This window comes from Pseudomonas sp. TH15 (assembly GCF_016651105.1).
Lineage (GTDB): Bacteria > Pseudomonadota > Gammaproteobacteria > Pseudomonadales > Pseudomonadaceae > Aquipseudomonas.
This window is the reverse complement of the sequence record NZ_JAEKEL010000002.1, coordinates 903,163-959,786: the sequence shown is the minus strand read 5'-3', so window position 1 is coordinate 959,786 and position 56,624 is coordinate 903,163. Positions and strand designations below refer to the sequence as shown.

Below are 56,624 nucleotides of genomic sequence, written 5' to 3'. Positions count from 1 at the left end.
GCTGTACTTGCCGAAACTCATGTCCGACATGCGCGCCAGGATCGGGAACTGCAAGGCGTTGATCGACGCGGATTTACCAAGGTTGTTCGCGCCGTAGACCGACAGCGGCTCTTCCAGCGGGAACAGACCGAGGCTGTAACCGGCGGTGTTCAAAAGGGCGAAGCGGCGAATGCCGTAGCGTTCCTTGCTCATGCGTCGGTCTCCTGTTCTTCGGCAATGGCGCGGGCCATGGCGTCTTCTTCGCTTTCTTCCGCGAAGTCACTGAGGTCCAGCGGGTCATCGGTTTCCAGCAGCTTTTCGTCGCTGTCATCATCGATCAGCACCGGTGCTGGCAGTGGCAGCACGCTGTGCAGGCTGGCCGCCAGATCGCGGTCTTGCTGGACTGACAGGCAAACGTCGAGGAAACGGTGCATCGGCGGCAGGAAACGGTAGATGCCGTTTTCTTCGCCGGCAAAACCGAGTTGAGTCATGCGGCGCATGATTTTTTCTTCGAGTTCTTCGACGGTCTGCACTTCGGCCTGGATGAACAGGTCGCGATACTTCTCCAGCAACGATGGCAATTCATCACGACCGAGGCTGCCACCGTCGAGCACGGCGACCGGGTCGCGGCCCTGATCCGCCAGATGCTCGACGAGGATGAAAGTGAACAACGCCAGACGCTGAGCGGTCTTGTTCACCGCTGCAGCGGCAAGGTCCGGCACAAAGTAGTAGAAACCACGGGTGTCGCAGACCAGTTCAAAACCCAACGCCTTGAACAGCGTGCGGTACTGGTCCTGGAAGTTCGACAGTTGTGCGTACAGCTCCGGATCTCGGCGGCTGACGTGATAGCCCTTGAACAGCTCGCGAAAGATCGGCGCCAGCTGGGACAGTTCGTTTAGATCAAGATGCATTTGGGATGCTCGCGGAATCCTCGGCGGCGGTGTCGCCGGCCGAGAGCAGGGCGAAGGAGCGCAGGCTGACCTGGTGCTCATGAGTGTGGTAATCGCGGCGTTCCAGACGCTCGCGTTTGAAGCGTTTTTCCCGTGACAGGCGCGAGAACCAATACAGCAATTCGTCGGTAGCGCCGTCCGGTTCCTGCTCCAGCAGCCAGGTCATCAGGTCCGGCATCGGCAACGCGTCTTCACAGCGTTCGAGCATTTCCCGAACCGTGCGTGGCGCGCGCGGGGCTTCGCCTTTCTGGGTTTTGTGAGCCTTGGGGAAACGCGCCGGTTTTGGCTCGAAACGCGCCAGGGCGTAGACGTAGGCTTCGACCTGACTGGCACTGCCGAGGAAGGTGCTTTGCGGACGCGTGAACATTGGCATCGCGGCTTGCGGCACCGCATCAATGCCTTTACGGCGGATGGCCGACAGGGCCAGCGCTGCGCCACGGGTTACGGCGTTGTGGCGGCGGGCTTCTTCACGCAGCGGCAATAGCAGTTCGCGGGCATGACGCAAGGTCAGTTGGGCGCTGGTCTGCATTTCGAGGATGCGTGCGTGGGTGCGCAGCAGCATGTCGTCATCGACCAAGTGGCCGAGGCGCTGCTGTTCGGTGAGCATGCGCAGCAGAACGTTTTCGACTTTGCGCACGCCTTGCTCGAAGGCGCCGTCGGCGTTCACCAACTGGATCATCGGTTCGACGTATTCGTCCCAGGTCGCCAGTACTTCGGCGTAACGCTGACGCAGCGGGATCTGCCGGTCGCTGGTCTTGGCCCGCTCGGCAACGGCCACCAGGGCCTGTTCGTCGTTGGCGAGTTTCTTCAAAACGTCCCGCACGCGCATATCGAGCAAGCGCAACTGGCGCGCCAAATCGTGGCCGTCGCGGATGTCGAACGCGTCCTGGATATAACCGGCCAGGCGCTCGAGATGGCGCAGATAGGCTTCGATTTCCAGGCACAAGCCCAAACGGTGCTCACGGCGCAGGTAAGCGAGGAAGTCGTGGATCTGCGCATTGAGCTCGAAACGGTTCGGGCTTTTCGCCACGGGCACCAGAATGTCGAGGCGGATCCACACGTCCAGCAGGCTGGTGATGTCCTGCGGTGTACTGTCCAGTTGCTGGGCGGCCAACTGTGAACGCAGTTCGTTGAGGCTCAAAGTGCCTTGGTCGAAGTGCTCGCACAGTGGCTCCAGAAGTGCCCAGTGTTCAGCGAGGGCGCGCAAGACGCGCTTGGGTTCGATCATCGGGATGGCCGGCTGGTTGACGATTAAAAGCGGCGATTGTACTGCATCGCGCCTGTTGCGATTCACTCTCGGGACGGGCAGTCGCTGTTTCTATGGGTAAGAGTATTGATCAAGCGCGGGCGATCTTCGGCGAAGGGCGGTAGAATCAGCGCATTATTAGTTATCCACAAGTGGCCGACCTTTGCTTATCGAGTCTCGCCGCCGCGCTTATTTGACCGCCATGCAGGTGGTCAATTGGCTGCCGCGCACCGAATTGCCCTTTGCTGCGCCCTCGCGCCCCGAACTGCTGGAGGCGCTTGAGCCGTTGGTCATCGCCCCGGTGGCGCCGGCTCCAGTGGCTGAGACGCCCGTGGAACCGCTGGTCAAACCGGCCGAACGGGTGAAAATCGAGGTGCCGCGGCCATCGCTGGCCAGCACACGCACCAACGCCAAGGTTGAAGAAGAGGCGGCGCCGGTCGCCATCAAGGCGCCAGTTGTGCCGCCGCCGCGTTTCGCCCTGCAATTGTTGCGGGCCGGGCGCTGCCTGCTGTTGGTGGAGTTACCCACAGGCGAAACCTTCCAGACCCGCGATCCCGCCTATATGTTGCTCAAGGACATGCTGCGTGCCGCCGGTCTGCCGGACAGCCCGCAAATTGTCGGCGAGCCGGTGCGCTGGCCGCTGTTGTCTCGCGGCACCATGGATCAAGGCCCGGAAGCCGCTCGCGATTTCGTGCAAGGTTTCCTCTCGGCCCGGCTCGAAGACGCCCCGTGCGTCTGCCTGTGGCTGATTGGTTTGCCGGCGGTGCGGTTTGCCGGTGAGGCGAACGCCGAATCCTTCAACCGTGAACTCCAGGTCGAAGGCCTGGGCTCGGTCTGGGCCCTGCCGGGTCTGGAATTATTAATGGAAGAGCCACAGCGTAAGGCTGATGTCTGGCAAGCCATGCGTCGGCTGATGGCGCGCTGGAAAGAATCAAATGATTGATGCTGTATCGTTCCGCCCGATGACCGAGGCGGACATGGACGCTGTACTGAAAGTCGAATACGCGGCCTATAGCCACCCGTGGACCCGCGGGATTTTTCTCGATGGCCTGGGCAAATACCAGATCTGGCTGATGTTCGAAGGTTCGCAGCAGGTCGGGCATGGCGTGGTGCAGATCATTCTTGATGAAGCGCATCTGCTGAACATCACCGTCAAACCGGAGAATCAGGGCCGTGGCCTGGGTTTGACGTTGCTGGAACACTTGATGTCCCGGGCGTATGACGCCAAGGCACGCGAGTGTTTCCTGGAAGTGCGTGACAGCAACCGTGGGGCGTTTCGGTTGTATGAGCGGTATGGGTTTAATGAGATTGGACGTCGCCGGGATTACTACCCGGCGGTGGGTGGGCGTGAAGATGCCGTCGTTATGGCCTGCACTTTGGTCGACTGAACACCAATCCCCTGTAGGAGCTACCGAAGGCTGCGATCTTTTGATTTTTCTGTCTCTCAAGATCAAAAGATCGCAGCCTTCGCCAGCTCCTACAGGGAAATCCGATCAATCAGATAGATCGGCGGTGTTAGTCCAAAAAATTGATCAACGATTCCCGTCAACCGGATCGCGATTCGCCATTTCCGCCTCATCCAACCCATTCCCGCCGCCAATGTCCTCCTCATCGACGATGCTTAAATCCCAATCGGCCGGTTCCCCTTCGCCTGCCTCGTGGGCATCCCGTGCGCCATCTTCACGGATCAGGGTTTCCGGGCTCATGTCATCGTCGGTAGACTCATGGTCGTCGGTCGAAGCACCGGTCATGCCGGCTTCACGGACACGTTCGCGGGGCATCAGTCGCTCGCGTTCATTTTCCGGCAACTCGTCACCGATTTTTGCGCTGGGTTCTTCCTCGTCGAAATCCAGCTCATGCATCGAGCCCATGCGGTCTTCGTTGTCGTCGATGGGCTCGGGTTGCACCGCATCGTACGGACGTCGTGATTCAGTCATGGCAATTCCTCATACTGTGGGCCTTACTAAGGTGGACCCACTGGGTTGCCGAGAATTCCCCCGGCATGGAGCTGCGGGCTAGCTGGTGTAAACATCAGGGCATCAGGGGTATCTGCATCGCGCGCGTGACCCCGACGGGCGGTCGTCTGTCAAAGCTGCGCATCATTCTTGAGGCTTCATTGCATGAACGAATTACAAGATCTGATTGATAACAACGAGCGCTGGGCCGACGCGATCACGAAAGAAGATCCTGATTTCTTCGCCAAGCTGGCGCGTCAGCAAACCCCGGAATACCTGTGGATCGGTTGCTCCGACGCCCGGGTGCCGGCGAACGAGATCGTTGGCATGCTGCCCGGCGATCTGTTCGTGCACCGTAACGTCGCCAACGTGGTGCTGCACACCGACCTTAATTGCCTGTCGGTGATTCAGTACGCGGTGGACGTGCTTAAGGTCAAACACATCCTGGTCACCGGCCACTATGGCTGTGGTGGCGTGCGTGCGTCTATGCAGGACCGTCAATTGGGCCTGATCGATGGCTGGTTGCGCTCGATTCGCGATCTTTATTATGAAAAGCGCGAAGAGCTGGCCAAGTTGCCGACCGAAGAGGAGCGGGTCGACCGCCTCTGCGAGCTCAACGTGGTCCAGCAAGTGGCCAACGTCGGTCACACCAGCATTGTGCAAAACGCCTGGCATCGTGGGCAAAGCCTGTCGATCCACGGTTGCATCTATGGCATCAAGGATGGTCGCTGGAAAAGCCTGAACGCCACGATCAGCGGCTTCGAGCAACTGCCGCCGCAGTATCGCTTGCGTCCAGTCGGGGCGTTGTAACGTCTTTCAACACAGACTTCGCGGCGCCAGTGCAGCAAAAACAGCTGGCCGTCGGCGTTGGGTGGCTCATCGTAGCCGGTGATCCAGCCGCGACAGTCCGCCGAGCCACACTGGCAGGCGAACTGGCGCAGCAGTTTGTCTTCGGTCGCGGCGTAATCCATTGTCAGCCTGTCGCCGTTGTTAATGTCCTTCAGCGCCCATAACCACAGCTCGCTCATATCGAGAAACACGTTGGGGTTGCAGGAGTGTTCCAGCAGGCCGCAGAAACGCGGGTCGTAGAGGTGGATGCCGAGTTGCAGTTGTCGGCTCTGGCGACATCGGTAAGGCAGCAATTGCCCCGACACTCGGCACATCCGGCTGATGCGCAGAAAATCCCGTCGCGCCATCACCCCTGTGGCGATGCCGGCGTCGTCATGCATGACTTCGAAATCGCGGCTGGACGGGAAGCCCAGGCGCACAGGCAATGCGGCGAACGGATATACCCCCTGTTCATCCCGTGACTGGCGGGCCTGAAGAGCGTGGCTGTTCATAACGTTCCTTGTCGAGCGGGTGCTGCGACTCCCGAAGGCTGACGTCCTGTCAGTCCTGCAACACGTGTGCGGAGCCAATCGTCGCGCATGTGTCACGACAAATCTACTGTCAGATCTGACAGGCGAGTTAGACGCATCCCCGCGTCAGACATGGCTGACACGGGAATGGCCAACGTCGCTTACAGGTGCGGCGCCGGCACGGCACTTTCTGGCAATGGCGCCTGCAATTGCCTGAGTTGTGCCTTGATTGGCGTCGAAGCGCATTGGGTCACTGCCTGTTGCTCACTCAGGTTACGGATCGAGGTGTAGAACAGCTCACAGGTTTTTTCTTTCTGGGTCACTTGCCAGGTCTGGGTGCAGCTATTGAGCAGGGCACTCGGATCACTGCCCGGTTTGCTGCCCATCCCGGCTTGCCAGCAGGCAGCGCTCAAATCCTGGCCCATGACTGTCAGACCCGCGGCATCCGCCTTGGCCTGGGCATCCGGACCGGTGTAGCTGGCCGGGTCGGCGGCGTACCAGATGTAACTTGGATGGTTGGAACCCAAGACCGGCACTTTTACGCCAGCGCTAGGGCTGATGGTTGCCAGGCCCAACACATTTACGGTCACCCCGTATTGCTGCTTGATCCAGTTACGCACCGGCGCACCGAAGGCGACCATTGGCAATGTTGCGCCTTTGGCGTTCTGGCTGACTTCCTTGACCATGGTGGTCTGGTAGTCCTTGAAGTAGTCGTAAACACCTTCCAGATCCTTGCCCGCGTTGGACGGCGCGGCAATTGGCGCGATGTCGATGATGGTTTGATAGGCCGGTGTCTGGGCGGCTGGAATACCGTTGTCGACCAGCAGCGTGGCCCAGCGATCGGTCGTGGCCGACTCCAGGTAATCCTGGGCCTGGGTCAACGAGTAATCCGGCGGGAAGTGCAGCAGCTCGACACTTTTGCGGTTTTCCAGCGCCATGCCCAATGGCAGGAACAGATACCAGCTGTAAGCCCACTTGCCGTCGGCGTTGAGTTTGCTGGCGCCGTTGTAGGCCAGATCCCCGGCATCGAGCAGCGCTGCCAGGGGTTTTTCATACCCATTGGGTACGCCGCTGATTTCGGCGTAGAGCTGATCGTTATCGGTTTTCACCAGGACTTTGGCGGCGCTGTAACCATCGCGCTGCACGCTTTGGGTCAGGTAATGCTCGACGGTCTGCTCCAGCGTCCAGTTGCGAAAGCAGATTACGTTGCAGTTGTTGGGGTAAGCGAAGAGTCGGGTGACGCGCTCGGTGCTGCCCAGCTTGAGATCGACATCGGCGTGGGCGGCGGCACTCAGGGTGAGGGCGGCGAGGGTAAGTCCTGCGAGTTTGAACATGCTCAGATCCTTTTCAGCGTGGGCCCTCGTAGGCGGGGCGCCTCCATACTGAAACCAGATGTGTCGAGCGGTCCAGTACCCACGCAAAAAATCGCAGCCGATGACATTCCCCCGTAAGAGTTGCCGAAGGCTGCGATCTTTTGATCTTCAATCAATCAACCCGGAAAATGCAGAGCGTTGGTCAAATCCCCCATCGGCTTCTGGCCCCGGGCGATCATCGCGTCATCACGCATTTTGATCCCGTCGAGGGTTTCCAGTTGAAAGGTGCGAGTGATCAGCCGCAGGATCGAAGCGGTGTCATACGCCGTGTGATCCACCGTGCCCTTGCGCGAGAACGGTGAAATCACCAGTGCCGGAATCCGTGTTCCGGGGCCCCAGCGATCGCCTTTGGGCGGGGCAACGTGGTCCCACCAGCCGCCGTTCTCGTCGACGGTGATCACCACCACCATGTTTTTCCATTGCGGACTTTGCTGCAGCACTTTCAGTGCGCGGACGATATGCCGGTCGCCCGACGCGATGTCGGCGTAACCAGCGTGCATGTTCAGGTTGCCCTGGGGTTTGTAGAACGTCACCGCGGGCAGCTTGCCGGCTTCGGCGTCGGCCAGGAACTTGTTGGTGCTCGACTCATCGCCCAAACCGCCATCGCGCAAGCGCTTGGCGCGCTCGGCCGGGTTTTCCGGACCTTGGCGCTTGAAGTAGTTGAACGGCTGATGGTGGTACTGGAAATTCGGGATTTTCGGAATGGCGCCCGAATCCTTGTACTCCTCGATCGTGGCTTGCCATGCGCCGCCGTACCAGGCCCAGTCGACGTTCTTTTTCGAGAGCTTGTCGCCGATGTGGTCGTGGGTTTGTGGTACCAGCACGCTCGGCAAAGGTTTGGCGTAGTCCGGGCGCTCGGGATCGCGGATCCAGGTCGGCCAATAGGGCGGCGCCATGGTGTTTACCGCGTAGCCATCCGGCGTCAATAGGCTTGGGCCGAACTGCGGCGGGCCAGTCATGGCGCTGGCGGGCGAGGCGTCCAGCGGCTTGAGGCGATTGTCGGTCGGGTCATCGCTTTGCAGCGTGGCGATCTGCGGCTTGGCGATCGAATTGGCAGCATCCGGGTAGAACGGCACCTGGGCGCTGATCAGGTATTGATGGTTCAGGTACGAGCCACCGAATGCCCCCTGGAAGAAGTTGTCGCAGAGCACGAACTCCTTGGCCACATCCCACAAACGCAATGAATAACGAGTCTGGGCGTAATGGCCCATCGTCAGGCTACCGGAGTCGGCCCAGGCGACAAAGCGGTCGTTCTTGCCGCCGTTGATTTGCATCTGGTTCTGATAGAACACGTGCCACAGGTCGCGGGTCACCAGACTCAGCGGCAAGTCTTCGCCTTGCGGGCCTTTGAGGGCGTACGGCGCATTCGGCAGGTGTTCCTGAAATTGCGTACCGGCGGGGTAAATCACGCCATCGAGGGTTTGCGGGCCAACTTGGTTAATGCCCCCCCAAACCGGCGGCAAGGTCGACAGCGCGCTGCCGTCGCGATCCTGCTGCGCGCCTTCCTCCGGCTTGAGCGCCGACAGCGGTTTTTCGACGCCCGGGAAGTCGGCAAACAAGTTATTGAAGCTGCGGTTTTCGCCGTAGATCACCACGACGTTTTTGACGTTTTCTTGCAGGGCTTTATCCAGCTCGGCAGGTGTCAGCGAGCGTTCAACCGGTTTGCCGGAACTGTCCCCTTGATTACCACAAGCACTCAGCGTTGCACCGACACCCAGTACGGCAACACCACCCAGGAAGCGGCGGCGACTGGTATCCGTGGGTTGATCGGCTTCGGAGGAGGGGAGGTCGTTTCCGTCTTTGTCGTCGTTCATTCCAATTCCTTTTTCGCGAAATTGTTTCAGCTTGTTTCGGGCGGACCCTAGCAAGGAAATATGACTGCTGGGTTACAAATCGTGCGGTGTCTAGTGTTCCTCTCCTGAACCTATTGCCCGTCGATCAAAACTGATTGCACCTGCATTGGAGCAGGTGCAATCCCATCAAGTCACGGCATCACCGGCGGCGTATAAACCAGCGTCGTCCCCAACGCCCACAGCAGAAACAACACCAGAGGCGTGTGCACCAGCAACTGCACGAACGAAAACCCGATCAAGTCCCGCGCCTTCAACCCCAGCACGCCCAGCAGCGGCAGCATGTAGAACGGGTTGATCAGGTTCGGCAGGGCTTCGGCGGCGTTGTAGATTTGCACCGCCCAGCCCAGGTGGTAGTTGAGGTCAGTGGCCACTTGCATGACGTACGGCGCTTCGATGATCCACTTGCCGCCGCCCGACGGGATGAAGAAGCCGAGAATCGCCGAGTACACACCCATCAACAACGCGTAGGTGTCGTGGGACGCGATCTGTACGAAAAAGGTTGAGATGTGGTGGGCGAGGGTCTGGGCGTCAGCGCCTTTGACGGTGGTCATCAGTGCAGCAATTGAACCGTACAGCGGGAACTGGATCAGCACGCCAGTGGTGGTCGGCACCGCCCGGGACACCGCATCAAGGAAGCTGCGCGGGCGCCAGTGCAGCAGGGCGCCGAGCATCAGGAACAGGAAGTTGTAGGTGTTCAACCCAGAGATCGCGCTGATCGCCGGTTTGGTCGAGAACTCATGAAACAGCCAGCCGCCGGCCAACAACACCAGCAGAATCGTCAGCAATGGGCTATGTTCCAGCCATTCGCCGGGACGCGTTCGTGGTTGCAGCGGTGGCAGGTTGAAACTCGGGTCGATGCCGCAGGCCTTGGCGTCACGCGCGGTATTCGGGCCGGGCGCGGTGGCGTAGGCAATGATCAGCGAGACCACAATCAGCGCCAGCAACAGCACGCCGGACTGCCAGAGAAAGATCGTTTGAGTAAACGGGATGACCCCGGTGATCGATAGAATCGACGGCGGCAGGCTGGCCGGGTTGGCCTGCAATTGCGCGGCGGACGAGGACAGCCCCAGCGCCCAGACAGCGCCAAGCCCCAGATAAGCCGCCGCACCGGCCGCGCGGTAATCCATTTTCAGATCGGTGCGGCGGGCGAGGGCGCGTACCAGCAAACCGCCGAACACCAGCGACAGTCCCCAGTTGAGCAACGACGCGACCATCGAAATCAACGCGACCCAGGCTACGGCGGAGCGGCCGTTTTTCGGGATTCGCGCCAGGCGATCAATCAGCTTCACGGCTGGCGGTGAACTGGCGACCACGTAGCCGCCGATCACCACGAACGCCATCTGCATGGTGAACGGGATCAGACTCCAGAACCCGTCACCGAACGCCATGGCGGCGTCGGTGGGTTTGGCGCCCATGGCCAGCGTGGCCAGTGCCACGATGATGACGGCCAACGCGGCGAACACCCAGGAATCGGGAAACCAGCGTTCGGCAAAACTTGAACAGCGCAGGGCAAAGCGCGCAGAGCGGCTATCTTCGATATCAACGGCCACAGGAATACCTCGGATTTTTATGGTTATTGTGGGTCTGCAGGAACAATCACTCCTCTGCGCAACACAGAGACTCCTTGTGGGAGCGAGCCTGCTCGCGAAGAGGTCGGCACATTCAACATCAAAGTTGCCTGAACTGACCCTTTCGCGAGCAGGCTCGCTCCCACAGGGATTCCCATCGTTTGGCCGGCGCCGGCGTGGTCCCGCTGGACAGGCATTAACAGTAATTCAACTGCCGACGCTTTGTGAGCAGGTTTTGCAAAACCATGACTATGGTCTAACGGGTTGTCCACCAGCCCGTTTGCGTAGACCATGGGCGCCTTGGTTTTTGCCTGTGCCAGAGTTCTTTTCATGACTGCCAATACCGAAACGGCCAAACCGGCGCCGTTCACCCGTGCTGATTACAAGACCCTGGGCCTTGCGGCGCTCGGCGGGGCGCTGGAAATCTACGATTTCATCATTTTCGTGTTTTTCGCCCTGACCCTCAGCCAACTGTTCTTTCCACCGGAAATGCCCGAGTGGCTGCGCTTGCTGCAAAGTTTCGGGATTTTTGTCACCGGTTACCTGGCGCGGCCGCTGGGCGGGATTCTGATGGCGCACTTCGCCGACAAACTGGGGCGCAAGAAAGTCTTCAGCCTGAGCATCCTGATGATGGCGCTGCCGTGCCTGCTGATCGGCATCATGCCGACGTACGCGCAAATCGGTTATTTCGCGCCGCTGCTGCTGTTGGCATTGCGCATCCTCCAGGGGGCGGCGGTGGGTGGTGAAGTGCCGAGCGCCTGGGTGTTCGTTGCTGAGCACGCGCCGGTCGGTCATCGCGGTTATGCGCTGGGTTTCCTGCAAGCCGGGCTGACGTTTGGCTACCTGATCGGCGCGTTGACCGCGACCTTTCTGGCGCAAGCATTCACTCCGGCAGAAATCCTTGATTACGCCTGGCGCTACCCGTTCCTGCTGGGGGGCGTGTTTGGGGTGATCGGTGTCTGGCTGCGTCGTTGGCTTAGCGAAACCCCGGTGTTCATGGCCATGCAGGCCCAGCGCGATGCGACCGTCGAACTGCCGCTGCGCACGGTTCTGCGCGAGCATCGCCTGGCCATGTGGCCGGCGATGATCCTCACCTGCGTGCTGACCTCCGCCGTGGTGGTGTTTGTGGTCATCACCCCGACCATGATGCAGAAAACCTTCGGCATGACCGCCAGCCACACCTTCGCCCTGAGCGCCTTGGGCATCGTGTTCCTGAACGTCGGTTGCGTGCTTGCTGGCTTGCTTGTTGACCGCATCGGTGCCTGGCGCACAGTCATGCTTTACAGCCTGCTGCTGCCGCTGGGCATCGGCGTGCTCTACACCTGCCTGATCATTGGCGGTGACTGGATCGGTCTGGCGTACGCGATTGCCGGCCTCAGTTGTGGGGTGGTCGGCGCGGTGCCTTCGGTGATGGTCAGCCTGTTCCCGGCGCGGATTCGCGTCTCGGGGATATCCTTCACTTACAACATTGCCTACGCCGCGTGGGCGAGTATCACACCGCTGCTGTTGATCGGTCTGATGCCGTGGAGTCCGTGGATCTGCGTGATGTTCTGTACAGTGATGGGAGCAGTGGGCGTGGGCAGCGCGGCATATTTCAGCGCGCGCATGCCCCATGTCGGGAGCCGCCGCGTGGCTCCCTGTCTGTAACTATCCCGGGGACGGAGCGGCCATCACGTCAACCAATGCCACCACAACAACGTCCCGACCAACCCCACCACCGAAACGATGGTTTGCAGAATCGACCAGACCCAGATTGTCTGTTTGAGCTGCAAGCCAAAGTACTCGCGCACCATCCAGAATCCGGCGTCGTTCACGTGGCAGAAAAACACTGAACCGGCGCCAATCGCCAATGCCACCAAAGAGCTTTGCGTCGCCGCCAGTCCCGCCATCATCGGCGCCAGAATGCCCGCCGTGGTGGTGGTCGCAACAGTTGCCGAACCGGTGGCTTGACGCAACGCTACGGCGATCAACCAGGCCAGCAGCAAGTACGGCATGTGTGCACCTTCAGCGACTTTGCTGATGGTCTGGCTGATGCCGGCATCGAGCAGCGTTTGCTTCAAGCCACCACCGGCGCCGATGGTCAGCAGCAACACGGCAATCGGCGCCAGGGCTTTGCGCAACGTGCCGCCCACTTGTTCACGGGGCATGCCATTGGCCCAGCCGAGGCAGATCACCGCCGCCATCACTGCAATGCCCAACGCCACCAGTGGTTCACCGAGGAATTTCAGGGTCAGGGCGACGGAGCTTTCGGGGCTCATCGCGACTTTCGCCAACGTGCTGCCGAGCATCAGCAACACCGGCAGCAGAATGATCAGCAACGACATCCCGAAACTCGGCTGGCGCGGGGCCTTGGGCGGGGCGCTAAACAGTGCGCCGAGTTCCGCTGGCTCATCGACGTGCATGCGTTTCGACAGCCAGTTGCCGTAGATCGGGCCGGCCAGAATCACCGCCGGAATGGCGATGCTGAAACCCAGCAACATGGTCAGGCCCAGGTCGGCGTGCAACGCGCTAACCGCAATCAACGGCCCTGGATGCGGCGGCATCAAGGCGTGCAACGTGGTCATCCCGGCCAGCGCCGGAATGGCGATCTTCAGCAACGGCTGACCCGAACGGCGCGCCATCACAAAGATGATCGGCACCATCATCACCAGCCCGACTTCGAAAAACAGCGGCAGGCCAATCACCATCGCCACCAGCGCCATGACCCACGGCAAGGATTTGCCTTTGCCCAGGCCAAGCAGGGTCGAGGCGATGCGGTCGGCGGCGCCGGATTCGGCCATCAACGCACCGAGCATCGATCCGAGGGCAATGATGATCCCCGCTTCACCAAGAATCGCCCCCGCGCCTTTGCTAAACGCTTTGGCCACATCTTCGGGCGGCAATCCAGCGCCAACACCGGCAATGAACGTACCAATCAAAATCGAAAGAAAGGGCGGGAGTTTGGTGGCGCTGATCAACACGATAATCGTGGCAATCGCCAGCAGGCAGCAAAGGATCAAACGGGTGTCGTGAACCATCCAGGCAGCGGTCGATAAATCCAAAACGGGACTCCTTATCGGGCAGATACCGTCGCAACATGTTGTTGCAATTTGTTCGGAGAATACCTGATATGGGTGGGGCAGAGCGCTGGGTTTTGTAACCGGCTCGCAGGGGAGTTCGGCAAACTAAATGGCACGCGGCCATTATTTTTGTAGGACAAACCCAAAACACTCTTTAGAAAATATCCCGACGGCCGATGGTTAGGCTGTATGCCGCTTTCTACCCAGCCCTCGGTGCTTTCCCATGTTCAATAAACGCTTGAAGCAGGAGCTGTCCGCTCTTCGCGAAGAACTCTCCAGCCTCCTGCAAGTGAAGGACAGTCTGGAAAGCGAGATGCTGGTCCTGACGCTCGAACCGGACGGGCGGATTCAATCGGTCAACCAGAATTTCCTCGGCGAGATGCTCTACAAGAGCAACGATCTGATCGGGCGGCAGATCGAAGACATCGTGCCGGCTCATGTGAAATCCGACGAATTCCACAACCGCTTCAAGACTGCGCTGACCCGTGGCGAGCATTTTGCCGGCACCGTGCGTCTGCTGCGCGGCAATGGCGTCGAGGCCTGGCTGCGTTCGATCGTGCAACCTGTGCGTTCGGCGGACGGTCGCATCAAACACTTCTCGATTTACTCCAGCGACCTGACCCGCACCATCGAAGCCTCCCGCGAGCACGAGAACCTGATCGGCGCGCTGGTGCGTTCGACGGCGGTGATCGAATTCGACCTCAACGGCAATGTGCTGACCGCCAATGATCGGTTCCTCAGCGGCATGGGTTACAGCCTGGCGCAGATTCAGGGCAAACATCACCGCACCTTCTGCTTTCCCGAGGAGTACAACAGCGCCGAGTATCAGAACTTCTGGCGCCGTCTGAATAGCGGCGAGTTTGTGGCCGAGCGTTTCAAGCGCCTCGACAGCCATGGTCGTACGGTCTGGCTGGAGGCGTCCTACAACCCGGTGGTCGATGCCAACAACAAACTCTACAAAGTGGTGAAGTTCGCCACGGTGATTACCGATCAGGTGAATCAGGAGCAAGCGGTTGCCGAAGCGGCCAACATTGCCTACAGCACCTCGCTGCAAACCGACAACAGCGCCCAGCGCGGCACGGCGGTGGTCACTCAGGCCGTGAGCGTGATGCGCGACCTGGCCAAGCACATGCAAACCGCCGGTGAAGGCATCGAAGCCTTGAACGAGCAGTCGCTGGTGATCGGCACCATCGTCAAGACCATCAGCGGCATTGCCGAGCAGACCAACCTGTTGGCGCTCAACGCGGCCATCGAAGCGGCGCGTGCCGGTGAACAGGGCCGGGGTTTTGCTGTGGTGGCGGACGAAGTCCGGCAATTGGCGTCGCGCACCAGCCAGGCCACGGACGAAATTGTCGGTGTCGTGCGGCAGAACCAGGACATGGCGCGCAACGCCGTAAGCCTCATGACCGACGGCAAACTTCAGGCCGAACAGGGCCTGGCGCTGGCAGCAGAAGCGGGCACGGTGATTGTCGAGATTCAGGATGGCGCGCAGAAAGTGGTGAACGCGGTTGGGCAGTTTGCCAATCAGCTGTCGACTTGATTCGCAGGCTTAAAGAAGTAAACGCGAAAAGATCGCAGCCCTGTAGGAGCTGCCGAAGGCTGCGATCTTTTCATAACGACACCACCGTATCTCGTCATGGCCTGCATCACGGTTCCCGCTACAATCGGCGATTTCCCCGGAGCAGACTTCCATGACCGTTTCCCATCGCCGTCCGGTGCCGTTGTCCAAGGCTTATCGTCTGCTCAATCACGGGCCGACTGTGCTGGTCAGCGCAGCCCACGATGGCCAGCGCAATATCATGGCCGCTGCCTGGGCGATGCCGCTGGATTTTGAACCGCCGAAAATCGCCGTGGTGCTGGACAAGTCCACCTGGACCCGGCAACTGCTGGAAGCCTCGGGCACGTTCGTGGTGAACGTGCCTTGCGCCGCCCAGGCCGACATCGTCCAGACCGTTGGCTCGACGTCTGGCCTGGAATTAACCCAAGGACAAGGCCAAGACAAGTTCCAGGCCTATGGCTTGCAGACTTTTAGCGGCGAGCTGATCGAGGCGCCGATGCTTGAAGGTTGCGTTGCATGGCTGGAATGCCGGTTGCTGCCGGAGCCGCACAATCATCAGCAGTACGACCTGTTTCTGGCCGAGGTGATTGCCGCCCAGGCCGATGAACGTGTATTCAGCGATGGCCGCTGGCACTTCGAAGGGCAAGACGCATTGCGCACGCTGCACCATGTCGCTGGTGGGCACTTCCTGAAGATTGGCGACCCGGTGGATGGCAAGACGCTAGCGGTTTGATGGTTGTTGATGGCAAAACGTTGCTGGATGTTGCAAGGTAGAGGGCATCGTCGAACCGATCAGGCGCATGCCCCATGGATCTTTCCCTTTCGAGTTATCTGGCGCCGTTGCTGTCGCTGGCCCTGTTGTGGACGGTCGCCGTGGTCACGCCCGGGCCTAACTTCTTCAACATCGCTCAATTGGCAGTCAGCCGTTCGCGCCGCCATGGCGTCGTCGCGGCGCTCGGCGTCGCCAGCGGAACCGTGCTGTGGGGACTGGCGGGCGGCCTGGGCATTCAGTCGCTGTTCAGTGCCGCGCCGACGCTGTACCTGAGCTTCAAGATTGCCGGCGGCTGTTACCTGATCTACCTCGGACTCAAGCAGTTCAAGCGCAAGCCGCCGATCGTCCCTGGCACGCTCGATACCTCGGAGCAGACGTTGCTCGGCGCTTACGGGCGGGGCTTTCTGGGCAACATGACCAATCCCAAATCCGCACTGTTTGTCGCCACCATCTTCGCCACCGCCATGCCGGCTCACATCCCGCCACTGTTGCTGGCACTGGCGGTGATGACGATGGCGACGCTGTCGTTCAGCTGGTATTGCTGCGTGGCGCTGTTCTTCGCCAGTCGGCGGATCGCTGGTGTATACGAGCGGTCACGGCAATGGCTGGATCGCTTCGCGGGCGGTTGCTACCTGTTGTTTGGTGCGCATCTGGTGGCTAATCGCTGAGCCGAGCGATGTTCCAAGTTCAATCAGTTGCATGAAAAAAGGCCTACCTCCCGGTAAGCCCTTTCTCATTCCAGCGTACGACTCAATCCCCCAGCGCTTCCCCCTCACGCCGCGGATCCGCCCCGCCCGCCAACGACGCTTTCCCCTGCGCATCCTTCACCCGAACAATCGCCTGGGTTCCGCTGGTCATGTCGATTTCGTTCACCGCATGCCCCTTGTCTTTCAACGCCTGAATCAGCGCCGTGCTGAACTGCCCTTGTTCCAGTTCGGTCGGGCCGTTGCGGCTGCCGAAGTTGGGCAGGCTGATGGCGGCTTGTGGGTCGAGGTTCCAGTCGAGCAGGCCGATGGTGGATTTGGCGACGTATTCGATGATTTGCGAACCGCCAGGAGAACCGACGGTGGCGAGGAATTCGCCGTTCTGGCGGTCGAAGATCAGGGTCGGCGCCATGGACGAGCGTGGGCGTTTGCCCGGTTCGACGCGGTTGGCGACTTTCTGGCCGTTCTCTTCGGGGATGAATGAGAAGTCGGTCATCTGATTGTTGAGCATGAAGCCCTGGACCATCAGGTGCGAGCCGAATGCGGCTTCGACGGTGGTGGTCATGGACACCGCCCCACCCTCGTCATCGACGGCTACCACTTGCGAGGTGGAGATGCGCAGCGGCGAACGGTCCGGTGCGTAGGCCACTTGAATCCCCGGCGGTGTGCCGGGTTTGGCCGTGCCCATGCTGCGGTCGCCGATCAGGGCGGCGCGGCTGGCGAGATAAGCCGGGTCGACCAGGCCTTTGACCGGCACTGGCACGAAATCGGTGTCGGCGACGTATTGCGCGCGGTCGGCGTAGGCCAGGCGTTCGGCTTCGGAGATCAGGTGCACGGCTTCAGGCGCCGGTTCGATGCCCGCCGGTTTTGTGGTCTTGAGCGGTTTGAGCGGCGCCAGGGCAAAGCGTGGGTCGCGGGTTTCGAGGGCTTGCAAGGTGCCGAGGATCTGCGCCACGGCAATTCCGCCCGATGACGGCGGCGGCATGCCGCAGACCTGCCAGCGTTTGTAGTCGGTGCACAGCGGCGCACGCTCTTTGGCCTTGTAGCCTTGAAGATCATTCAGCGACAAGCTGCCGGGGTTTTTATGGCCCTGGACCTTGGCGACGATTTCTTCGGCAATCGGCCCTTTGTACAACGCATCGGGACCTTCGTTGGCGATGCGTTTAAGCACGGCCGCCAGTGCCGGGTTTTTCAGCAGCGTGCCGACGGCTTTCGGGCTGCCATCGGCATTCATGAAATACGCCATCATGTCCGGCGAACGCTGCATCGACGAGTCCGAAGCGATCAACTGATTCAGGCGCGGTGAGATCGCAAAGCCTTGTTCGGCGAGTTTGATCGCCGGCTCGAACAGCTTCGCCCATGGCAGGCGACCGTGTTTCTGATGCGCCAGTTCCAGTGCCCGCAACACCCCCGGCGTGCCGACGGAGCGACCGCCAATCTGCGCCTGGGTGAACGGCATCGGCTGCCCGTCGGCCTGCAGGAAAAGCTTTTCGGTGGCGCCGGCCGGTGCAGTTTCGCGCCCGTCGTAAGTGCGTACCTGTTTGCCGTCCCACAACACAATCATCGCGCCGCCACCGATCCCCGAGGATTGCGGTTCCACCAGCGTCAGTACCGCTTGCATCGCAATCGCCGCATCAATCGCCGAGCCACCCTGACGGAGCATCTCGCGACCCGCTTCGGCGGCCAGCGGGTTGGCGGCCGCGGCCATGTGTTGACGGGCGTGGCGGGTTTGCAGATCGGTGCGGTAGCCGGAAGCGGCTTCCGGCGCCAGCGGCAGGGTCGAGGAGGGTGGGGCGTTGCACGCGGTGAGGGTCAGGGCGCTGATGATCAGCGTCAGTGCTGGCAGGCGAAAGCGGCTCAAGGGCAAGGCTGAAAACACGCGGGCTCTCCGTCCGTGGGGTGAAAGGTCTGACGGACTTTATCGACCGCTCGGTCGCGACGCAAACCGATGGGCATTTTTGTCTTTCTTTTCGGGGCGGATGTTCGCTAGGGTCAACGTCAAATTCATCTGACTGAAACAAGCCCCTGTGGGAGCGAGCCTGCTCGCGAAGGCGGCGTGTCAGGCAATCAAAATGTTGGATGCATCATCGCCTTCGCGAGCAGGCTCGCTCCCACAGTTAGAAAACCAACAAGAGGCCAAGAATGCACAGCGAGTTCCCCACCGAATCCAGCTACCGCGATCAACGCGAACAGTTCCTGGCTGCCGCCAATGCCGCCGGCGCCACGCTCACCTCCTACGCACATCCACGCCGCGGGCCCTTCGGCGAACCCCTGAGCACTGATGTCGCCATACTTGGCGATGCGCAAGCCAAACGCCGACTGGTGGCGCTCAGCGGCACGCACGGGGTCGAGGGCTATTACGGCTCCGACTGTCAGATCGATTGGCTGAAAACCTTCGTAGCCGGCTCGCTGCCCAAGGATGTGGCGGTGGTGATGATCCATCTGATCAACCCGTGGGGCACCGCGTGGCTGCGTCGGGTCAATGAAGACAACATCGACCTCAACCGCAATCACCTGAACTTCGAGCGGCCATTGCCGGACAACCAGGCCTACGCCGCGCTGCATGAGATTTATGCCAGCACCGAACTGCATGGCCCAGAGCGTGAGCGCGCCGATGCTTTGCTTGAGGCGCAGATCAATGAGCATGGCTGGCCGGCGGTGATGTCGATTGTCGAAGGCGGGCAGCACAGTCATCCTGATGGCTTGTTCTATGGTGGTCTGGCGCCGAACTGGTCGAACCGCATGCTGCACCAGATCATTCAGAAACACGTCGCCCATGCTGATGTCGCGATGTGCTTTGACTTGCACACCGGGGCGGGTGAGTACGGTCATCCGATGTTGCTGACCATTACCGAAGCGGCCTATCCGGCGCTGGCAGATGCCCAGGCCATTTATGGCCCATGGCTCTACACCTTGCACACCGGCGCCAACACCACCAGCGAAACCGGGGTGGCGGCGACCGCAACGGGTTACACCTCGCAGGCGTTGCTCAATGCTTTGCCGAACGTGCGATTGATGCCGTTTGTGATTGAGTGCGGGACGTATCCGGGGGCCGACGTTCATCGGCATTTGCGCGATGACCATTGGCTGCATCTGCATGGCAATCCGAGTGATGCGGTGGGGCGCGGGATAAAGCTCAATCTGCTGGAGCAGTTCTACCCAGCTGATCCGGCCTGGCGCGCAATGGTCGGTTTGCGCACTCGGCAAATCTGGGCGAAAGGGTTGTCGGCGATGGAAAACTGGTCGCAGTAAATCATCAGTGTCTTGGCTGCCGATACTTTCCTCCAGGCACAAAAAACGGCTCACTTTGCGGTAAGCCGTTTTTTTGTATTTGTGGTGCGCGATCTAATTCATAACTGGATCGAACCCGTTTCCTACAGCATTTTTTCAACCTGATCTGTCGGTGCCGATTCAGTCGAATGAAAAGGCATTTCGCGCCTGTAGTACCTCGCCACCGACCTAGCGGTTGTTCTGCATTTCTCCTACAGACTTTTCAGGTCGACAACTTACGCACCGCTGCCTGAGGATACTTTCTGTTGTTTTTTCCAGGATGGATTTCAGATGAAAAGGATGAGTCCGTTGCCATTCAACTCTATTTTCAGTCGGCCATTGTCATGAGTATTTCCAATGAGGACCGCGATTTTCTGGTGGCGATGGGCAGTCGCATTGCTCACTTACGCACAGTGCACGAGATCACACAGACTCGGTTTGCAAGGGCTTTAGGTCTTTCCCGGCAGACCTTTTAGGGTTACGAGGAGGGCACGCGCAGCATGCCGGTCACGACGCTGGTGAAGATGGCATTTGCGCTTCGCGTGCCAGTTGAAGACCTGCTCGGGGTTCCCTCCTACACGGAGAAGCCCAGACGCAGTTTGACCTCGACGTGGTATCGACGACTGCAGTCCATCAATGAGCTTTCGAAGGTTCAACAGAAGGTTATTGCGCAGATGCTCGACGCCCTGATCGCACAGGCAGCGACCAAAACGAGCGACGAAGAAAAAGAGGTTTGAAGTAACCCAAAGAACGCGGAACCAAGGTGCGACAACACCTTGGCCCCGCTAACCACAAGCAGCTAAACAGGAGCTAATCATGGCTAAAACAAATCATACGTCATCAACCCCCATCACTGAACGCCGGTTGAAAATCGCCGCAGACTTTTACCCGGTCCACACCAAGGAAAAAATCCACAGCGCCGCCAAACCGGTGCCCTGGATCAGGCTACGTGGCCTGTGGTTACGGCAAGCAGGATTCGAGGTGAACGAGAACGTTAAAGTGCGTGTGATGAAAGGATGCCTGGTGATCACAGCGGAATAGATGAATCATCTAATTAAAGTCGCAACGCTGATCGCATAAGAAAAAACGCCGCTAACCCTCAAGGGATAGCGGCGTTTTTTCTCAAATAGCGCTTTTGATTATCTTGAATTTTATGGCGGGCGAGGCCCGTATTCCTTGGCTAAAAGCCTGGTTGTGAGGAAGGCATTATCTTGAATTTGATATTTGCTTATGTGAAAAAAGGCGAAGTGCAAACTGTAAGAAAGTCTGACTGATGAGGGACTGCGAGCCTACTGATCCAATCGAAAGGGCTGAAGATAGACTTTTTGTAGGTAGGTAACCGGAGGAGGCATTTATTGCAGGCATAAAAAAACGGCCTACCTTTCGGTAAGCCGTTTTTAGTACTTGGTGGCTACACAGGGACTTGAACCCCGGACCCCAGCATTATGAATGCTATGCTCTAACCAACTGAGCTATGTAGCCAAGTGGCGCGCATTATTGGCTCGTAACGACGATGTGTCAAGCGTAAATCTAAAATATTTCTCTACGCTTTCAACTGCTTATCAAAATCACTGGCTCAACAGGGGCGAAGGGCAGCGTTCGAACCAGCGGCTGACCTGCTCATAAGCGTGAGCCAGTTGCAGTACGGCAAAGTCAGCCTGGTGCCGGCCGATGATCTGCATGCCCATCGGAAGCCCGTTCTCATTGAACCCCACTTGAACATTGGCCACCGGGCAGCCAGAGAGCGAGCCCGGGATCACCACTTCCATCCAGCGGTGATAGGTGTCCATGGCGACACCTTCAATGGAGGCCGGCCACGGGATGTTTTTGTCGAACGGGAAGACCTGAGCGCTCGGTAGCAGCAGGTAGTCGAAGCGTTCGAACAGTCTGGAAATGGCGCGGTACCAGTTACTGCGCGCGACCGAAGCGGAAAAGACTTCGCTGGCCGTCAGCTTCAGGCCGTTTTCGACTTCCCAGCAGGCTTCCGGTTTCAACTGCTTGCGCTTTTGCGGGTCGGTATAGATTGCCCCCAGAGAACCCGCAACCGTCCAGTGGCGCAAGGTTCGCCAACTGCTCCACAGTTGTTGCGGGGCGAATTCGGGTTGGACCGATTCGATGTGGCAACCCAGGCTTTCGAAATCGGCAAAGGCCTTTTCGCACAGCGAAAGAATGCCGTGTTCCATCGGCAGGTAGCCGTTGAAGTCTCCTAGCCAGCCAATACGAGTGCCTTTGAAGTCGCGCTCCAAGGGTGCCGCGAAGGCACCGCCGGATTCGGCGATGGACAGCGGCGCGCGGGCATCCGCGCCCGCCTGCACAGACAAGAGTAAGGCCGCATCGCGCACGCTACGGCCCATCGGACCTTCGTAACCGAGCTGGTCGAAAAACAGATCGGCACTGTCGTCGAACGGCACACGGCCCTGGGATGGGCGGAACCCGAAGATATTGTTGAAGGCTGCCGGATTACGCAGCGACCCCATCATGTCGCTGCCATCGGCCACCGGCACCAAATGCATGGCCAGTGCTGCCGCCGCGCCGCCGCTACTACCGCCCGCCGTCTTGCTCGGGTCAAAGGCACAAGCGGTAACGCCGAACAACGGGTTATAGCTTTGCGAGCCAAGACCGAATTCCGGTGTGTTGGTCTTGCCGATAATGATCGCGCCAGCGGCCTTGATCCGTTCCACCATGATGCCGTCGCGTTCCGGGACAAAATCTTTGAACAGCGGTGAACCCAGGGTGGTGCGAATGCCGCGGGTCAGGGACAAGTCCTTGATGGCGTGGGGCAAACCGTGCATCCAGCCAAGGTACTCGCCACGGGCCAGCTCGGCATCGCGGACGTCGGCCTGGGCCAGCAGGTCTTCCGGTGCTTGCAGGCTGATCAACGCATTGACACGAGGATTGAAACGGTCGATATGGCCAAGATAAGCCTGCATCACTTCCCGGCAGGAAACCTGGCGCAGGCGGATGCGTTCGGCGAGTTCATTGGCCTGTAGCAGGACCAGTTCGCTGATGGTGTTAGAAGTCATTGCACGCTGCCTTTCAGACGGCTGGAGAAACACCCCGTCACTGCGACGGGGCGGTAAAAATCAACGCATCAGGTTGGTCCACAAACGGTCGGCCAGGCGGATCGCACCTTCACCGCAGGTTTTGCTGAACACGACCTGCGTACCTTGCGGAATGTGCAACTCCGGTGCGTCCTTGAGGCCTGCGTCGAGAAACGGTTCAACGCCCTTGACCGGGCTCTGGTGCTTGAGAAAGTTCTGAGTCATCGCGGAGTTTTCAGGCTGGCTCAGAAACGCGATAAACGCCTTGGCGTTCGCCGGGTTCTTGCTGCCCATTGGTATGACCATGTTATCGACCCAGGCCAGCACGCCTTCTTTCGGGTACAGGTATTTCAGGCTGGGTTTCATTTCCCGGGCGCGCATCGACGAGCCACCCCAGAACATCGACATGTCGACTTCACCGGAGGCGAGGTTTTCGCGGATCGAACCGGCCTTGGAGCTGTAGGTTTTGACGAAGGGCTTCTGCGCCTTGAGCAGGGTGAGCACTTGCTGTATCTGCTTGGGGTCTTCGCTGCAGAGCGGGATATTCAGGTAAAGGCTGGCCATGTCGATGACTTCGCTGACCGAATCGAACATGTTGATTCGTCCCTGCAATTCGGCCGGCGGCTCGTAAAGCACCTTGTAGCTGTCGGTTGGACCCTTGTAGCGTCCGGCGTCGAGTACCACGCTGGTGGTGCCCCAGATGAAAGGTACGGAATAGGCGCCTTCCGGGTCCCAAGTGGGCTTTTTCAGGTTGTCGACGATGTTCGCGTAGTAGGGCTCATTGACCGGGTCGAAGCGTTCCAGCAAATGCTCCTTGATCAGGATCGGAACGAACTGGTGCGACGGAATCGCCACGTCGTAACCCGCGCCGCCTTGCTTGAGCTTCGCCAGCAGCGTTTCGTTGGAGTCGTAGGAATCTACGGTGACTTCGATCCCGGTTTGCTTCTGGAACTTGGCGAGGATCTCGGGCGAAAAGTAACCGCTCCAGCTCACCACGTTGAGTTTTTCCGCGGCCTGAACGCTGCCGACAATCGTCAGCGGTAAGGTCAGTAACAACGAGGTGCCGATGCTTATAATCAACTTGCTCATGCTTTTTCCCCACAGTACGTAGAAAGGTTCAGGCGTTCTTTTTGCTCAACAGATAGGAGAGGCTGACGAACAGCACCGAGACGCCCAGGATCAGGGTCGAAACGGCGTTGACGTCGGGTGTCACACCCATGCGTAACAGGCCGAAGATAAAAATCGGCAAGGTGGTGGTGCCCGCTTGGGAGACCATCATCGAGATCACGAAGTTATCCAGCGAAACGATGAAGGCCAGCATCAGCCCGGAGATAATCCCGGGCATCAGCAGCGGCAAAGTGACCTTGCGAAAGGTCCGCCAAGGGCCGGCATAAAGGTCAGCCGAGGCTTGCTCCAGTGACAGGTCCATGTCATTGAGTCGGGCGCGAATCGGCAGGTAGGCAAAAGGGATACAGAACACCGTATGGGCGATGATCAAGTTGCCGTAGCCCAGTGACAGGCCAATGGTGGAGAACAGCGCGAGCGTGGCGACACCGACCACGATCTCCGGCAGCACCAGAGGCAGCATGATTGCGCCCATCGACAGTTGAAGGCCTTTGAACTTGGCGCCTCGCGACGTACCGAGGGCGGCGAGGGTCGCGATGGCCGTGGCCACAACGCTTGCGCAAACGGCAATCAAAAGGCTGTTGCCGGCCGCCTGGCGCAGTGCCTGATTAGCGAACGCTGCGCGATACCAGTCGAGGCTGAACCCGGTCCACACGGTCGCGGACTGATTGGCGTTGAAAGAGAACACCACCAGCACCACGATTGGCGCATAGAGGTACAGGTAAAACAAAAAACTGAATCCGCCGAAGCCCGGGAAGTCCTGCACACTCAACCCGTTTCGTTTAAATAAACGCAGCATTACGCACCTCCCTTGGCGATGCGCTGGCGCTCGGCGCGCAAGGCATACACGGTCAGCACCAGCATCACCGCCGCCATCAACACCAGCGAAAGGGCCGCACCGAATGGCCAGTTACGCGCATCACTGAACTGCCTGAAGATGAGGTTGCCGAGCATCATTCGAGTCCCTCCGCCCAACAGCTCCGGCGCAATCATCGCGCCCAGGCAGGGCACGAACGTCAGGATGGCGCCGGCAAGAATCCCCGGTTTGGCGATCGGCAGCACCACTTTGCGCAAGGTGCGCAGGCGCCCGGCGTAGAGGTCCTGGGCGGCTTCCAGCAAGCGCGTGTCCATTTTTTCCAGCGTGGCGTAGATCGGCAGCACGACGAAGGGCGCGTAGGTATAAACCAGGCCCAACAGCACCGCGCCGTCGGTGTAGAGCATCTGCAACGGCTGGTCGATGATGCCGAGGCCCATCAGGCTGTTGTTGATCACCCCGGTATTACGCAGTAGCAGAATCCAGGCGTACGTGCGGATCAGCAGGTTGGCCCAGAACGGCACGGTGATCAGAAAGATCAGCAAACCGCGCCGATGCGCCGGTTGCATGGCCAGCCACACCGCCACCGGAAAGCCGATCAGCAGCGTGATCAGGGTGGTTAATCCGGCGATGCCGATAGAGCGCAAAGCAATCATCAGGTAGGCGTCAGTGAAGGCCAGACTGTCATCCAGTTGCCGTTCGAATAGCAGCGATGTGTAGGCTTCACTGCTGAAGACCTTGTTCACCCCGCCGTAGGGGTTGGCCTCCATCAGCGAATAGCCGATGACGATCAGGATGGGCACGATCAGGAACAGGCTGATGGCGACCAGCGCGGGGCTGACGCCGAGGAAGCTCTGGAAAGCCCGGCGGCGCTCCAGGGTATGGGCGATTGGTAAAGCGTGCATGGCAAATCCTCGTGCTCAATCGTGCAGGACGCTGGCGCTACCGCGGTCGAACAACAGACCGGCCTGACTGCCCACGGCGAAGCGCAGGTTATGGTCGACGCTGTTGGGTGTGCGCACGGTGAGGCGCGAACCGTCGCTCAGGCTGACTTGATATTGCAGGTCGGTGCCGAGGTAGATTTGCGCATCGACCCGGCACGGCAGCGCGCCTTCGGTGCCGACAGGTACCAGATGCAGGCGTTCGGGACGCACCGACAACGTCACCGTGGCGCCGACCCGAACGTCGCTGCAAGGTTGCGCGGGCAGCGGGTGACCGGCAGGCCCGGCGAACCAGGCCAGGTCTGCTTCGACACGCGTGACGGTGCTTTCAATGAAATTCGTTTCGCCGATGAAGTCCGCCACAAAGCGATTACGTGGACGTTCGTAGATGTCTTCCGGGCGGCCGACTTGTTGCACTTCACCTTCCGACAACACCGCGATGCGGTCGGACATTGTCAGGGCTTCTTCCTGGTCGTGAGTGACGAAGATGAAGGTGATGCCGGTCTTGGCCTGGATGGTTTTCAGTTCCTCGCGCATGGCCTGGCGCAACTTCAGGTCCAATGCCGATAGCGGCTCGTCCAGTAACAGCACTTTTGGATGCGGCGCCAGCGCGCGAGCCAGGGCGACACGCTGTTGCTGGCCGCCAGACAGTTGTGCCGGTTTGCGCGCGGCGAAGCGTTCCATCTGCACCAGGGCGAGCATCTCGCGCACTCGGTCGGTGATTTGGTGCTTTTTCAGGACTTTGCCCATCGGGTGTGATTCGAGGCCGAAGGCCAGGTTCTCAGCGATGGTCATGTGCGGGAACAGCGCGTAATGCTGGAACACGGTGTTGACCGGCCGTTCGAATGGCGGGCGGTCGGCGATGTTTTCGCCGTAGAGCAAAATCTCGCCCTCGGTCGGGAATTCGAACCCGGCGATCATCCGTAAAAGAGTGGTTTTGCCGCAGCCGGACGGGCCGAGGAGGGTGAAGAATTCGTTGTCGTGAATGTCCAGGTCGATGCTTTTCAGCGCCACCGGACCAGACTGTGGATCGCCGTAGACTTTACGCACTGAGCGGATAGACACCGCCAGCGTTTGCAGCGAATGCAGGGCATTCATGCGTTACCTCCGATTCCCCCATCGCATGCGGATGTGCTGTGGACAGCAATACCGACGGGCCATGGATATTGTTTTTGTGGGCAGGATCGAAATGCGTTCGGTGTTTTTTTATTGTGCTGTTGGGTCGATTATCAGTGAGCGGTTGCGGGAGCGAAACTTCAGTTTTAACATAGCTGCTGTTAAATAATTTAATAGCCAGGGGCGTCGACAGCCATGCCGGATGACCGTTTGCCGCCACTCAACGCGGTCCGTGCCTTTGATGCCGCCGCCCGGTTGGGCAGCTACGTCGAGGCCTCGAAAGCCTTGCACGTGACCCAGCCCGCCATCGGTCGGCATGTGAAGTTGCTGGAGGAGTGGTTGGGGACCCAACTGTTCGAACGCACGTCTCGCGGGGTCACCCTGACGTCGGCGGGGGAGAAGTACCATCGCAAGATTTCAGCGGCGTTGCAGCTCATCATCGAAGCCGGCAAAGAGGCGCGGCCCAAGGCTGCCGAGCGGTGGCTGCGCATCATGGTGGTGCCGGGGTTCGCCAAGCGCTGGCTGATGCCGCGCATTGAAGCGATGCGTCACTTGCGGCCGGGTTTGAAGTTCGCCATCGAGCCCAACTCCACCTTCACCGAGGTGGATGGCAAGAACACCGACCTTGGGATTGTCTACGGCATGGACGGGGAGTACGCCCATTCCCGTGCGACCCTTATCTGTCCGCGAGTCTTTCCGATCTGCACCCCGGCTTATCTGGCCAGTATCGATCCCATCGAATGTCCTGCCGATCTGGTGAAACACAACCTGATCCACGTCGATGATGGCGAATGGTGGAACCTGTGGTTCACCGCCCACGGTCTGGATTTCCACCTTAATTCGGACATGCTTTACGTCAACAACGATCACGCGCTGTCGGTGGCCGAGAGTGGGCAGGGCATTGCGCTAGCCAACGAAGTGCTGGTGCGAGAAGAACTTGATGCCGGTCGGCTGGTGCTGGCGGTAGACGCGCAGGTGAAGCTCGAAAGCTATCGGGTGCTCACGCCGTCCGCTGAACTCTCGGCGGATGTGTCGTGGTTTATTCAGTGGTTGAAAGCTGAGCTGGAAGCGGATTTCCCCGAAGCAGTCATCAACTGAGACGGAAACGTGCGGTATTGGCGCTCAAGGCCTTGCTGCCCTGGCTCAAGGTGTCTGCCGCGAGGTTCACTGCACGCGCGCCTTCCAGCAATCTGACGGCGGCTTGATCGACCTGCTGGATGTTGCCGCTGACCTCATCAGCCGTGCTCGCTTGTTCTTCGACAGCGGTGGCGATTTGCGCCAGGGTGTCGGTGACACTCTGCACGGCGCTGGCGATTTCTCCCAGGCGTTCGCCCAGGCCAGTGACGGCTTCTGCGTCGGACTGAGCCTGTCCGCAGGCCGCTTCCATCAGACTTACCGCTTCATTCACCGTGCTACGCAGGCTGTCGACGGTGCCGGCGATCTGCGCGGTGGAAGACTGGGTGCGTTGGGAAAGACTGCGCACTTCATCGGCCACCACGGCAAAGCCGCGACCTTGCTCACCCGCGCGAGCGGCTTCGATGGCGGCGTTGAGCGCCAACAGGTTGGTCTGCTCGGCGACGCCCCGAATGGTGTCGACCACCAATTGAATCTGTTGCCCTTGCTCACTGACTCGGCCCAACGCCGCAGCCGTGTCGTTGAGCCGCTGATTGAGCTGCTGAATACTCGCCGTGGTGCGTTGGCTATCGCGGCTGCTGTCGGCGGCGATGCGTTGAGTGTGTTGCGCGCTGCCGGACGCTTGTTCACAACTCTGGGCGACCCCTTGCGAGGTGGCGGCCAGTTGCGTGGCGGCAGCGGCGATCTGGCTGATCTGAATTTGCTGAGCCTCGACTTCCCCCAACGCGCCGCTGGAGTGATCGTTGAGGGTGCGCACGGCATTGCTCAACTGCAAGGTCTCGTGATCGACCCCCAGCAAACTGTTGCGCAATTGCACCACGGCGACATTGAGCGCGGTGCTGATTGCCGCCAGTTCGTCGCGACCTTGTACCGGCACTTGCAGGCTCAGGTTGCCGTCGCGCAAGGCTTCGGCCAGCACGGTGATGCCGCTGGCGCTGCGACGGATCGAGGCCTGCAAGCACACGAACAGGTACAGCGCGGCCAACAACAGGCAACCCAGGATCGTCGCCACCAGGATGAATTGGCGGATGGCTGAGGTGTGGTAGTAATCCAGGCGTTGATCCAGCGACACCAGCGATTGCTGGCGTAGCGAGGCGAGGTCGGTGAGCAGCGAGTCGAGGTTGCGTTCGAAGTCATCCGGCTTGAGATTGATGCTGCCGCCGAACACGCCGTCGTCGAGGACTTTCAGGCTCGCGTCCAAATGTTTGAGGCTGTCATGGTACTGCCCGGCCCAGGTTTGCAGGGCGCTGGGCAGTCGTGCTTCCAGCAGGCTGGCAGTTTTAACAAGCTGCTCGCGGGCATCACCGATGCGACCGCGCAAATCCCGCAGTTGCAGACGGCTTTGCAGGGTGAACTGGCCGGATACCACCGACGCCTGGCCAACCGCCGCGAGGCGTCCGACCCGTTCGATCAGGTCTGGTGCGTGTTGGGTGGAGATCTGGGTCAGCAAATAGGTTTCAAGCCACGGCGCCAGGGTCAGGCGGTTGTCCATGGTGATCTGTTCGCGCAGGGCTTGCAGGGCGCTCAAGGCGTTGGTGAAGCGATCGTAACCGTCCGGCCACCAACCGACGCTGCTCAGGCTTTTCGAGTCGAGGCTGTTGAGGGCAGTTTGCAGGGCTTGATAGCGGGTCAGGGTTTCACCCTCGGCGCCTTCGGTTTTCAGGGCATTGCCCAGGTCCGAAGTGGCTTGGGCGACGGCAGGCTGCACCGCGTCGAACGCGCCCATGGCGGCGATTGTGGCGGGTGTCGGCTGGCGATTGGTTTCGGTGGCGCGCCAGCGGGCGGCGCGGTCACGCTGAGCGGCGAGCAGGTTGTCGAGCGCATCCAGGGCAAGCAGCTGGCGAACCCCGGCACGTTCGCCGGAAATCAGTTGGAGTTTGTCGCGATAGTCTTGGCCGATCATCCACAGGCTGCCGGCCAGCGGCAGGATAAACAGCAGAAACAGCAGCTGAAATTTGCGTGCGAAACCGAAACGCCCCAGCAGCCCGATCCCCGGTGATAAAAAAGCCTGCATGCCCCATGACTCCTCTGGACACCACGCACCATTGGCGTGCGCCGTGGTCGTTGCGACCGCGACTTGTGCCCTCTAAAAGGCCTCGAAAGTTCACCCTCGCCAGCTCGGTAGGCTGACTCTGTAGCGAAACTTCCCATTCTCGGTCGCCTTTGTAAGGCGGCCGCGTTGAAGGGGTTTAGCAAGGCAAGATTCAGACCATGGCGTTGCGCTATCACCCGTTCCGCGATGAACGTCGAGGTCGTTAGCAGGCTAAGGGGATGGCGCTGCTGCACTGAAAAATGGCACATTGGCGCACCTGCCCGTGTGCACCCATCTGCTGTACGGAAATTCTCATGGCTATTAGTAACGCCCAGACCGGCTCGACGCCGGCATCCGCGACACCGCAAAGCAGCCCGCTGGTCATGCGCATCATCGGCGCGGTGGCGCTGGCGCATTTGATCAACGACTTGATTCAGTCGGTCCTGCCGTCGATTTACCCGATGCTCAAGGCCAACTATGGCCTGACCTTTACCCAGGTCGGCCTGATCACCCTGACCTTTCAACTGACGGCCTCGCTGTTGCAGCCGTGGGTCGGTTACTACACCGATCGCCATCCCAAGCCATGGCTGTTGCCGGCCGGCACCGTCTGCACATTGATCGGCATTTTAATGATGTCCCAGGTCGGCAGTTTCCCGTTGATCCTGTTGGCGGCCGGGTTGATCGGCATCGGCTCCTCGACCTTTCACCCGGAAGCTTCTCGCGTGGCGCGATTGGCCTCTGGCGGGCGTTTCGGCCTGGCGCAATCGACCTTTCAGGTCGGCGGTAACGCCGGTTCGGCCTTCGGTCCACTGCTGGCCGCGGCGATCATCATTCCCTACGGTCAGGGGCACGTCGCGTGGTTTGGGCTGTTCGCGGTGTTTGCTCTGTTTGTGCTCTATCGCATCAGCCGTTGGTACGCCAATCACTTGAATCTGTTCAAGCTCAAGCAAGGTCAGGTGGCGACTCATGGCTTGTCGAAAAACCGGGTGATCAGTGCACTGGTGGTGCTCGGCTTGCTGGTGTTCTCCAAGTATTTCTATATGGCGAGTTTCACCAGTTACTTCACCTTCTACCTGATCGAGAAATTCGACCTGTCGGTGGCCAGTTCGCAGCTGCATTTGTTCCTGTTCCTGGGGGCAGTGGCGGCGGGGACCTTCTTCGGTGGGCCGATCGGCGACAAGATCGGGCGTAAGGCAGTTATCTGGTTCTCGATCCTCGGCGTTGCGCCGTTCACGTTGATCCTGCCCCATGTCGACCTGTTCTGGACCAGCATCCTCAGCGTGGTCATCGGCTTCATCCTGGCCTCGGCGTTTTCCGCCATCGTGGTGTACGCGCAGGAATTGGTGCCGGGAAATGTCGGGATGATTGCCGGGGTGTTCTTCGGCTTGATGTTTGGTTTTGGCGGGATTGGCGCGGCGTTGTTGGGGCATCTGGCGGATGTTCGCGGGATCGAATACGTGTACTTCCTGTGTTCGTTCCTGCCGCTGTTTGGGGTGTTGGCGATCTTCCTGCCGAGAACCAAAAAGCTCTGAATACCACCGACCTGTAGGAGCGAGGCTTGCCCACGAAGCTTTTAGCGTCAGTGATGACGCCTTCGCGGGCAAGCCTCGCTCCTACAGGATTAGGAGTTGCCCGGATTTCAGGCACAAAAAAGCCGCGTATCAAACGCGGCTTTTTCTTGGGCGGGTGCTTCGTCTTGAAAAAACTTAGACGTTGAAACGGAAGTGCATCACGTCGCCGTCTTTGACGATGTAGTCCTTGCCTTCCAGACGCCATTTACCGGCTTCTTTGGTGCCGGCTTCGCCCTTGTACTGGATGAAGTCGTCATAGGCGATGACTTCGGCGCGGATGAAGCCTTTTTCGAAGTCGGTGTGGATCACGCCAGCGGCTTGTGGTGCGGTGGCACCGACGCGGACGGTCCATGCGCGGACTTCTTCAACACCGGCGGTGAAGTAGGTCTGCAAGTGCAGCATCTCGTAGCCAGCGCGGATCACGCGGTTCAGGCCAGGCTCTTCAAGACCCAGGGCTTCGAGGAACATGTCTTTCTCTTCGCCGTCGTCGAGCTCGGCGATTTCGGCTTCGATCTTGTTGCAGACCGGAACCACCATGGCGCCTTCTTCTTCGGCGATGGCCTTGACGATGTCCAGCAGCGGGTTGTTCTCGAAACCGTCTTCAGCGACGTTGGCGATGTACATGACCGGCTTGGTGGTCAGCAGGTGGAAACCGCGAATCACCGCTTTGTCGTCGGCATGCATGGTCTTCATCAGCGTGCGTGCAGGCTTGCCGAGGGTGAAGTGAGCGATCAGTTGCTCCAGCAGGCCTTTCTGGACCACGGCGTCCTTGTCACCACCCTTGGCGTTGCGGGCGACTTTCTGCAGTTGCTTCTCGCAGCTGTCGAGGTCGGCGAAGATCAATTCCAGGTCGATGATCTCGATGTCGCGTTTCGGGTCGACGCTGTTGGAGACGTGAATCACGTTCTCGTCTTCGAAGCAGCGGACCACGTGGGCGATGGCATCGGTTTCACGGATGTTGGCGAGGAACTTGTTGCCCAGGCCTTCACCTTTCGACGCGCCGGCAACCAGGCCCGCGATGTCGACGAATTCCATGGTGGTCGGCAGGATGCGCTTTGGATTGACGATGGCAGCCAGGGCTTCCAGACGCGGGTCCGGCATCGGCACGATACCGGTGTTCGGCTCGATGGTGCAGAAGGGGAAGTTCTCGGCCGCGATCCCGGATTTGGTCAGGGCGTTGAATAGGGTGGACTTGCCGACGTTAGGCAGGCCGACGATGCCGCAATTGAATCCCATGGTGTTTTCCCCGAGGAGTGAGTCAGGCCTTCTGGCTGTGCAGGTTTTTCATCGCGCGGTTCCATTCCCCGGCGAGGATATCCGGCAGCACGCCGAGGGCAAAGTCGATGCTGGCATCGAGTTTTTCCTGTTCGGCGCGTGGCGCACGACCCAGGACGAAATTTGAAACCATACTGGCAACGCCCGGGTGGCCAATGCCAAGCCGCAAGCGATGAAAGGTATTCTGATTGCCCAGTTGCGCGATGATGTCGCGCAACCCGTTGTGACCGCCGTGGCCGCCGCCCTGTTTGAGCTTGGCAACGCCCGGAGGCAGGTCGAGTTCGTCATGCGCCACCAGGATTTCTTCAGGCGTGATGCGGAAGAAACCAGCGAGTGCCGCTACGGCTTGGCCGCTGCGGTTCATGTACGTGGTGGGAATCAGCAGACGAACATCCTGACCCTGATGCGAATAGCGCCCGGTCAGGCCGAAATATTTGCGGTCCGCCACAAGGTTTACGCCTTGTGCATTCGCGATGCGCTCAACAAAAAGGGCCCCTGCGTTATGCCGGGTCTGTTCGTATTCAGCGCCTGGATTTCCCAGGCCAACGATCAGTTTGATGGCAGTCACGATAGGGGCCCTTCCTTGGAGTGGTGGATAACATCGCCGCAATCAGTGTGTGCGGCGAAAGTGGACGACAAGTGCTCATTTACCATTATGTAAACTCCGCGTTCTCGCCCGCTTTCTCGCTACGTTCTAGTCCGCGATGTTTCCGGTCACTCCGACGTGCCGAGTAAAATTACTCTGCAGCGCCTTCGGTAGCTTCTGGAGCAACACGTGGAGCGTGAACGTTGGCAACAGCCAGGTCGTTACCGTGAGCCAGAGCAACAAACTCAACGCCTTTAGGGGCTTTGAGGTCGGACAAGTGAATGATCGAGCCGACTTCGGCGTTAGCCAGGTCAACTTCGATGAATTCAGGCAGATCTTTCGGCAGGCAAGATACTTCGACTTCAGCGATAACGTGCGAAATCTCGCCGCCTTTCTTGATCGGAGCAGCTTCGCCAACGAAGTGTACAGGCACGGTAGCGGTCAGTTTCTGGCCAGCTACAACGCGTACGAAGTCAGCGTGCAGCACGTGGCCTTTAGCCGGGTGGCGCTGCAGAGCTTTGATGATTACGTTTTGCTTGGTGCCGCCAACATTCAGCTCGATGATGTGGCTGTAAGCCGCTTCGTTTTCGAGCAGTTTGGCAACTTCTTTAGCCAGCATGCTGATGGATTCAGGGGCTTTTTCGCCACCGTAAACTACAGCTGGTACCAGGCTTGCGAGACGACGCAGGCGGCGGCTCGCACCTTTCCCCAGGTCGGAACGCACTTCAGCATTCAGGGTAAATTCGTTCATTTTGTATCTCCAAAATAACCACATTCGCCCCAGCGGTTGCGACCAGCGCTAAAGGCGATATGGGCAAAAAAGCCCCGCCCCGACAGGAATGCCGGGGCGGGGCGCTTTTCGTCAACGAGACGTTCGAGAAGGGCAGGGCCCTTAGCGGAACATCGCGCTGATCGATTCTTCATTGCTGATGCGGCGAACCGCCTCGGCAACTACCGGCGCGATATCCAGTTGACGGATACGCGAGCAGGCTTGAGCAGCTGCGGACAACGGGATGGTGTTAGTCACCACCAGTTCGTCCAGCATGGAATTTTCAATGTTTTCGATCGCCCGACCGGACAGCACAGGGTGTGTGCAGTAGGCGAAAACCTTGGCAGCGCCATGCTCTTTCAGGGCCTTGGCCGCGTGGCACAGAGTGCCGGCGGTATCGACCATGTCATCGACCAGAATACAGGTACGCCCTTCGACATCACCGATGATATGCATCACTTCAGAGTGATTGGCTTTCTCACGGCGTTTGTCGATGATCCCGAGATCCACGCCCAGGGATTTGGCAACAGCACGTGCACGCACGACGCCACCAATGTCCGGGGACACGATCATCAGGTTTTCGAAGCGCTGATCTTCAATGTCATCCACCAATACTGGGGAGCCGTAGATGTTATCTACCGGAATATCGAAGAAACCCTGGATTTGGTCAGCATGCAAATCAACCGTGAGAACACGATCGATGCCGACTACGGTAAGCATGTCAGCGACGACTTTCGCGCTGATAGCCACACGTGCGGAGCGCGGACGGCGATCCTGACGGGCATAACCAAAGTAAGGAATAACAGCAGTAATACGAGTAGCCGAGGAGCGGCGGAAGGCATCAGCCATCACTACCAGTTCCATCAGGTTATCGTTAGTCGGAGCGCAGGTCGGCTGAATAATGAAGACATCTTTACCGCGGACGTTTTCATTGATCTCGGCGGTAATTTCGCCGTCGGAAAACTTACCGACAGAGATGTCACCGAGAGGGATATGCAGCTGACGTACAACACGCCGAGCCAGATCGGGGTTAGCGTTCCCCGTAAAGACCATCATCTTGGACACGCGCAGTACCTGAAGGCTGAGGGTAACCTGGATGAGTATAGGAAAATGGCAGGGGCGGCTGGATTCGAACCAACGCATGGCAGGATCAAAACCTGCTGCCTTACCGCTTGGCGACGCCCCTGTATCTGTTGCAACGATTACCCAGTAATCGGTTCTTTTAGAGCAGACTTTGCAGCTTGCGATGCAACATCGAAACGTTGCTTCCCTTTGCTACAAACCCTGTAAGGGTCTCTGTCAGAAGGGCCGAGACTTTATCAGCTTCAGCTTTGCTTGGGAAGCCCCCAAACACACAACTTCCAGTGCCGGTGAGTTTTGCTTCGGTAAATTTACCTAACAAATTCAAAGCGTTACGTACATCTGGGTAACGTCTTGCTACTACCGGTAAGCAGTCATTACGACTGTTTCCCTTGGGAACGGGGCGCACTTTAATGGGAGAAGAGTTACGTGTCAACAACGGATCTGAAAAAATTTCTGCTGTACTTACAGATACTTGCGGCACCAGCACCAGATACCACGGTTCTTCGGGGTCTACAGGGCTGAGTTTCTCCCCGACACCCTCGGCGAAAGCCGCGTGCCCGCGTACGAAAACCGGGACGTCTGCGCCCAGTGTCAGGCCCAGCGCGGCCAGTTGATCTTCATCCCAGCCCAGTTGCCAGAGATGATTGAGACCGAGCAACGTCGTCGCGGCATTTGAGCTGCCGCCACCGATTCCACCGCCCATGGGCAGGATTTTTTCGATCCAGATGTCGATACCGAGCGAACAACCGGATTGCTCCTGAAGTTTTTTCGCTGCTCGAACAATCAGATTGCTGTCGTGAGGAACACCCTCGAATTCGGTGTGCAAATGAATCACACCGTCATCGCGCACGGCGAAGGTGATTTCGTCACCGTAATCGAGAAACTGAAAAATCGTCTGCAACTCGTGGTAGCCGTCTGCACGGCGCCCAAGAATGTGCAGCATCAGGTTGAGTTTGGCCGGCGAGGGCAGCGTCAAGCGCGCAGCGGTCATGTTCACTGCCCCAGTTTGCGTGGTTGCCATTCCTTGATCACCAGCGTGATATCAAGGTCGGTGCCGTGCAGTTTGATCCGCTCGGGCAGCCAATAGCCGTTTTGTTCGGCGTAACTGAGGTACTCGACCTGCCAGCCATCCTGTTCAAGGCTGGCCAGACGGCTGTCGGTGTCCAGGGTCAGGCGACTTTTGCTGTCAGGGGCCGGGAGCCCGCGAACCCACCAGGCCAGATTGGATACCGGCAATTTCCAGCCCAATTGCTCTTCAAGCAAGGCTTCTGGAGAGGTCGCGTCATAGCGGCCCTGGTTGGCGACTTCCAGCGACACTTTGCCCGGGCGACCGGTCAAGCGAGCAGCACCGCGACCCAATGGACCGGAAAGACGGATGTCGTAGTAGTCCTGTCGCTGCAGCCAGAACAACGTGCCGCTGCCCGAATCCTTGGGTGCGCGAATGCCGATCTTGCCGTTGATTTGCCAGCCATCAAGGCTGGTCATCTGCTGTTTGTACGCGTTCCATTGGACCGGGTTGCCCTGGCCCTGGACTGACTCGCGAGCACCGAAGCCCGCGCAACCGGCGAGCAGGGCGATAAAGCTGAAAACAATAACGTGGCGCAAAAACATAATCTTAAAGAGTCTCTGATCCGGTCAGGCGCTTGATGGTGCCGCGCAGGGTAGGGCTGTCGGGCTGATCCTTGAGGAACTTGCCCCAGATTTGCTTGGCTTCCCGTTGCTTGCCGTTGGCCCACAAGACTTCGCCCAAGTGCGCGGCGACTTCTTGATCGGGGAAGCGCTCCAAAGCCTGGCGCAGCAAACGTTCGGCTTCCTCGAGATTGCCCAGGCGGAAATTCACCCAGCCGAGGCTGTCGAGTACCGCCGGGTCTTCCGGATTGAGCTGGTGAGCGTGCTCGATCAGGGCCTTGGCTTCTTCGTAGCGGGTCGTGCGGTCGGACAAGGTGTAGCCGAGGGCGTTCAAAGCCATCGCATTGTCCGGGTCGCGCTTGATGATCAGGCGCAGGTCTTTTTCCATCTGCGCCAGGTCATTGCGCTTTTCCGCGAGCATGGCCCGGGTGTAAAGCAGATTCAGATCGTCCGGGTATTGCAGCAACGCTTGTTGCAGGACTTTCCAGGCCTTGTCGCCCTGATTGTTGGCGGACAGTGTCTCGGCCTCGATCAGGTACAACTGGATCGCGTAATCGGGTTGAGTATCGCGCTCGGCCGCCAGTTTGCTTTGAGCTTCGGCACTCTTGCCGTTGTTCATCAGGATATCGGCCTGGCGCAGTTGCGCTGGCAGGTAATCGTTGCCGGGGCCGACCTGGGCGTACTCGATCAGGGCGCCTTGCGGGTCGTTGCGCTCTTCAGCGATACGGCCGAGGTTCAGGTGCGCCGAGTCCACATGGCTTTCCCGGGCGATCAGGTCTTCCAGGTAACCCTTGGCCTCGTCCCAGGCCTTGGCTTCCAGGCATACCAGCGCCAGGGAATAACGCAGTTCGTCGTCTTCCGGATACTGCTGAACCAGGCTGGAGAACTCGACCTTGGCGTCATCCATGCGGTCTTGTTCGACCAGCATGCGGGCGTAGGTCAGGCGCAGGCGTTTGTCATCCGGGTATTTCTTGATGCTTTTTTGCAGCAGCGGCAATGCTTCACCGCCACGGTTGAGCGTTTGCAGCAAGCGCGCCCGCAACAGGATCGGGGCGATTTCGCCGTCGTCCGGCGGGTTGTCTTCGAGCAAGGTCAGCGCGCCTTTGGCATCGCCGTCCTGCTGCATCAGCAAGGCCTTGCCGAAAATCAACTGGCTGTTCTTTGGATGGCGTTGCAGCAAGCGGTCGAAACTTTTCATCAGGCCGTTGCGGGTGCCCTGGTCGGTGTCAGCCGCCGACAAGGCCAGAAAATCGAAATGCGTGTCGCCTTTGCCCTGCAGGACTTTCTCCATGTAGACCATGGAGTCGTCATAGCGCCCGGCACGCGCCAGTTGCACGGCTGCCGCCCGTTGGGCTTCGAGGTCGTCCGGGGCGTTTTTCGCCCAGATCAGCGCGGTATCCAGGGCAGCCTGATCGGCGCCCAGGTACTCGGCGATGCGGAATGCCCGCTCGGAGACGCCCGGATCCTGGGTGTTGATGGCCTGGGTCACGTAGTTGTCCAGCGCAATGTCGAAACGATTGCGTTGGCCAGCCAGTTCGGCGCTCAACAGACTGAAGACGGTTTCTTCACTGAATGAGCTGTAAACCTTGGGCTTTTCAGGGGCTGGAGTGCTGTCTTCAGTCGGCGGCGTACCGTCCGACGAAACGGGTGCCATGGCCTGGCAGCCGCTGAGGAAGACAAAAGCGAGGAGCAACGCGGAAGATCTATTCATATAGGAGAAGGACGACTAACCTGCGGTCGGATCATCATGACACAAGCCTTCGGCCAAACATAACCGAGTCTCAGTTGGTGCCTTTATAGAGGCAGGTGATTGGGACAATAGTCAGCGGTAGTTGTTCTGTCTCTGTCGAAGTAGGACAATTGCCGGCTTCACGTCACCATCAGCGACCTTGAATGGCCTTTCTTGCACTCGGTATTAACCACAAGACTGCTTCAGTAGACGTCCGCGAGCGCGTGGCCTTTACTCCTGAGCAACTGGTGGAGGCCTTGCAACAGCTCTGCCGACTCACTGACAGCCGCGAAGCTGCGATCCTCTCCACCTGCAATCGCAGTGAACTTTATATAGAGCAGGATCACCTTTCGGCGGACGTCATCTTGCGCTGGCTGGCTGATTATCATCATTTAAGCCTCGAAGAGCTGCGTGCGTGCGCTTATGTGCACGAAGATGATGCGGCAGTTCGTCACATGATGCGGGTCGCCTCCGGGCTCGATTCGCTGGTGTTGGGCGAGCCGCAGATTCTCGGCCAGATGAAATCGGCCTACGCCGTGGCGCGTGAGGCCGGCACCATCGGCCCGCTGCTCGGTCGCTTGTTCCAGGCCACGTTCAACGCGGCCAAACAAGTGCGTACTGATACGGCCATCGGCGAAAACCCGGTGTCCGTGGCGTTTGCCGCGGTCAGTCTGGCGAAACAGATTTTCAGCGACTTGCAACGCAGCCAGGCCTTGCTGATCGGCGCAGGCGAGACCATTACCCTGGTCGCCCGTCATCTGCACGAGCTGGGGGTGAAGCGCATCGTCGTCGCCAACCGGACGCTGGAACGCGCGAGTATTCTCGCCGAACAGTTTGGCGCCCACGCCGTGCTGCTCTCGGACATCCCGGCCGAACTGGTGCGCAGCGACATCGTCATCAGCTCCACCGCCAGCCAGTTGCCGATCCTGGGCAAGGGCGCGGTGGAAAGTGCCCTGAAACTGCGCAAGCACAAACCGATCTTCATGGTGGATATCGCCGTCCCTCGGGATATCGAGCCTGAAGTCGGCGAACTCGACGACGTTTACCTGTACAGCGTCGACGATCTCCACGAAGTGGTCGCTGAAAATCTCAAGAGCCGACAAGGCGCTGCCCAAGCGGCGGAAGAGATGGTCTCGATCGGCGCCGATGACTTTATGGTTCGCCTGCGCGAACTGGCGGCGGTAGATGTGCTCAAGGCTTATCGTCAGCAAAGCGAGCGCATGCGTGACGAAGAATTGCAAAAGGCCCAGCGCATGCTGGCCAACGGTAGCAGCGCCGAAGACGTGCTGGTGCAACTGGCCCGTGGGCTGACCAACAAACTGTTGCACGCGCCTAGCGTGCAGTTGAAAAAGTTGACTGCCGAAGGCCGCCTCGATGCGCTGGCCATGGCCCAGGAACTCTTTGCCCTCGGTGAGGGCTCGTCGGATAGCTCGGATAAAAAACCGCAATGAAAGCGTCACTGCTCAATAAGCTGGACATCCTCCAGGACCGTTTCGAGGAATTGACCGCTCTGCTTGGCGATGGCGAAGTCATTTCCGATCAGAACAAATTCCGCGCCTATTCCAAGGAATACGCGGAAGTCGAGCCGATTGTCCAAACCTATAAACAGCTGCTCAAAGTGCAAGGCGACCTCGAAGGCGCTCAGGCACTGCTCAAGGACAGCGATCCGGACATGCGCGAAATGGCCGTGGAAGAAGTCCGCGAAGCCAAAGAGCAACTGATCGAAATCGAATCCCGGCTGCAACGCATGTTGCTGCCCAAGGACCCGAACGACGGGCGCAACGTGTTCCTCGAAATTCGTGCCGGCACCGGTGGTGACGAAGCGGCGATTTTCTCCGGCGACCTGTTCCGCATGTATTCGCGTTACGCCGAGCGGCGTGGCTGGCGGGTGGAGATTCTCTCGGAGAACATCGGCGAGCACGGCGGCTTTAAAGAAGTCATTGCCCGGGTCGAAGGCGAGAATGTCTACGGCAAGCTGAAATTCGAATCCGGCGCGCACCGTGTACAACGGGTGCCGGCCACCGAATCCCAGGGCCGCATTCACACCTCGGCTTGCACCGTGGCGGTGTTACCAGAGCCGGACGAGCAGGAAGCGATCGAGATCAATCCGTCGGACTTGCGGGTCGACACCTACAAATCCTCCGGCGCCGGCGGTCAGCACGTCAACAAAACCGACTCGGCAATCCGCATCACGCACTTGCCGACCGGTATTGTCGTCGAGTGCCAGGAAGAACGCTCCCAGCACAAGAACCGCGCCCGGGCGATGTCCTGGCTGTCGGCCAAGCTTAACGACCAGCAGACCAGCGCCGCCGCGAATGCCATCGCCAGCGAGCGTAAGCTGCTGGTAGGTTCCGGTGATCGCTCCGAGCGGATCCGCACCTACAACTTTGCCCAGGGCCGGGTCACCGACCATCGGGTCAACCTGACGCTGTATTCCCTCGACGAAATCCTCGCCGGTGGCGTCGATGCAGTGATCGAGCCGTTGTTGGCCGAGTACCAGGCCGACCAATTGGCGGCGATAGGTGAGTAAATGACGATCATTGCCAGTTTGTTGCGTGCTGCCGAACTCCCCGACTCGCCGACGGCGCGCCTGGATGCCGAATTGTTGCTGGCCGCTGCCTTGGGCAAGTCCCGCAGCTTCCTGCACACCTGGCCCGAGCGCATCGTGCCGAGCGAAGCGGCGTTGATGTTTGCCAGCTATTTGCAGCGTCGTCGCGGCGGTGAGCCGGTGGCTTACATTCTGGGGCAGCAAGGTTTCTGGAAGCTTGATCTGGAAGTTGCGCCGCACACGCTGATCCCGCGCCCGGACACCGAATTGCTGGTGGAAGCTGCGCTGGAGCTTTTACCCGCGACACAAGCCTTGGTCCTCGACCTCGGCACTGGCAGTGGCGCGATCGCGTTGGCCCTGGCCAGCGAGCGTCCGGCCTGGAAGGTTACCGCTGTCGACCGTGTACTCGAAGCCGTGGCATTGGCCGAGCGCAATCGCCAGCGTCTGCACCTCAACAACGCCACGGTGCTGAGCAGTCATTGGTTCAGCGCCCTGGAAGGTCAGCGCTTTGAGCTGATCATCAGCAACCCGCCGTACATTGCGTCCGCCGATCCGCATCTGGTGGAAGGTGACGTGCGTTTTGAACCGGCCAGTGCCTTGGTCGCCGGTGTCGACGGGCTTGACGATCTGCGTTTGATCGTCGCCCAGGCACCGGACTACCTTGAAGCCGGTGGCTGGTTGATGCTGGAACACGGTTACGACCAAGCCGACGCGGTGCGTGATTTGCTGCTGTCTCGTGGTTTTGAAGAAGTCCACAGTCGCACCGATCTGGGCGGTCACGAACGGATCAGCCTGGGGCGCCTGCCGTGCTGAATGATCAGGAATTGTTGCGCTACAGCCGGCAGATTCTGTTGCAACACGTCGACATCGACGGTCAGTTGCGGCTCAAACAAAGCCGTGTGCTGATCGTCGGTCTCGGTGGCCTGGGTTCGCCAGTCGCGCTGTACCTGGCGGCGGCGGGGGTCGGTGAGCTGCATCTGGCGGACTTCGACACGGTCGACCTGACCAATCTGCAACGCCAGATCATTCACGACACTGACAGCGTTGGCACGAGCAAGGTCGATTCGGCGATCCGCCGTTTGAGCGCGATCAATCCTGAGATTCAACTGGTCGCCCATCGTGCGGCGCTGGACGAAGATTCCCTGGCCGCTGCGGTTGCAGCGGTGGATCTGGTGCTCGACTGCTCCGACAATTTCTCCACCCGCGAGGCGGTCAACGCCGCGTGTGTGGCTGCTGGTAAACCGCTGGTCAGTGGCGCGGCGATTCGTCTGGAAGGGCAGTTGTCGGTGTTTGACCCGCGGCGTCCGGAGAGTCCGTGCTACCACTGCTTATATGGTCACGGCAGCGAAGCCGAACTGACCTGCAGCGAAGCCGGGGTCATTGGCCCGCTGGTGGGGCTGGTCGGCAGCCTGCAGGCCCTCGAAGCACTCAAGTTGCTGGCCGGTTTCGGTGAGCCGCTGGTAGGTCGCTTGTTGTTGATCGATGCCTTGGGCACACGTTTCCGTGAGTTGCGGGTCAAGCGTGATCCGGGTTGCAGCGTTTGTGGGCCAGCCCATGCGTGAAGCGCCGATTGGCGTGCTCGACTCCGGCGTCGGTGGGCTTTCGGTGGTGGCCGAGATCCAGCGTTTGCTGCCCAACGAGTCGCTGTTGTATGTCGCCGACTGCGGGAATATTCCCTACGGCGAGAAAACCCCGGAATTCATCCAGCAGCGCTGCAGCGTGATCGCCGACTTTTTTCGGCAGCAGGGCGCCAAGGCGCTGGTGCTGGCCTGTAACACGGCCACCGTGGCCGGCGTCGCCAATTTGCGTCGCGATTATCCCGAATGGCCCATCGTCGGAATGGAGCCTGCGGTCAAACCGGCCGCTGCGGCCACCCGCAGTGGTGTGGTCGGTGTTTTGGCTACAACCGGCACCTTGCAGAGCGCCAAGTTCGCTGCGTTGCTCGACCGGTTTGCCGCCGATGTGCGCGTCATCACCCAGCCATGCCCAGGCCTGGTAGAGCTGATTGAAAGCGGCGACTTGCACAGCGCGGCCCTGCGTCAGTTGCTTCAAGGCTATGTCGAACCGTTGTTGGCCGCCGGCGCCGACACACTAATTCTTGGCTGCACGCATTACCCCTTTCTAAAGCCGTTGCTTAAGCAGATGATTCCGGAGCACATCAGCCTGATCGATACTGGCGCCGCTGTTGCGCGGCAACTGCAACGTCTGTTGGCCGAGGGGCAATTGCTCGCTGAGGGACCTGCTCGTGCCGCGCAGTTCTGGACCAGTGCCGAACCGGAACATTTCAGAAATATCTTGCCGGTACTGTGGAATTCGTCTGGCGTTGTGCGAAGCTTCGACTGTTAGAGAAGATGCTGGGGCAAACGAGTAATTGGGGTGAACTTCTAATTAAGCGTCAACTTCTATAGCTGAGTCTGTGAGCTACAAAAAAAACCACACGAAATCGTTCGGAAAAGGATGTTTCTAATGAAGCGACTATTCTGTTTGGCCGCGATTGCGACCGCATTGATGGGGCAAAGTATTACCGCACAGGCGGCTGGCGTGGAGTTCGGGGTCGGCCAGACCAGCGATTCGACCATGACCTACCGCTTGGGCCTGCAATTCGATTGGGACAAGACCTGGCTGCAAAGTGACGTCGGTCGCGTGACCGGTTACTGGAGCGGCGCCTACACCTATTGGGAGGGCGACAAGACTCCCGCTGCCAGTAGCCTGTCGTTCTCGCCGGTACTTGTTTACGAGTTTGCCGGGCAAAACGTCAAACCGTATGTCGAGGCGGGGATTGGCGTGGCGTTGTTTTCACGTACGCAAATTGAAGACAACAACATTGGCGAGTCCTTTCAGTTCGAAGACCGCTTGGGTTTCGGGCTGCGCTTTGCCGGTGGGCATGAGATCGGGATTCGTGCGACGCACTATTCCAATGCCGGGATCAACAGTAATAACGGTGGTGTAGAAAGCTACGCGCTCCACTACACGATGCCGTTGTAAGCGCGGTCAATGTGGGAGCGGGCTTGCTCGCGAAAGCGATTTAACATTCAACATTTACGTTGACTGTCGGTCCGCTTTCGCGAGCAAGCCCGCTCCCACATTAGATCGTCGGTGATTTCGCTTTCAGCGATAAACCGACGTAATCCCCTGACGCTCTTCCATACACTCCGGCGACCCCGTCTCGAATTCCCGGCAGATCAGCGGCCGTTTTTCGTAGATGGTGCACATCATCGTGTTGCGATCCAGCGCTGCGCACCAGCCGTCATCCAGGCGCAACATCACTTCCCCGCCCCAGTCATCGGTATCGATAAAGCGTTCGGGCACGCCCGTTTCGGTGATCAGCATGACTTCGAGCTGGCAACAGCAGGCTGAGCAGGTCGAGCAAGTGACCGCCGGTTCGGCGATTTGCGTGTGGGGGATGGTTTTCATGGGGCGCAGTGTAAGGCAGTCGACCGATGCTGTGTGAAAGGCCTGACGGACGCTCAGTCGGGGTGATCCGCCGCCAGCCGCTGGGCCATGAAGTGCAGGGTAGGAAACAGCATCGCCCAGAGCAGGCCGATGCCAATCAGCGTCGGTACCTGGCCGTAGGGAAATTGCACCCCGGCCAGTTGGCTGCCGGCGTAATACGACAGCGGCCCACCGACGGCGCCCAACAGACTGGCCAGCCACCAAGGGTTGGCGCTCCACAGCAAGCAGTGGCGCAAAGTGGTCGCCAGCAGCGCCCACAGCAGCATCAGCCACAGCGGAATCAACGGTGCGACATCCGTAAAGTCGAACACCCCCAGCCAGCGCAACGAACTGTCGACGGTAGTGCCCAGCAGCACCACGCTGAGGATCAACCGGCCTTCATCGACCCAACGACTTATCCACAGCAGATGAATCACCAGCGCCGCCAGTGCCACTAACAGCCACAGACTATTGCCGCCCACCACGCAGGCAAACCAGCCGACCTGAAACAGCGCGGCATTGGCCAGACGTTCAAGCATCGAAACGGCCGAGCAATGGCGCTGGCATCGCCGCCGGTTTGGCCAGCAGCATTTGTGCGGTGCCGATGGTGCGCTCCAGGAAGCCACCTTCGCAGTAGCACAGGTAAAACTCCCACAGCCGCAGGAAATAATCGTCGTAGCCCAATTCGCCCAGCCGACCGTGGGCGCGGCGAAAGTTCTCATGCCACAGGCGCAGGGTTCGGGCGTAGTGCAGGCCGAAATCCTCCATGTGCAGCAGGTTCATGTCGGTATCTCGGCTGACGATCTCCAGCATCTTCTGCACGCTGGGCAAGGCACCACCGGGGAAAATGTAGCGCTGGATGAAATCGACATGGGTCTTGGCTTGTTCGTAGCGCTGCTCGCGGATGGTGATCGCCTGCAACAGCATCAAACCGTTGCTCTTGAGCAACTGCGCGCATTGCTTGAAGTAGGTCGGCAGGAAGCGATGGCCGACGGCTTCGATCATCTCGATCGACACCAGTTTGTCGTACTGCCCGGTGAGGTCTCGGTAATCCGAGAGCAGCAACGTCACCCGATCTTGCAGGCCAAGTGCTTCGATCCGCTGGGCGGTGAAGGTGTACTGCTCTTTGGAGAGCGTAGTGGTGGTGACTTTACAGCCGTAATGTTGCGCCGCGTAAAGCGCCATACTGCCCCAACCGGTACCGATTTCCAGCAAATGGTCACTGGGTTGCAGGGCGAGTTTCTGGCAGATTCGCTCCAGTTTGTTCAGTTGCGCCTGCTCAAGGCTGTCTTCGGGCGTGAGGAACTGCGCCGCCGAATACATCATCGTTGGGTCGAGAAACTGCTCAAACAGGTCGTTGCCCAGGTCGTAGTGGGCCGCGATATTTTTCTGCGAACCCTTGCGCGAATTGCGGTTCAGCCAATGCAGCCCTTGCACGAATGGCCGGCTGAGTCTGGCCAGGCCACCTTCCAAGGCATCGAGCACTTCAAGGTTGCTGACGAACACCCGGACCACCGCCGTCAGATCGGGCGAGCTCCAGTAACCGTGAATGAATGCTTCACCGGCACCGATCGAACCGTTGCTCGCCACCAGGCCCCAGACTGACGCATCAAGGATATGGATCTCCCCCAGCAGATGATCGCCGGTCGTGCCGAATACATGCCGTTCGCCGTCCTCGACCACCACCAGTTGCCCATGTTTGAGGTGCGCCAGTTGGCGCAGCACGCCCCGCCGCAACAGCGAGCCGGACAGGCCGTTGGTGCTGAGCAGGTTGGCTTTGGCCGAAATGCTAGAGGATTTCATGGCGGCGATCCTTTGGGGGAACGATGGCGGTTTGAAAGCTGCCATCGGCAGCCTGATGAGCAAAAATCGGTGCGCGCTTGAGCAACAGGCGAATGGCTTGCCAATAGATCGCCAGGCAGGTTTTCGCGGTCATCCAGGGGAAACGCCGCAAGTAACGGTGCAGGCTGTCGCGATTCAGGGTTTCGCGTTGCAGGCTGAGCGTGGCGTCGAACAGTTTCAGTTCGCCCTGCCAGTCAGCCATGTGCACACCGAGCTTTTGCGCGGCGGGGCTGAAACTCATACGGTATTCGAGATCCCGCGGCAAAAACGGCGACACATCAAAGGCCTTGGCCACGGCGAAGTGCTGGTGGAAGTCCTGCAAGTCCACGGGGGCCTTGGCCGGCAACACGTAGTGATAACGCTCGCGCCACGGGGTGTTGGTGACTTCGCAGAGAATCGCCGCCAGTTGGCCATCGGCTTCGTGGCAATAGAAAAAACTCACCGGGTTGAACGACAGGCCCCAGCTGCGGGCCTGGGTCAGCAGGCAGATCGAGCCTTGGGGCGCATGGCCGATCGCTTGGCCGACCTGCTGGCGTACCGCGTCGATCAAACGCATGCCGGTGCCGGTAAAGGCTTTCAAATAGTCGCTCTCGCGAAACGAGAACGGTGCAAAACGACTGCTGCCCGACAACGGCGACAACCCGCGCACGGCGTCCTGTTCATCGAGGTCCAGGTACAGCAGGCCGATCCGGTAGCGGAATTCGTGGCGTCTGGGCGCAAACCGCCGATGGGCGATCCAGCCGCTGTAGAGGGCGCTGTTCACAGGGTTTCACCAAACGAGCGGGCAACGCGCAGAGCGCTGACCACCCCGTCTTCGTGAAAGCCGTTGGCCCAATAGGCGCCGCAATAATGAGTGTGCTGCGCGCCGTCCAATTCGTCCCAACGCTGCTGCGCGGCCACTGCTTTGAGGCTGTATTGCGGATGGGCATAGGTGAATTTGGCGAGCACTTTGAACGGGCTGATGCCGGCGCTCTGGTTGAGGCTGACGCAGAACGTGGTGTCGCTCCGAATACCTTGCAGGATGTTCATGTCGTAGGTGACGGCGGCCAATGCATGCCCGGCGCCGCCGAGTCGATAATTCCAGCTGGCCCAGGCGAGTTTGCGTTCGGGCAGCAGGCGAGTGTCGGTGTGCAGCACCACTTCGTTGTCGGCGTAGGGCAGGGCGCCGAGGATCGACTGTTCGGCGCTGCTTGGTTTGGCCAGTAGCGTCAGCGCTTGATCGCTGTGGCAGGCGAAGACCACTTTATCGAAGTGCTCACTGCCGCTGGCGCTGTGGATAACTACGCCGTCTTCATCGCGTTCGACGCGGGTCACCGGGCAGTTGAGGCGAATCTTCTCTTTAAAGGACGCGGTCAGTGGCGCGACATAAGCGCTTGAGCCACCCTCGATCACACACCATTGCGGCCGATTGCTGACGGACAGTAAACCGTGATTCTTGAAAAACCGGATGAAGAACTGCAACGGGAAACCGAGCATGTCGGCCATGGACATCGACCAGATCGCCGCGCCCATCGGCACGATGTAATGCAGGATAAAGCGCTCGCCGTAGCCGCCGGCTTTCAGGTATTGATCGAGGGTGGTGTCGGCGGCGATTCGTTGTTCTTCGAGGTCGCGCTGGGCTTCTTTGTTGAAGCGCAGGATGTCCCGCAACATGCCCCAGAACCCTGGCGACAGCAGGTTGCGCCGCTGGGCGAACAGGCTGTTGAGGTTGTTGCCGTTGTATTCGAGACCTGAGTCCGGGTCGGTGACAGAGAAGCTCATCTCGGTGGGTTTGAAGCCCACACCGAGTCGGCCCAGCAAGCGAATGAAATTCGGGTAAGTCCAGTTGTTGAACACAATGAAACCGGTGTCCACGGCATAGCGCTGGCCATCGACGGTCACCTCCACAGTGTGGGTGTGCCCGCCGACCCAGTCGCCGGCCTCGAACAGGGTGATCTCGTGGCTGCGATTGAGCAGGTAGGCGCAGGTCAGCCCCGAGATACCGCCGCCGATGACGGCGATGTTCACGGCTGATCCTTGATCGGCGGATTGCTGCGCACCATGCGTTTGCCGATCTCCAGCTTCACCCGGTCGGGCAATTTCGAGAGTGGCCAGAGGGCGGCCATGAACAGTGCCGGGAAAGCGATTTCCAGTGGGCGGTTCTTCAGTTTGGAAAAGATGTGCCGCGCGGCTTTATCCACAGGCCAACTGAGCGGCATCGGGAAGTCGTTTTTCTCCGTCAGCGGCGTGTCGACAAACCCAGGGCTGACCACGGTGACTTCAATACCTTCGGGCGCCAGGTCGATGCGCAAGGATTCGAACAGGTAGCGCAAGCCAGCCTTCGAGGCGCCGTAGGCTTCGGCCCGTGGCAGCGGCAGGTAAGTCACCGAGCTGGCGACGCCGACCAGATGCGGTGCAGTGCCGGCGCGCAGCAACGGCAGGGCTGCTTCGATGCAATAGCTGCTGGCAAGCAGGTTGGTGCGCACCACATGCTCGACAATCGAGGCGTCGAACTGCTTGGCATCGACGTATTCGCAGGTGCCGGCGTTGAGAATCACGGTGTCGAGTGAGCCCCAGTCGGCGGCAATCTGTTCACCGATTTCGCGCACGGTCTGGCTGTTGGTCAGGTCGCCGGCCACCACCATCACTTGCCCCGGATAGCGCTGGGACAGGATTTTCAGTGGCACTACCGAGCGTGAACTGACGGCCAGATGAGCACCGGTTTTCAATATTTCTTCGGCGAGCGCGGCGCCAATGCCGCTGCTCGCTCCCGTTAACCAGTATCGACGTGGAGGTGTAAGGCTCATCCCATTCTCCTTTTCAGCCAGGCGATCGCCCGACCCAATACGGGTAGATGTTCATAAAGCAGTGCCCCGGCATCGAAGTAATCCCGGTGGCGATAAACCTTGTCGCGCCAGAGCAGGTGCGAGCAGCCGTCGACCCGAATCAACTGGCCGCCGGCCAGGCGCGGGTGACGGTAGCTCATGACCCAGCGCAGATAACCTTCGCCTTCGCCAATCTGGTCGAAGCTGTGAAAGTCGAAACGCAGTTCGCTGACATTGGCATAGAGCTCCTCAAAGTAGCTACGCAGCTGCACCAGGCCCTGAACTTCGTGCAGCGGATCAGTGAACTGCACGTCGTGGGTGTAGAGCTGATTGAGCCGTTGCAGATTGTCCTTGTTAAGGTCCGAAAACTGCTGGGCAAAGCGCCGCAGGAATTCACTCATACCCACCTCCGGCATCTTGTCGCGATGGCAGGTTCTTGAATGCCGCCAGCGCTCGTTGGCGAGAGGTACTGAGATTGACGATAGGCGATGGATAATCTGTAGCACCGAACAAACCGCCGACATTCGCCGGGTTGTGCACTTCTTTTTTGTTCAGCCCTGCGAGTTCCGGCAGCCAGTGCTTGATGAACACACCTTCGGCGTCGAATTTTTCCGACTGGCTCAGCGGGTTGAAAATCCGGAAGTAGGGCGCCGAATCGGTGCCGGTGGACGAGCTCCACTGCCAGCCGCCGTTGTTCGCCGCGAGGTCGCCGTCGATCAGGTGGCGCATGAAGAAGCGCTCGCCTTCACGCCAGTCGATTAGCAGGTTCTTGGTCAGGAACATCGCTACCACCATGCGCAGGCGGTTGTGCATCCAGCCGGTTTCGAGCAATTGGCGCATGGCCGCGTCGATGATTGGCAGGCCGGTGCGAGCCTCTTTCCAGGCCGCGAGTTCATCCGGCGCATCACGCCAGGCCAGGGCTTCGGTTTCCGGGCGGAACGCGCGGTGGCGCGAGACCCGTGGGTAACCCACCAGAATGTGTTTGTAGAACTCGCGCCACAGCAGCTCGTTGATCCAGGTGACCGCGCCGACCTTGCCGCTTTCGAACTCGCCCTGATTGCTTTGCAACGCCGCGTGCAAACACTGGCGCGGGGAAATCACCCCGGCCGCGAGATAAGCCGAAAGCTGGCTGGTGCCGGGCTTGGCCGGGAAGTCGCGTTCGCTTTGGTAGTAGTCGATTTGCGCGTCGGTGAACGTATCGAGGCGGCGTCGGGCTTCGTGTTCGCCCGCCGGCCAAAGGGCGCGCAGGGAGTCGCTCGGTGTGGCGAAGCCTTTGACAGAGGCTGGAACCGGGTCACTGTCGAGCGCAAGTTTTGCCTGCTTGCCGGGGGCTTTGACCAACGACGGCATTGAACGATGCAGGCGTTCGTAGCAGACCTTTCTGAACTGACTGAACACTTTGAAATAAGTGTCGGTCTTGGTCAGGACAGTGCCGGGCTTGAACAGCAACTGGTCGAGGTAGCTGCGAAATTCAATGCCCTCGGCCTGCAGGGTTTCGGCCACTGCTGCATCGCGACGGCTTTCGTGCACGCCGTATTCTTCGTTGGTGTGGACCGCTTCGATCTTCAATTGCCGGCAGAGCTTGAGCAGTTCCGCCGGGGCTTGATCCCAATGGGTTGCCGTGCGGATCAATAAGGGAATGTTCAGTTCGCCGAGGCTTTTGCTCAGCTCATCGAGATTGCGCAGCCAGAAATCGACTTTGCATGGCGCGTCGTCATGTTCGCGCCATTGCTCCGGGCTCAGCAGATACACCGCCACCGTCGGGCCGCGCGCTGCGGCGGCCGAGAGGGCGGTGTTGTCGTGTAGGCGCAAGTCGCTGCGCAGCCAGATCAATTGCATGGTGGTATCCGTACGATTCATTAAAAAAGCATCATTAAACAAGCCCACGCTGAACAAGATCCTGATGAGCCGACAAGGGATCTTCGGCCAGGAACAAATCAGCAATCTCGGTAGTTCTTACGGACAACTCGGCGTGGTGGATGCATACCGTTGGTCCGACAATCATTTTTGGGCAACTGACACCGTTCAAAAGTTTAGGCAGCTGCGCAAGGTTCATGGCTTTGCTGGAATACAGCAGTACGCCGCGGGCTTGCAGCTGTTCGACCGCCAGCGCGAGCTCCCCGGCCGGCAGTGGCCAGTCGAAGACTTCCACCGGGCAATCGGCGCTGCTGATCAGCCACGCGGTGAGCCACAGGTGAGGTTCCAGGGGCAGGTCCGAGTGATTGATCAACAGCAGCGGCGCGGCACGTAACTGACGGTTGTTATGGTAGATGCGCGCGCCGAATTTGCTGCGTAGCCAGGAATAAAAGAATACCCGCTCCATCTGTGCGCCGAACTGGCCTTGCCAGCGTTGCTCGAGTTCCGTCAGCAAGGGCATCAACAGTTGTTCGCACAAGGTCCGCGGCGGGTACAGCGCCATCGCTTGATTGATAGTGTCATCGAGGGTGCGTTCGGCCAGTTGCGTGACCGCTTGCAGCAGCGTGTGGCGTAGCAGGTGCCAATCGTTTTCGGCGCAATCGGTGAAGGCTTGCGGCGTATCGAGCAGTTGCTTGACCTGGCCGACGGCCACGCCGCGGTTGAGCCAGGTGAGGATCGTCAGGATTCGTTGAACGTGTTCGGCCGAGAACAACCGATGACCTTTTGGCGTGCGCTGCGGGACGATCAGGCCGTAGCGCCGTTCCCAGGCGCGCAGGGTGATGGCGTTGACGCCGGTCTGGCGCGCGACTTCACGAATCGGCAGCCAGCCATCGTCCAGGGCTTTTTTGAAGTCGGCGCCGAAGTCTTCGCTGGCGCTGGTGTCGGGTGTGTTGTTCATTTAGATCGCGTTTCGCAGGCTGAGGTTTTCCGGGTGCGGTTGCAGGTAAACCTGTTGCGCAATGTACGGGTCCGGGTGTTGGCGAAAGTAATGCTTGAGCAGCGTCAGCGGCACCACCAGCGGCACGATGCCGTGGCGATATTGGCCGATGACGTGTTGCACTTCCTGTTTGTCTTCAGCGCTGATGGCCTGTTTGAGGTAACCACTGATGTGTTGCAAGACATTGCTGTGGGTGCGACGGGTGGCGCATTTTTTCAGCGCCTCCATCAGTTCGCTGAAATAGCGTGGGCCGAGTTCTTTCGGATCGGTCTGGCCCATGCTGCCCAGCAGGTTGCCCAGGGTTTTGTATTGGACCGGGTTGTGGGCCATCAGCAGGTATTTGTAGCGCGAGTGAAAATCGATGAGCGCGCGCCGGGTCAGGCCTTCTTGCAGTAATGACTGCCAGGCGCTGTAGGCGAAGACTCGGGTCAGGAAGTTTTCCCGCAACACCGGATCGTTGAGGCGACCGTCCTCTTCCACCGGCAGGTCCGGATGTTGTGCGCAGAACGCCTGGGCGTAGATGCCGCGACCACCGCCATCCACCGGTGCGCCGTTGGTGTGGTAAACCTTGACCCGCAACAGCCCGCAGGAAGGCGATTTCTGCATGAAGATGTAGCCGCAGATGTCGCCCAGTTCGACTGCCATTTTCTCGCCGTACTCAGCGAGCGGCTGAGTGACGTTAATCTCATGATGGATCGTGCCGACGGCTTCAGGATGTTCGGGATCGCCCACCAGGCGGATCGGCTCGCGGGGAATGCCCAGGCCGATGGCGACCTCCGGGCAGACCGGGACGAAATCAAAGTAGTCAGAGAGGGTGCGACTGCACAGCCGCGATTCCTTGTGCCCGCCATTGAAGCGCACCTCGGCACCCATCAGGCAGGCGCTGATCGCGATTTTCGGTTTGGCGGGGGCGATGGACATCGAAGCACCTCGAATCTAAACCTGTACAGCGCATTGGCGTTGTACAACATAATCTTCATCATAGATTCGAAGCTGTACAAGTCAAATTATTTGTATAGGTTTTTACGCGACGACCTTGGTAGGAGCAAAGCTTGCTCGCGAAGGCGTCGGCTCATTCAATATCAATCTTGAATCTGAAATAGCGTTCGCGAGCAACCTTTGCTCCTGCCCAAGCAAAAGCGTTATTGCCAGCCGAGTAGCCAGTGCTCGTTGTTCTTGAGAATCTGCCAATCGAGGCGTTCGGCGCGTTTGGTCAACACTGCCTGCAACTCGACTTCCAGCACCGTACCTTCCTCATCCCGGAACAACTCGGTCACCAGAAAATGTTTTTCGCGGTTTTGCGGCTGGGCTGCTGTCCATTTCGACAGCCGCAATTTGCTTGGATTGATGCGGTTCACTGCAAGTGCTCGTGCAAACGGCGGGCAGCTTCCTGGCCGCTGAGCCAGGCGCCTTCGACGCGTCCGGACAAGCACCAGTCGCCACATACGTACAGGCCCAGATCGGCGTCCGCCAACACGCCCCATTCATGACTGTTGGCGGGACGGGCGTAGAGCCAGCGATGGGCGAGGCTGAAGGTCGGTGCGGGCATCGCGCTGTGCAGCAGTTCGGCGAAAGCTCCATGCAGTTGCTCGATCACCGCTTCCTTCGGCAGGTCGATGTGTTGCCGGCTCCAGGCGCTGGTGGCGTGCAATACCCAAGTATCCATGGTGTTGTCGCGCCCGGGTTTACTGCGGTTGCGCGCCAGCCAGTCGAGGGGGCTGTCCTGCACGAAACAGCCTTCCATGGGCGTATCCAGCGGTTTGTCGAAGGCCAGGGCGATGGCCCAGGTCGGGTCCATTTTTACCCCGGCAGCGGCCCCCGCGAGTTTCGGCGCAGCGGCCAGCAGCGCGGTCGCCTGAGGCGCCGGCGTTGCAATCACCACATGGCTGAATGGTCCATGGGTGAAGCCTTCCGCGTCCTGTAGATGCCAGTGCTCTTCACCGCGATAGACTTCGGTGATCCGGCAGGCGAAGTGCACCTCCAGGTCCCCGAGCAGCGCGCGGGTGATAGCGCTCATGCGCGGTGTACCGACCCAGCGCGTCTGTTCGTCCGGCGACAGGTTGAGCTGGCCGCCCTGAAACGTATAGAGCAGTGGCGTCCATTCGGCGACCCAGCCATTGGCTTGCCAACGCTGGACCTCGGTGACGAAGCGGCGGTCGCGGGCAGTGAAATATTGCGCGCCCATGTCCAGAGCCCCCGCGTCACTGCGCTTGCTCGACATGCGTCCGCCGCTGCCACGGCTTTTATCGAAAAGTTGAACGACATGCCCGGCCTCCGTTAGGGCCTGGGCGGCTGACAGTCCGGCGATGCCGGTGCCGATGATTGCGATAGGTACAGTCATAGGGGCCTCGTTTACCTTTCTGTACAGACTACGCCGTGGTTTAAACCTGTACAATATTGTTTTTTGGTATAACTTTTAGCGTTCTCGTTCTGACAGCTTGGCCTATTGTTAAACACAGACACTGCCCGATACCAAAGATCCCTGCATATAAAAATAGACTAGTGATCAAGGTAAAACGCCACGCGAGGAAGAAGTCATGCACATATTGCTGACCGGCGGTACTGGTTTGATAGGACGTCAGCTCTGCCAACACTGGTCGAGCCAGGGACATCGCCTCACGGTCTGGAGTCGCACGCCTGAAAAAGTGGCGAAAATATGTGGCGCTCAGGTGCGAGGCATTGCCCGTCTCGAAGACCTTGGCGAGGAACCGGTGGATGCCGTTATCAACTTGGCGGGTGCCCCCATTGCCGATCGCTTGTGGACTGGCCGGCGCAAAGCGCTGCTCTGGAGTAGTCGGATTACCCTGACCGAAACGTTGCTGGCCTGGTTCGAAAGCCGTGAGCAAAAACCGCAGGTGCTGATTTCCGGCTCCGCGGTTGGCTGGTATGGCGATGGTGGCGAGCGCGAGTTGACTGAGAACTCGCCGCCGGTGATCGATGATTTCGCCAGCCAATTGAGCATCGCCTGGGAGGAGACGGCCCTGCGTGCCGAGGCTTTGGGCATTCGGGTAATTTTGCTTCGCACCGGGCTGGTGCTGTCCGCCGAGGGCGGCTTTTTGTCGCGGCTGTTGCTGCCATTCAAACTGGGGCTGGGCGGGCCGATTGGCAGTGGTCGGCAGTGGATGCCGTGGGTTCATATCAAGGATCAAATCGCCCTGATTGATTTTCTTCTGCATCGCAACGACGCCAGCGGTCCCTATAATGCCTGCGCGCCAAAACCGGTGCGCAATCGTGAATTTGCCAAGACGCTGGGCGCCGTGTTGCACCGCCCGGCGTTCATGCCCATGCCGGCCCTGGCGTTGAGGGTGGCCCTGGGCGAGTTGTCATTGCTGTTGCTGGGTGGCCAGAAAGCCATGCCGGCGCGCTTGCTGGAAGCGGGTTTCACTTTCCAGTTCACTGATTTACGCGCGGCCCTGGACGATCTCTCCAGCCGCCTTTGAAATAGGATGTTGCATGACCGATCACGCGTTGCTTCTGGTCAACCTGGGCTCACCGGCCTCCACCTCGGTGGCGGATGTGCGCAGTTACCTCAATCAATTTCTGATGGACCCGTATGTGATCGACCTGCCGTGGCCGGTACGACGCTTGCTGGTGTCGCTGATCCTGTTCAAGCGCCCGGAACAGTCGGCCCACGCCTACGCCTCGATCTGGTGGGAGGAGGGCTCGCCGCTGGTGGTGCTCAGCAAACGTCTGCAACAGGCCATGACCGCCCAATGGACTCACGGCCCGGTGGAGTTGGCGATGCGTTACGGCGAGCCGTCGATTGAGTCGACACTGGTGCGCCTGGCCGCCCAGGGCCACAAGCGAATTACCCTCGCGCCGCTTTATCCACAGTTCGCCGACAGCACCGTGACCACGGTGATCGAGGAAGCCAAACGTGTCGTGCGCGAGAAAAGGCTCGACGTGCAGTTCTCGATTCTCCAGCCGTTCTACGATCAGCCGGAATACCTCGATGCGCTGGTGGCCAGTGCCAAGCCCTATCTGGAGCAAGATCACGATCACCTGCTGCTCAGCTTTCATGGTTTGCCGGAACGGCACCTGACCAAGCTTGATCCGAGCGGCCAGCATTGCTTCAAAAACGAAGACTGCTGCAAGAATGCATCGCCGGCCGTATTGGCGACGTGCTACCGAGCCCAGTGCCTGCGCACCGCGTCCGAGTTTGCCAAGCGCCTGGGTTTGGCCGATGGCAAGTGGTCGGTGTCATTCCAGTCGCGATTGGGCCGGGCGAAGTGGATCGAACCCTACACCGAAGCACGCCTCGATGAGCTGGCCAAAAGCGGCGTGAAGAGGATTCTGGTGATGTGCCCGGCGTTTGTTGCCGATTGCATCGAGACGCTTGAGGAAATCGGGGATCGCGGGTTGGAACAGTTCCGCGCAGCGGGAGGAGAGGAGTTGGTGCTGGTGCCGTGTCTTAACGATGATCCGCAGTGGGCGCGGGCGTTGGCCACTCTATGCGAACGAGCGCCGCTGGCGCTTTAAAGCCAATCGCGAGCAGGCTCACTCCCACAAGTACAGCGTGAACCATGTGGGAGCGGGCTTTTGTGGCGAGGGGATTTATCCCCGTTGGGTTGCGAAGCAGCCCCAAACCCGGCCAATGCGGTGCAACTGGAAAACCGCATTGGCTGGATTTACGACTGCTGCGCAGCCGAGCGGG

The 56,624-nt window shown here is 59.5% G+C and carries 54 protein-coding genes, 2 tRNA genes and 2 pseudogenes (1 of these 58 running past the window's edge); 21 read left to right on the top strand and 37 right to left on the bottom strand.

Features of this window, described 5'->3' with window-relative positions; all coding sequences use genetic code 11:
* The 3 genes in view from mksF to mksB are tightly spaced (each overlapping or abutting the next) and all read right to left on the bottom strand, a layout consistent with a single transcriptional unit that may run on beyond the window.
* Window positions 1-192, bottom strand: partial view of an Mks condensin complex protein MksF gene (gene mksF / locus JFT87_RS28220; RefSeq protein WP_201206723.1) — the 5' end (the start) only. The gene continues 2,649 nt to the left of window position 1, outside the view; only the first 192 of its 2,841 coding nucleotides appear in the window; it begins with the start codon at window positions 190-192; its stop codon lies off the left edge, out of view.
* Complete coding sequence (gene mksE, locus JFT87_RS28215) at window positions 189-890, bottom strand: Mks condensin complex protein MksE (RefSeq protein ID WP_201206721.1); 702 nt, start codon at window positions 888-890, stop codon at window positions 189-191. Before mksE ends, mksF begins: the two co-directional genes overlap by 4 nt.
* Window positions 880-2,157, bottom strand: coding sequence for an Mks condensin complex protein MksB (gene mksB, locus JFT87_RS28210; protein ID WP_201206719.1), 1,278 nt, complete (start codon window positions 2,155-2,157; stop codon window positions 880-882). The genes mksE and mksB overlap by 11 nt, the downstream gene beginning before the upstream one ends.
* Window positions 2,158-2,377: 220 nt before the next feature.
* Here mksB and JFT87_RS28205 point away from each other — a divergent pair, with 220 nt between their 5' ends.
* The gene (locus JFT87_RS28205; protein WP_201206802.1) at window positions 2,378-3,118 is read left to right on the top strand and encodes an energy transducer TonB; all 741 of its coding nucleotides are present in this window, start codon (window positions 2,378-2,380) and stop codon (window positions 3,116-3,118) included.
* Complete coding sequence (gene rimI / locus JFT87_RS28200; RefSeq protein ID WP_201206717.1) at window positions 3,111-3,563, top strand: ribosomal protein S18-alanine N-acetyltransferase; 453 nt, start codon at window positions 3,111-3,113, stop codon at window positions 3,561-3,563. Before JFT87_RS28205 ends, rimI begins: the two co-directional genes overlap by 8 nt.
* A 144-nt stretch (window positions 3,564-3,707) precedes the next feature.
* Here the strand turns inward: rimI and JFT87_RS28195 are convergent, their stop codons facing one another.
* A complete protein-coding gene (locus JFT87_RS28195; RefSeq protein ID WP_201206715.1) occupies window positions 3,708-4,112 on the bottom strand; it encodes a serine kinase/phosphatase in 405 nt (134 codons plus the stop codon).
* Between the two features lie 183 nt (window positions 4,113-4,295).
* On the opposite strand from JFT87_RS28195, the gene can reads away from it, so the two are divergent.
* The gene (can, locus tag JFT87_RS28190) at window positions 4,296-4,940 is read left to right on the top strand and encodes a carbonate dehydratase (RefSeq protein ID WP_123514497.1); all 645 of its coding nucleotides are present in this window, start codon (window positions 4,296-4,298) and stop codon (window positions 4,938-4,940) included.
* A gap of 20 nt (window positions 4,941-4,960) precedes the next feature.
* On the opposite strand, the pseudogene JFT87_RS28185 reads toward can, so the two are convergent.
* The 4 genes and pseudogenes from JFT87_RS28185 to JFT87_RS28170 all read right to left on the bottom strand — a co-directional run.
* Window positions 4,961-5,470: pseudogene (locus tag JFT87_RS28185) on the bottom strand (SET domain-containing protein-lysine N-methyltransferase); the annotation flags it as partial.
* Window positions 5,471-5,649: 179 nt separating this feature from the next.
* Window positions 5,650-6,822: a hypothetical protein gene (locus JFT87_RS28180; RefSeq protein WP_201206713.1), complete on the bottom strand. Its 1,173-nt coding sequence runs from the start codon at window positions 6,820-6,822 to the stop codon at window positions 5,650-5,652.
* Window positions 6,823-6,977: 155 nt separating this feature from the next.
* Entirely contained in the window at window positions 6,978-8,675 is a 1,698-nt protein-coding gene (locus JFT87_RS28175) for an acid phosphatase (RefSeq protein ID WP_201206712.1), read from the bottom strand.
* 170 nt (window positions 8,676-8,845) lie between these two features.
* Window positions 8,846-10,264, bottom strand: a complete 1,419-nt coding sequence (locus tag JFT87_RS28170; protein ID WP_201206710.1) for a TIGR00366 family protein — start codon at window positions 10,262-10,264, stop codon at window positions 8,846-8,848.
* 348 nt (window positions 10,265-10,612) lie between these two features.
* Between JFT87_RS28170 and JFT87_RS28165 the strand changes: the two genes are divergently transcribed.
* The gene (locus JFT87_RS28165) at window positions 10,613-11,929 is read left to right on the top strand and encodes an MFS transporter (RefSeq protein ID WP_201206708.1); all 1,317 of its coding nucleotides are present in this window, start codon (window positions 10,613-10,615) and stop codon (window positions 11,927-11,929) included.
* Between the two features lie 23 nt (window positions 11,930-11,952).
* Here JFT87_RS28165 and JFT87_RS28160 read toward each other — a convergent pair whose 3' ends face one another.
* Complete coding sequence (locus tag JFT87_RS28160; RefSeq protein ID WP_201206706.1) at window positions 11,953-13,323, bottom strand: GntT/GntP/DsdX family permease; 1,371 nt, start codon at window positions 13,321-13,323, stop codon at window positions 11,953-11,955.
* Window positions 13,324-13,564: 241 nt separating this feature from the next.
* Here JFT87_RS28160 and JFT87_RS29005 point away from each other — a divergent pair.
* The 4 genes and pseudogenes from JFT87_RS29005 to JFT87_RS28145 form a co-directional block, all read left to right on the top strand.
* Window positions 13,565-14,293, top strand: a pseudogene (locus JFT87_RS29005) (PAS domain-containing protein); the annotation flags it as partial.
* Window positions 14,294-14,449: 156 nt separating this feature from the next.
* Window positions 14,450-14,881, top strand: a complete 432-nt coding sequence (locus JFT87_RS29000; RefSeq protein ID WP_416195320.1) for a methyl-accepting chemotaxis protein — start codon at window positions 14,450-14,452, stop codon at window positions 14,879-14,881.
* Window positions 14,882-15,032: 151 nt separating this feature from the next.
* Window positions 15,033-15,632: a flavin reductase family protein gene (locus tag JFT87_RS28150; protein ID WP_201206702.1), complete on the top strand. Its 600-nt coding sequence runs from the start codon at window positions 15,033-15,035 to the stop codon at window positions 15,630-15,632.
* Window positions 15,633-15,706: 74 nt separating this feature from the next.
* A complete protein-coding gene (locus tag JFT87_RS28145; protein WP_201206700.1) occupies window positions 15,707-16,339 on the top strand; it encodes a LysE family translocator in 633 nt (210 codons plus the stop codon).
* An 82-nt stretch (window positions 16,340-16,421) separates the two neighbouring features.
* Here JFT87_RS28145 and ggt read toward each other — a convergent pair whose 3' ends face one another.
* On the bottom strand, window positions 16,422-18,254 hold the full coding sequence (ggt, locus tag JFT87_RS28140; protein WP_201206698.1) for a gamma-glutamyltransferase: 1,833 nt from the start codon (window positions 18,252-18,254) through the stop codon (window positions 16,422-16,424).
* Between the two features lie 263 nt (window positions 18,255-18,517).
* On the opposite strand from ggt, the gene JFT87_RS28135 reads away from it, so the two are divergent.
* The 3 genes from JFT87_RS28135 (at window position 18,518) to JFT87_RS28125 (ending at window position 20,686) form a co-directional block, all read left to right on the top strand.
* A complete protein-coding gene (locus JFT87_RS28135; RefSeq protein ID WP_201206696.1) occupies window positions 18,518-19,627 on the top strand; it encodes a DUF2817 domain-containing protein in 1,110 nt (369 codons plus the stop codon).
* A gap of 518 nt (window positions 19,628-20,145) precedes the next feature.
* On the top strand, window positions 20,146-20,382 hold the full coding sequence (locus tag JFT87_RS28575) for a hypothetical protein (RefSeq protein WP_242487354.1): 237 nt from the start codon (window positions 20,146-20,148) through the stop codon (window positions 20,380-20,382).
* Between the two features lie 79 nt (window positions 20,383-20,461).
* Window positions 20,462-20,686 carry a SymE family type I addiction module toxin gene (locus JFT87_RS28125; protein ID WP_201206694.1) on the top strand — a complete coding sequence of 75 codons (225 nt, stop codon included), beginning with the start codon at window positions 20,462-20,464 and terminating at the stop codon, window positions 20,684-20,686.
* 364 nt (window positions 20,687-21,050) lie between these two features.
* Here the strand turns inward: JFT87_RS28125 and JFT87_RS28120 are convergent.
* From JFT87_RS28120 to JFT87_RS28095, 6 genes are all read right to left on the bottom strand, one after another.
* Window positions 21,051-21,127 (bottom strand) — tRNA-Met (locus JFT87_RS28120).
* An 86-nt stretch (window positions 21,128-21,213) separates the two neighbouring features.
* The gene (locus tag JFT87_RS28115; RefSeq protein WP_201206692.1) at window positions 21,214-22,668 is read right to left on the bottom strand and encodes an amidase; all 1,455 of its coding nucleotides are present in this window, start codon (window positions 22,666-22,668) and stop codon (window positions 21,214-21,216) included.
* A 60-nt stretch (window positions 22,669-22,728) separates the two neighbouring features.
* Window positions 22,729-23,775 (bottom strand): ABC transporter substrate-binding protein, encoded by a 1,047-nt coding sequence (locus JFT87_RS28110; RefSeq protein WP_201206691.1) that lies wholly within the window; start codon window positions 23,773-23,775, stop codon window positions 22,729-22,731.
* A gap of 28 nt (window positions 23,776-23,803) precedes the next feature.
* Window positions 23,804-24,610 carry an ABC transporter permease gene (locus JFT87_RS28105; RefSeq protein ID WP_201206689.1) on the bottom strand — a complete coding sequence of 269 codons (807 nt, stop codon included), beginning with the start codon at window positions 24,608-24,610 and terminating at the stop codon, window positions 23,804-23,806.
* Window positions 24,610-25,530 carry an ABC transporter permease gene (locus JFT87_RS28100; protein ID WP_201206687.1) on the bottom strand — a complete coding sequence of 307 codons (921 nt, stop codon included), beginning with the start codon at window positions 25,528-25,530 and terminating at the stop codon, window positions 24,610-24,612. Before JFT87_RS28100 ends, JFT87_RS28105 begins: the two co-directional genes overlap by 1 nt.
* Window positions 25,531-25,545: 15 nt before the next feature.
* The gene (locus tag JFT87_RS28095; protein WP_201206685.1) at window positions 25,546-26,664 is read right to left on the bottom strand and encodes an ABC transporter ATP-binding protein; all 1,119 of its coding nucleotides are present in this window, start codon (window positions 26,662-26,664) and stop codon (window positions 25,546-25,548) included.
* A 213-nt stretch (window positions 26,665-26,877) separates the two neighbouring features.
* Here JFT87_RS28095 and JFT87_RS28090 point away from each other — a divergent pair, with 213 nt between their 5' ends.
* Window positions 26,878-27,780 (top strand): LysR substrate-binding domain-containing protein, encoded by a 903-nt coding sequence (locus JFT87_RS28090; RefSeq protein ID WP_201206683.1) that lies wholly within the window; start codon window positions 26,878-26,880, stop codon window positions 27,778-27,780.
* Here the strand turns inward: JFT87_RS28090 and JFT87_RS28085 are convergent.
* A complete protein-coding gene (locus JFT87_RS28085; protein WP_201206681.1) occupies window positions 27,773-29,830 on the bottom strand; it encodes a methyl-accepting chemotaxis protein in 2,058 nt (685 codons plus the stop codon). The two genes, JFT87_RS28090 and JFT87_RS28085, sit on opposite strands and share 8 nt — an antisense overlap.
* Window positions 29,831-30,162: 332 nt before the next feature.
* On the opposite strand from JFT87_RS28085, the gene JFT87_RS28080 reads away from it, so the two are divergent.
* Window positions 30,163-31,380 (top strand): MFS transporter, encoded by a 1,218-nt coding sequence (locus tag JFT87_RS28080; RefSeq protein ID WP_201206678.1) that lies wholly within the window; start codon window positions 30,163-30,165, stop codon window positions 31,378-31,380.
* Between the two features lie 174 nt (window positions 31,381-31,554).
* On the opposite strand, the gene ychF is transcribed toward JFT87_RS28080, so the two are convergent.
* The 8 genes from ychF to JFT87_RS28040 all read right to left on the bottom strand — a co-directional run bounded on the left by ychF (window position 31,555) and on the right by JFT87_RS28040 (window position 38,472).
* Window positions 31,555-32,655, bottom strand: a complete 1,101-nt coding sequence (ychF, locus tag JFT87_RS28075; protein ID WP_201206676.1) for a redox-regulated ATPase YchF — start codon at window positions 32,653-32,655, stop codon at window positions 31,555-31,557.
* A gap of 22 nt (window positions 32,656-32,677) precedes the next feature.
* Window positions 32,678-33,262, bottom strand: coding sequence for an aminoacyl-tRNA hydrolase (gene pth / locus JFT87_RS28070; protein ID WP_008153430.1), 585 nt, complete (start codon window positions 33,260-33,262; stop codon window positions 32,678-32,680).
* 169 nt (window positions 33,263-33,431) lie between these two features.
* Window positions 33,432-34,031, bottom strand: a complete 600-nt coding sequence (locus JFT87_RS28065) for a 50S ribosomal protein L25/general stress protein Ctc (protein WP_201206674.1) — start codon at window positions 34,029-34,031, stop codon at window positions 33,432-33,434.
* A 141-nt stretch (window positions 34,032-34,172) separates the two neighbouring features.
* Entirely contained in the window at window positions 34,173-35,114 is a 942-nt protein-coding gene (locus tag JFT87_RS28060) for a ribose-phosphate pyrophosphokinase (RefSeq protein WP_003208392.1), read from the bottom strand.
* Window positions 35,115-35,160: 46 nt separating this feature from the next.
* A tRNA-Gln gene (locus JFT87_RS28055) sits at window positions 35,161-35,235 on the bottom strand.
* A gap of 36 nt (window positions 35,236-35,271) precedes the next feature.
* A complete protein-coding gene (gene ispE / locus JFT87_RS28050) occupies window positions 35,272-36,123 on the bottom strand; it encodes a 4-(cytidine 5'-diphospho)-2-C-methyl-D-erythritol kinase (protein ID WP_201206800.1) in 852 nt (283 codons plus the stop codon).
* Between the two features lie 2 nt (window positions 36,124-36,125).
* Window positions 36,126-36,743, bottom strand: coding sequence for a lipoprotein insertase outer membrane protein LolB (gene lolB / locus JFT87_RS28045; protein WP_201206672.1), 618 nt, complete (start codon window positions 36,741-36,743; stop codon window positions 36,126-36,128).
* A 4-nt stretch (window positions 36,744-36,747) separates the two neighbouring features.
* Complete coding sequence (locus JFT87_RS28040) at window positions 36,748-38,472, bottom strand: tetratricopeptide repeat protein (RefSeq protein ID WP_201206670.1); 1,725 nt, start codon at window positions 38,470-38,472, stop codon at window positions 36,748-36,750.
* A gap of 182 nt (window positions 38,473-38,654) precedes the next feature.
* On the opposite strand from JFT87_RS28040, the gene hemA reads away from it, so the two are divergent.
* The 6 genes from hemA (at window position 38,655) to JFT87_RS28010 (ending at window position 44,023) form a co-directional block, all read left to right on the top strand.
* On the top strand, window positions 38,655-39,941 hold the full coding sequence (gene hemA, locus JFT87_RS28035; protein WP_201193495.1) for a glutamyl-tRNA reductase: 1,287 nt from the start codon (window positions 38,655-38,657) through the stop codon (window positions 39,939-39,941).
* On the top strand, window positions 39,938-41,020 hold the full coding sequence (gene prfA / locus JFT87_RS28030) for a peptide chain release factor 1 (protein ID WP_201206668.1): 1,083 nt from the start codon (window positions 39,938-39,940) through the stop codon (window positions 41,018-41,020). The genes hemA and prfA overlap by 4 nt, the downstream gene beginning before the upstream one ends.
* Entirely contained in the window at window positions 41,021-41,851 is an 831-nt protein-coding gene (gene prmC / locus JFT87_RS28025; protein WP_201206666.1) for a peptide chain release factor N(5)-glutamine methyltransferase, read from the top strand.
* Window positions 41,845-42,600, top strand: a complete 756-nt coding sequence (locus JFT87_RS28020; protein WP_201206665.1) for a molybdopterin-synthase adenylyltransferase MoeB — start codon at window positions 41,845-41,847, stop codon at window positions 42,598-42,600. The genes prmC and JFT87_RS28020 overlap by 7 nt, the downstream gene beginning before the upstream one ends.
* Window positions 42,593-43,384: a glutamate racemase gene (gene murI, locus JFT87_RS28015; RefSeq protein WP_201206663.1), complete on the top strand. Its 792-nt coding sequence runs from the start codon at window positions 42,593-42,595 to the stop codon at window positions 43,382-43,384. The genes JFT87_RS28020 and murI overlap by 8 nt, the downstream gene beginning before the upstream one ends.
* A 120-nt stretch (window positions 43,385-43,504) precedes the next feature.
* Window positions 43,505-44,023 (top strand): acyloxyacyl hydrolase, encoded by a 519-nt coding sequence (locus JFT87_RS28010; RefSeq protein WP_201206661.1) that lies wholly within the window; start codon window positions 43,505-43,507, stop codon window positions 44,021-44,023.
* A gap of 123 nt (window positions 44,024-44,146) precedes the next feature.
* On the opposite strand, the gene JFT87_RS28005 is transcribed toward JFT87_RS28010, so the two are convergent.
* The 12 genes from JFT87_RS28005 to JFT87_RS27950 form a co-directional block, all read right to left on the bottom strand.
* The gene (locus JFT87_RS28005) at window positions 44,147-44,452 is read right to left on the bottom strand and encodes a YkgJ family cysteine cluster protein (protein WP_201206659.1); all 306 of its coding nucleotides are present in this window, start codon (window positions 44,450-44,452) and stop codon (window positions 44,147-44,149) included.
* Between the two features lie 53 nt (window positions 44,453-44,505).
* Window positions 44,506-45,009: a DUF2878 domain-containing protein gene (locus JFT87_RS28000; RefSeq protein ID WP_201206657.1), complete on the bottom strand. Its 504-nt coding sequence runs from the start codon at window positions 45,007-45,009 to the stop codon at window positions 44,506-44,508.
* Complete coding sequence (locus tag JFT87_RS27995; protein ID WP_201206655.1) at window positions 45,002-46,273, bottom strand: SAM-dependent methyltransferase; 1,272 nt, start codon at window positions 46,271-46,273, stop codon at window positions 45,002-45,004. Before JFT87_RS27995 ends, JFT87_RS28000 begins: the two co-directional genes overlap by 8 nt.
* Window positions 46,260-47,075, bottom strand: coding sequence for a DUF1365 domain-containing protein (locus JFT87_RS27990; protein WP_201206653.1), 816 nt, complete (start codon window positions 47,073-47,075; stop codon window positions 46,260-46,262). The genes JFT87_RS27995 and JFT87_RS27990 overlap by 14 nt, the downstream gene beginning before the upstream one ends.
* Window positions 47,072-48,319, bottom strand: coding sequence for an FAD-dependent oxidoreductase (locus JFT87_RS27985; protein ID WP_201206651.1), 1,248 nt, complete (start codon window positions 48,317-48,319; stop codon window positions 47,072-47,074). Before JFT87_RS27985 ends, JFT87_RS27990 begins: the two co-directional genes overlap by 4 nt.
* Window positions 48,316-49,098, bottom strand: a complete 783-nt coding sequence (locus JFT87_RS27980; protein WP_201206649.1) for an SDR family NAD(P)-dependent oxidoreductase — start codon at window positions 49,096-49,098, stop codon at window positions 48,316-48,318. Before JFT87_RS27980 ends, JFT87_RS27985 begins: the two co-directional genes overlap by 4 nt.
* Window positions 49,095-49,517, bottom strand: coding sequence for a nuclear transport factor 2 family protein (locus tag JFT87_RS27975; RefSeq protein ID WP_201206647.1), 423 nt, complete (start codon window positions 49,515-49,517; stop codon window positions 49,095-49,097). Before JFT87_RS27975 ends, JFT87_RS27980 begins: the two co-directional genes overlap by 4 nt.
* Window positions 49,510-50,955, bottom strand: a complete 1,446-nt coding sequence (gene phrB / locus JFT87_RS27970; protein ID WP_201206798.1) for a deoxyribodipyrimidine photo-lyase — start codon at window positions 50,953-50,955, stop codon at window positions 49,510-49,512. The genes JFT87_RS27975 and phrB overlap by 8 nt, the downstream gene beginning before the upstream one ends.
* 34 nt (window positions 50,956-50,989) lie before the next feature.
* Window positions 50,990-51,931, bottom strand: coding sequence for a MerR family transcriptional regulator (locus JFT87_RS27965; protein WP_201206645.1), 942 nt, complete (start codon window positions 51,929-51,931; stop codon window positions 50,990-50,992).
* Window positions 51,932-52,891: a YbgA family protein gene (locus JFT87_RS27960; protein WP_201206643.1), complete on the bottom strand. Its 960-nt coding sequence runs from the start codon at window positions 52,889-52,891 to the stop codon at window positions 51,932-51,934.
* Between the two features lie 221 nt (window positions 52,892-53,112).
* On the bottom strand, window positions 53,113-53,328 hold the full coding sequence (locus JFT87_RS27955; protein WP_201206641.1) for a TIGR02450 family Trp-rich protein: 216 nt from the start codon (window positions 53,326-53,328) through the stop codon (window positions 53,113-53,115).
* Entirely contained in the window at window positions 53,325-54,311 is a 987-nt protein-coding gene (locus JFT87_RS27950; RefSeq protein ID WP_201206639.1) for an NAD(P)/FAD-dependent oxidoreductase, read from the bottom strand. Before JFT87_RS27950 ends, JFT87_RS27955 begins: the two co-directional genes overlap by 4 nt.
* Window positions 54,312-54,507: 196 nt before the next feature.
* Here JFT87_RS27950 and JFT87_RS27945 point away from each other — a divergent pair, with 196 nt between their 5' ends.
* Window positions 54,508-55,410 (top strand): TIGR01777 family oxidoreductase, encoded by a 903-nt coding sequence (locus tag JFT87_RS27945; protein ID WP_201206637.1) that lies wholly within the window; start codon window positions 54,508-54,510, stop codon window positions 55,408-55,410.
* A gap of 13 nt (window positions 55,411-55,423) precedes the next feature.
* Window positions 55,424-56,449, top strand: coding sequence for a ferrochelatase (hemH, locus tag JFT87_RS27940; protein WP_201206635.1), 1,026 nt, complete (start codon window positions 55,424-55,426; stop codon window positions 56,447-56,449).
* Window positions 56,450-56,624: the final 175 nt, after the last annotated feature.

Coding starts and splice junctions, on each gene's coding strand:
- mksE (WP_201206721.1), bottom strand. CDS start 890: ATGCATCTTGATCTAAACGAACTGTCCCAGCTGGCGCCGATCTTTCGC.
- mksB (WP_201206719.1), bottom strand. CDS start 2,157: ATGATCGAACCCAAGCGCGTCTTGCGCGCCCTCGCTGAACACTGGGCA.
- JFT87_RS28205 (WP_201206802.1), top strand. CDS start 2,378: ATGCAGGTGGTCAATTGGCTGCCGCGCACCGAATTGCCCTTTGCTGCG.
- rimI (WP_201206717.1), top strand. CDS start 3,111: ATGATTGATGCTGTATCGTTCCGCCCGATGACCGAGGCGGACATGGAC.
- JFT87_RS28195 (WP_201206715.1), bottom strand. CDS start 4,112: ATGACTGAATCACGACGTCCGTACGATGCGGTGCAACCCGAGCCCATC.
- can (WP_123514497.1), top strand. CDS start 4,296: ATGAACGAATTACAAGATCTGATTGATAACAACGAGCGCTGGGCCGAC.
- JFT87_RS28180 (WP_201206713.1), bottom strand. CDS start 6,822: ATGTTCAAACTCGCAGGACTTACCCTCGCCGCCCTCACCCTGAGTGCC.
- JFT87_RS28175 (WP_201206712.1), bottom strand. CDS start 8,675: ATGAACGACGACAAAGACGGAAACGACCTCCCCTCCTCCGAAGCCGAT.
- JFT87_RS28165 (WP_201206708.1), top strand. CDS start 10,613: ATGACTGCCAATACCGAAACGGCCAAACCGGCGCCGTTCACCCGTGCT.
- JFT87_RS29000 (WP_416195320.1), top strand. CDS start 14,450: ATGCGCGACCTGGCCAAGCACATGCAAACCGCCGGTGAAGGCATCGAA.
- JFT87_RS28150 (WP_201206702.1), top strand. CDS start 15,033: ATGACCGTTTCCCATCGCCGTCCGGTGCCGTTGTCCAAGGCTTATCGT.
- JFT87_RS28145 (WP_201206700.1), top strand. CDS start 15,707: ATGGATCTTTCCCTTTCGAGTTATCTGGCGCCGTTGCTGTCGCTGGCC.
- JFT87_RS28135 (WP_201206696.1), top strand. CDS start 18,518: ATGCACAGCGAGTTCCCCACCGAATCCAGCTACCGCGATCAACGCGAA.
- JFT87_RS28575 (WP_242487354.1), top strand. CDS start 20,146: ATGCCGGTCACGACGCTGGTGAAGATGGCATTTGCGCTTCGCGTGCCA.
- JFT87_RS28125 (WP_201206694.1), top strand. CDS start 20,462: ATGGCTAAAACAAATCATACGTCATCAACCCCCATCACTGAACGCCGG.
- JFT87_RS28115 (WP_201206692.1), bottom strand. CDS start 22,668: ATGACTTCTAACACCATCAGCGAACTGGTCCTGCTACAGGCCAATGAA.
- JFT87_RS28110 (WP_201206691.1), bottom strand. CDS start 23,775: ATGAGCAAGTTGATTATAAGCATCGGCACCTCGTTGTTACTGACCTTA.
- JFT87_RS28105 (WP_201206689.1), bottom strand. CDS start 24,610: ATGCTGCGTTTATTTAAACGAAACGGGTTGAGTGTGCAGGACTTCCCG.
- JFT87_RS28100 (WP_201206687.1), bottom strand. CDS start 25,530: ATGCACGCTTTACCAATCGCCCATACCCTGGAGCGCCGCCGGGCTTTC.
- JFT87_RS28095 (WP_201206685.1), bottom strand. CDS start 26,664: ATGAATGCCCTGCATTCGCTGCAAACGCTGGCGGTGTCTATCCGCTCA.
- JFT87_RS28090 (WP_201206683.1), top strand. CDS start 26,878: ATGCCGGATGACCGTTTGCCGCCACTCAACGCGGTCCGTGCCTTTGAT.
- JFT87_RS28085 (WP_201206681.1), bottom strand. CDS start 29,830: ATGCAGGCTTTTTTATCACCGGGGATCGGGCTGCTGGGGCGTTTCGGT.
- JFT87_RS28080 (WP_201206678.1), top strand. CDS start 30,163: ATGGCTATTAGTAACGCCCAGACCGGCTCGACGCCGGCATCCGCGACA.
- ychF (WP_201206676.1), bottom strand. CDS start 32,655: ATGGGATTCAATTGCGGCATCGTCGGCCTGCCTAACGTCGGCAAGTCC.
- JFT87_RS28065 (WP_201206674.1), bottom strand. CDS start 34,031: ATGAACGAATTTACCCTGAATGCTGAAGTGCGTTCCGACCTGGGGAAA.
- ispE (WP_201206800.1), bottom strand. CDS start 36,123: ATGACCGCTGCGCGCTTGACGCTGCCCTCGCCGGCCAAACTCAACCTG.
- lolB (WP_201206672.1), bottom strand. CDS start 36,743: ATGTTTTTGCGCCACGTTATTGTTTTCAGCTTTATCGCCCTGCTCGCC.
- JFT87_RS28040 (WP_201206670.1), bottom strand. CDS start 38,472: ATGAATAGATCTTCCGCGTTGCTCCTCGCTTTTGTCTTCCTCAGCGGC.
- hemA (WP_201193495.1), top strand. CDS start 38,655: ATGGCCTTTCTTGCACTCGGTATTAACCACAAGACTGCTTCAGTAGAC.
- prfA (WP_201206668.1), top strand. CDS start 39,938: ATGAAAGCGTCACTGCTCAATAAGCTGGACATCCTCCAGGACCGTTTC.
- prmC (WP_201206666.1), top strand. CDS start 41,021: ATGACGATCATTGCCAGTTTGTTGCGTGCTGCCGAACTCCCCGACTCG.
- murI (WP_201206663.1), top strand. CDS start 42,593: ATGCGTGAAGCGCCGATTGGCGTGCTCGACTCCGGCGTCGGTGGGCTT.
- JFT87_RS28010 (WP_201206661.1), top strand. CDS start 43,505: ATGAAGCGACTATTCTGTTTGGCCGCGATTGCGACCGCATTGATGGGG.
- JFT87_RS28005 (WP_201206659.1), bottom strand. CDS start 44,452: ATGAAAACCATCCCCCACACGCAAATCGCCGAACCGGCGGTCACTTGC.
- JFT87_RS28000 (WP_201206657.1), bottom strand. CDS start 45,009: ATGCTTGAACGTCTGGCCAATGCCGCGCTGTTTCAGGTCGGCTGGTTT.
- JFT87_RS27995 (WP_201206655.1), bottom strand. CDS start 46,273: ATGAAATCCTCTAGCATTTCGGCCAAAGCCAACCTGCTCAGCACCAAC.
- JFT87_RS27980 (WP_201206649.1), bottom strand. CDS start 49,098: ATGAGCCTTACACCTCCACGTCGATACTGGTTAACGGGAGCGAGCAGC.
- JFT87_RS27975 (WP_201206647.1), bottom strand. CDS start 49,517: ATGAGTGAATTCCTGCGGCGCTTTGCCCAGCAGTTTTCGGACCTTAAC.
- phrB (WP_201206798.1), bottom strand. CDS start 50,955: ATGCAATTGATCTGGCTGCGCAGCGACTTGCGCCTACACGACAACACC.
- JFT87_RS27965 (WP_201206645.1), bottom strand. CDS start 51,931: ATGAACAACACACCCGACACCAGCGCCAGCGAAGACTTCGGCGCCGAC.
- JFT87_RS27960 (WP_201206643.1), bottom strand. CDS start 52,891: ATGTCCATCGCCCCCGCCAAACCGAAAATCGCGATCAGCGCCTGCCTG.
- JFT87_RS27950 (WP_201206639.1), bottom strand. CDS start 54,311: ATGACTGTACCTATCGCAATCATCGGCACCGGCATCGCCGGACTGTCA.
- JFT87_RS27945 (WP_201206637.1), top strand. CDS start 54,508: ATGCACATATTGCTGACCGGCGGTACTGGTTTGATAGGACGTCAGCTC.
- hemH (WP_201206635.1), top strand. CDS start 55,424: ATGACCGATCACGCGTTGCTTCTGGTCAACCTGGGCTCACCGGCCTCC.